Origin of the sequence: Streptomyces sp. NPDC052020, from assembly GCF_040680575.1 — a bacterium.
Classification (GTDB): Bacteria; Actinomycetota; Actinomycetes; order Streptomycetales; family Streptomycetaceae; genus Streptomyces.
Window position 1 is genome coordinate 1 of the sequence record NZ_JBFAWY010000001.1, and the last position, 57,671, is coordinate 57,671.

47 protein-coding genes, 2 tRNA genes and 2 pseudogenes (1 of these 51 running past the window's edge) are annotated in these 57,671 nt (G+C 72.6%); 44 read left to right on the forward strand and 7 right to left on the reverse strand.

All coding sequences use genetic code 11. The features are described 5' to 3' along the window. The 6 genes and pseudogenes from AB0L74_RS00005 to AB0L74_RS00030 form a co-directional block, all read left to right on the forward strand. Nucleotides 1–103 (forward strand): annotated as a pseudogene (locus AB0L74_RS00005) (phosphocholine cytidylyltransferase family protein); the annotation flags it as partial. Then, nucleotides 91–1,152 carry an iron-containing alcohol dehydrogenase family protein gene (locus tag AB0L74_RS00010; protein WP_365643519.1) on the forward strand — a complete coding sequence of 354 codons (1,062 nt, stop codon included), beginning with the start codon at nucleotides 91–93 and terminating at the stop codon, nucleotides 1,150–1,152. The pseudogene AB0L74_RS00005 and the gene AB0L74_RS00010, both read left to right, overlap by 13 nt. 190 nt (nucleotides 1,153–1,342) lie before the next feature. Next, nucleotides 1,343–1,663: a 50S ribosomal protein L21 gene (gene rplU, locus AB0L74_RS00015; protein ID WP_164391257.1), complete on the forward strand. Its 321-nt coding sequence runs from the start codon at nucleotides 1,343–1,345 to the stop codon at nucleotides 1,661–1,663. A 14-nt stretch (nucleotides 1,664–1,677) separates the two neighbouring features. Continuing rightward, a complete protein-coding gene (gene rpmA, locus AB0L74_RS00020) occupies nucleotides 1,678–1,932 on the forward strand; it encodes a 50S ribosomal protein L27 (RefSeq protein WP_029387501.1) in 255 nt (84 codons plus the stop codon). A 213-nt stretch (nucleotides 1,933–2,145) separates the two neighbouring features. After that, a complete protein-coding gene (obgE, locus tag AB0L74_RS00025; protein ID WP_365643523.1) occupies nucleotides 2,146–3,582 on the forward strand; it encodes a GTPase ObgE in 1,437 nt (478 codons plus the stop codon). A gap of 373 nt (nucleotides 3,583–3,955) precedes the next feature. Then, nucleotides 3,956–5,989, forward strand: coding sequence for a glycosyltransferase family 4 protein (locus tag AB0L74_RS00030; RefSeq protein WP_365643526.1), 2,034 nt, complete (start codon nucleotides 3,956–3,958; stop codon nucleotides 5,987–5,989). Between the two features lie 109 nt (nucleotides 5,990–6,098). On the opposite strand, the gene AB0L74_RS00035 is transcribed toward AB0L74_RS00030, so the two are convergent. Both AB0L74_RS00035 and AB0L74_RS00040 read right to left on the reverse strand, forming a co-directional pair. Beyond that, nucleotides 6,099–9,659 carry a CDP-glycerol glycerophosphotransferase family protein gene (locus tag AB0L74_RS00035; RefSeq protein ID WP_365643529.1) on the reverse strand — a complete coding sequence of 1,187 codons (3,561 nt, stop codon included), beginning with the start codon at nucleotides 9,657–9,659 and terminating at the stop codon, nucleotides 6,099–6,101. A 23-nt stretch (nucleotides 9,660–9,682) separates the two neighbouring features. Next, complete coding sequence (locus tag AB0L74_RS00040; protein WP_365643532.1) at nucleotides 9,683–11,914, reverse strand: CDP-glycerol glycerophosphotransferase family protein; 2,232 nt, start codon at nucleotides 11,912–11,914, stop codon at nucleotides 9,683–9,685. A 343-nt stretch (nucleotides 11,915–12,257) separates the two neighbouring features. On the opposite strand from AB0L74_RS00040, the gene galE reads away from it, so the two are divergent. The 6 genes from galE (at nucleotide 12,258) to AB0L74_RS00070 (ending at nucleotide 18,330) form a co-directional block, all read left to right on the forward strand. Further along, complete coding sequence (gene galE / locus AB0L74_RS00045) at nucleotides 12,258–13,229, forward strand: UDP-glucose 4-epimerase GalE (protein ID WP_365643535.1); 972 nt, start codon at nucleotides 12,258–12,260, stop codon at nucleotides 13,227–13,229. 129 nt (nucleotides 13,230–13,358) lie between these two features. After that, on the forward strand, nucleotides 13,359–14,486 hold the full coding sequence (proB, locus tag AB0L74_RS00050) for a glutamate 5-kinase (protein ID WP_365643538.1): 1,128 nt from the start codon (nucleotides 13,359–13,361) through the stop codon (nucleotides 14,484–14,486). A 172-nt stretch (nucleotides 14,487–14,658) separates the two neighbouring features. Continuing rightward, nucleotides 14,659–15,117 carry a hypothetical protein gene (locus AB0L74_RS00055; protein ID WP_365644450.1) on the forward strand — a complete coding sequence of 153 codons (459 nt, stop codon included), beginning with the start codon at nucleotides 14,659–14,661 and terminating at the stop codon, nucleotides 15,115–15,117. Nucleotides 15,118–15,178: 61 nt separating this feature from the next. Next, complete coding sequence (locus AB0L74_RS00060; protein ID WP_365643541.1) at nucleotides 15,179–16,465, forward strand: glutamate-5-semialdehyde dehydrogenase; 1,287 nt, start codon at nucleotides 15,179–15,181, stop codon at nucleotides 16,463–16,465. Nucleotides 16,466–16,545: 80 nt separating this feature from the next. Then, complete coding sequence (locus AB0L74_RS00065) at nucleotides 16,546–17,157, forward strand: hypothetical protein (protein ID WP_365643544.1); 612 nt, start codon at nucleotides 16,546–16,548, stop codon at nucleotides 17,155–17,157. Nucleotides 17,158–17,256: 99 nt separating this feature from the next. Beyond that, the gene (locus AB0L74_RS00070) at nucleotides 17,257–18,330 is read left to right on the forward strand and encodes a hypothetical protein (protein ID WP_365643546.1); all 1,074 of its coding nucleotides are present in this window, start codon (nucleotides 17,257–17,259) and stop codon (nucleotides 18,328–18,330) included. Between the two features lie 61 nt (nucleotides 18,331–18,391). Here AB0L74_RS00070 and AB0L74_RS00075 read toward each other — a convergent pair whose 3' ends face one another. After that, on the reverse strand, nucleotides 18,392–19,540 hold the full coding sequence (locus AB0L74_RS00075; protein WP_365644452.1) for a M48 family metallopeptidase: 1,149 nt from the start codon (nucleotides 19,538–19,540) through the stop codon (nucleotides 18,392–18,394). Between the two features lie 125 nt (nucleotides 19,541–19,665). Here AB0L74_RS00075 and AB0L74_RS00080 point away from each other — a divergent pair, with 125 nt between their 5' ends. From AB0L74_RS00080 to AB0L74_RS00150, 15 genes are all read left to right on the forward strand, one after another. Beyond that, on the forward strand, nucleotides 19,666–19,830 hold the full coding sequence (locus tag AB0L74_RS00080) for a hypothetical protein (protein ID WP_365643549.1): 165 nt from the start codon (nucleotides 19,666–19,668) through the stop codon (nucleotides 19,828–19,830). A 166-nt stretch (nucleotides 19,831–19,996) separates the two neighbouring features. Continuing rightward, nucleotides 19,997–20,161 carry a hypothetical protein gene (locus tag AB0L74_RS00085; protein ID WP_365643552.1) on the forward strand — a complete coding sequence of 55 codons (165 nt, stop codon included), beginning with the start codon at nucleotides 19,997–19,999 and terminating at the stop codon, nucleotides 20,159–20,161. 116 nt (nucleotides 20,162–20,277) lie between these two features. Further along, nucleotides 20,278–20,976 carry a nicotinate-nucleotide adenylyltransferase gene (nadD, locus tag AB0L74_RS00090; protein ID WP_365643555.1) on the forward strand — a complete coding sequence of 233 codons (699 nt, stop codon included), beginning with the start codon at nucleotides 20,278–20,280 and terminating at the stop codon, nucleotides 20,974–20,976. A gap of 16 nt (nucleotides 20,977–20,992) precedes the next feature. After that, a complete protein-coding gene (locus AB0L74_RS00095; RefSeq protein ID WP_365643558.1) occupies nucleotides 20,993–22,750 on the forward strand; it encodes a LytR C-terminal domain-containing protein in 1,758 nt (585 codons plus the stop codon). A gap of 220 nt (nucleotides 22,751–22,970) precedes the next feature. Further along, on the forward strand, nucleotides 22,971–23,420 hold the full coding sequence (gene rsfS, locus AB0L74_RS00100) for a ribosome silencing factor (RefSeq protein WP_365643561.1): 450 nt from the start codon (nucleotides 22,971–22,973) through the stop codon (nucleotides 23,418–23,420). Further along, the gene (locus AB0L74_RS00105) at nucleotides 23,411–24,088 is read left to right on the forward strand and encodes a histidine phosphatase family protein (RefSeq protein WP_365643564.1); all 678 of its coding nucleotides are present in this window, start codon (nucleotides 23,411–23,413) and stop codon (nucleotides 24,086–24,088) included. The genes rsfS and AB0L74_RS00105 overlap by 10 nt, the downstream gene beginning before the upstream one ends. A gap of 96 nt (nucleotides 24,089–24,184) precedes the next feature. Then, nucleotides 24,185–24,257, forward strand: a tRNA-Ala gene (locus tag AB0L74_RS00110). A 251-nt stretch (nucleotides 24,258–24,508) separates the two neighbouring features. Then, nucleotides 24,509–24,682: a hypothetical protein gene (locus tag AB0L74_RS00115; protein ID WP_365643567.1), complete on the forward strand. Its 174-nt coding sequence runs from the start codon at nucleotides 24,509–24,511 to the stop codon at nucleotides 24,680–24,682. A 3-nt stretch (nucleotides 24,683–24,685) separates the two neighbouring features. Continuing rightward, nucleotides 24,686–24,919 (forward strand): hypothetical protein, encoded by a 234-nt coding sequence (locus AB0L74_RS00120; RefSeq protein WP_003976229.1) that lies wholly within the window; start codon nucleotides 24,686–24,688, stop codon nucleotides 24,917–24,919. A 179-nt stretch (nucleotides 24,920–25,098) separates the two neighbouring features. After that, nucleotides 25,099–25,171, forward strand: a tRNA-Ala gene (locus tag AB0L74_RS00125). 381 nt (nucleotides 25,172–25,552) lie between these two features. After that, nucleotides 25,553–28,435: a leucine--tRNA ligase gene (gene leuS, locus AB0L74_RS00130; RefSeq protein ID WP_365643570.1), complete on the forward strand. Its 2,883-nt coding sequence runs from the start codon at nucleotides 25,553–25,555 to the stop codon at nucleotides 28,433–28,435. Nucleotides 28,436–28,736: 301 nt separating this feature from the next. Continuing rightward, nucleotides 28,737–29,504: a hypothetical protein gene (locus AB0L74_RS00135; protein WP_365643573.1), complete on the forward strand. Its 768-nt coding sequence runs from the start codon at nucleotides 28,737–28,739 to the stop codon at nucleotides 29,502–29,504. A gap of 72 nt (nucleotides 29,505–29,576) precedes the next feature. Further along, nucleotides 29,577–30,422 (forward strand): DegV family protein, encoded by an 846-nt coding sequence (locus AB0L74_RS00140; protein ID WP_365643576.1) that lies wholly within the window; start codon nucleotides 29,577–29,579, stop codon nucleotides 30,420–30,422. Nucleotides 30,423–30,563: 141 nt separating this feature from the next. Beyond that, complete coding sequence (locus AB0L74_RS00145) at nucleotides 30,564–31,589, forward strand: ComEA family DNA-binding protein (protein ID WP_365643579.1); 1,026 nt, start codon at nucleotides 30,564–30,566, stop codon at nucleotides 31,587–31,589. A 95-nt stretch (nucleotides 31,590–31,684) separates the two neighbouring features. Then, nucleotides 31,685–34,237, forward strand: coding sequence for a ComEC/Rec2 family competence protein (locus tag AB0L74_RS00150; protein ID WP_365644455.1), 2,553 nt, complete (start codon nucleotides 31,685–31,687; stop codon nucleotides 34,235–34,237). Nucleotides 34,238–34,326: 89 nt separating this feature from the next. Here the strand turns inward: AB0L74_RS00150 and AB0L74_RS00155 are convergent, their stop codons facing one another. After that, nucleotides 34,327–34,812 carry a hypothetical protein gene (locus AB0L74_RS00155; RefSeq protein ID WP_365643582.1) on the reverse strand — a complete coding sequence of 162 codons (486 nt, stop codon included), beginning with the start codon at nucleotides 34,810–34,812 and terminating at the stop codon, nucleotides 34,327–34,329. A 155-nt stretch (nucleotides 34,813–34,967) separates the two neighbouring features. Between AB0L74_RS00155 and AB0L74_RS00160 the strand changes: the two genes are divergently transcribed. From AB0L74_RS00160 to AB0L74_RS00180, 5 genes and pseudogenes are all read left to right on the forward strand, one after another. Further along, nucleotides 34,968–35,213 (forward strand): hypothetical protein, encoded by a 246-nt coding sequence (locus AB0L74_RS00160; protein ID WP_078648479.1) that lies wholly within the window; start codon nucleotides 34,968–34,970, stop codon nucleotides 35,211–35,213. Between the two features lie 103 nt (nucleotides 35,214–35,316). Then, nucleotides 35,317–36,309 (forward strand): DNA polymerase III subunit delta, encoded by a 993-nt coding sequence (gene holA, locus AB0L74_RS00165; RefSeq protein ID WP_365643586.1) that lies wholly within the window; start codon nucleotides 35,317–35,319, stop codon nucleotides 36,307–36,309. Nucleotides 36,310–36,930: 621 nt separating this feature from the next. Further along, nucleotides 36,931–38,406 carry a class I SAM-dependent methyltransferase gene (locus tag AB0L74_RS00170; RefSeq protein ID WP_365643588.1) on the forward strand — a complete coding sequence of 492 codons (1,476 nt, stop codon included), beginning with the start codon at nucleotides 36,931–36,933 and terminating at the stop codon, nucleotides 38,404–38,406. Further along, nucleotides 38,403–39,902, forward strand: coding sequence for a peptide ligase PGM1-related protein (locus tag AB0L74_RS00175; protein WP_365643591.1), 1,500 nt, complete (start codon nucleotides 38,403–38,405; stop codon nucleotides 39,900–39,902). The genes AB0L74_RS00170 and AB0L74_RS00175 overlap by 4 nt, the downstream gene beginning before the upstream one ends. A gap of 7 nt (nucleotides 39,903–39,909) precedes the next feature. Then, nucleotides 39,910–40,259, forward strand: a pseudogene (locus AB0L74_RS00180) (DNA polymerase III subunit delta); the annotation flags it as partial. A 309-nt stretch (nucleotides 40,260–40,568) separates the two neighbouring features. Here AB0L74_RS00180 and rpsT read toward each other — a convergent pair. After that, on the reverse strand, nucleotides 40,569–40,835 hold the full coding sequence (rpsT, locus tag AB0L74_RS00185) for a 30S ribosomal protein S20 (RefSeq protein WP_365643593.1): 267 nt from the start codon (nucleotides 40,833–40,835) through the stop codon (nucleotides 40,569–40,571). Between the two features lie 245 nt (nucleotides 40,836–41,080). On the opposite strand from rpsT, the gene lepA reads away from it, so the two are divergent. The 4 genes from lepA (at nucleotide 41,081) to AB0L74_RS00205 (ending at nucleotide 47,081) form a co-directional block, all read left to right on the forward strand. Beyond that, nucleotides 41,081–42,949, forward strand: a complete 1,869-nt coding sequence (gene lepA / locus AB0L74_RS00190) for a translation elongation factor 4 (protein WP_365643596.1) — start codon at nucleotides 41,081–41,083, stop codon at nucleotides 42,947–42,949. A 260-nt stretch (nucleotides 42,950–43,209) separates the two neighbouring features. Then, nucleotides 43,210–45,084 carry an AMP-dependent synthetase/ligase gene (locus AB0L74_RS00195; RefSeq protein WP_365643599.1) on the forward strand — a complete coding sequence of 625 codons (1,875 nt, stop codon included), beginning with the start codon at nucleotides 43,210–43,212 and terminating at the stop codon, nucleotides 45,082–45,084. An 84-nt stretch (nucleotides 45,085–45,168) separates the two neighbouring features. Beyond that, the gene (gene hemW / locus AB0L74_RS00200) at nucleotides 45,169–46,401 is read left to right on the forward strand and encodes a radical SAM family heme chaperone HemW (RefSeq protein ID WP_365643602.1); all 1,233 of its coding nucleotides are present in this window, start codon (nucleotides 45,169–45,171) and stop codon (nucleotides 46,399–46,401) included. A 101-nt stretch (nucleotides 46,402–46,502) separates the two neighbouring features. Beyond that, nucleotides 46,503–47,081, forward strand: a complete 579-nt coding sequence (locus AB0L74_RS00205) for a Uma2 family endonuclease (RefSeq protein WP_365643605.1) — start codon at nucleotides 46,503–46,505, stop codon at nucleotides 47,079–47,081. Here the strand turns inward: AB0L74_RS00205 and AB0L74_RS00210 are convergent. Then, nucleotides 47,059–47,862, reverse strand: a complete 804-nt coding sequence (locus AB0L74_RS00210; protein ID WP_365644458.1) for a DUF3097 domain-containing protein — start codon at nucleotides 47,860–47,862, stop codon at nucleotides 47,059–47,061. The two genes, AB0L74_RS00205 and AB0L74_RS00210, sit on opposite strands and share 23 nt — an antisense overlap. A 97-nt stretch (nucleotides 47,863–47,959) precedes the next feature. Then, the gene (locus AB0L74_RS00215) at nucleotides 47,960–48,685 is read right to left on the reverse strand and encodes an MBL fold metallo-hydrolase (protein ID WP_365643608.1); all 726 of its coding nucleotides are present in this window, start codon (nucleotides 48,683–48,685) and stop codon (nucleotides 47,960–47,962) included. A 150-nt stretch (nucleotides 48,686–48,835) separates the two neighbouring features. On the opposite strand from AB0L74_RS00215, the gene hrcA reads away from it, so the two are divergent. The 8 genes from hrcA to AB0L74_RS00255 all read left to right on the forward strand — a co-directional run. Further along, nucleotides 48,836–49,852 (forward strand): heat-inducible transcriptional repressor HrcA, encoded by a 1,017-nt coding sequence (gene hrcA / locus AB0L74_RS00220; RefSeq protein ID WP_365643610.1) that lies wholly within the window; start codon nucleotides 48,836–48,838, stop codon nucleotides 49,850–49,852. After that, nucleotides 49,853–50,989 carry a molecular chaperone DnaJ gene (gene dnaJ / locus AB0L74_RS00225; protein ID WP_365643613.1) on the forward strand — a complete coding sequence of 379 codons (1,137 nt, stop codon included), beginning with the start codon at nucleotides 49,853–49,855 and terminating at the stop codon, nucleotides 50,987–50,989. Nucleotides 50,990–51,219: 230 nt separating this feature from the next. Next, on the forward strand, nucleotides 51,220–52,305 hold the full coding sequence (locus AB0L74_RS00230) for a nitronate monooxygenase (protein WP_365643616.1): 1,086 nt from the start codon (nucleotides 51,220–51,222) through the stop codon (nucleotides 52,303–52,305). Then, on the forward strand, nucleotides 52,302–53,051 hold the full coding sequence (locus tag AB0L74_RS00235) for a 16S rRNA (uracil(1498)-N(3))-methyltransferase (protein WP_365643619.1): 750 nt from the start codon (nucleotides 52,302–52,304) through the stop codon (nucleotides 53,049–53,051). Before AB0L74_RS00230 ends, AB0L74_RS00235 begins: the two co-directional genes overlap by 4 nt. A gap of 121 nt (nucleotides 53,052–53,172) precedes the next feature. Further along, entirely contained in the window at nucleotides 53,173–53,712 is a 540-nt protein-coding gene (locus tag AB0L74_RS00240) for a hypothetical protein (RefSeq protein ID WP_365643622.1), read from the forward strand. A 71-nt stretch (nucleotides 53,713–53,783) separates the two neighbouring features. Then, nucleotides 53,784–57,035, forward strand: coding sequence for a S41 family peptidase (locus tag AB0L74_RS00245; RefSeq protein WP_365643625.1), 3,252 nt, complete (start codon nucleotides 53,784–53,786; stop codon nucleotides 57,033–57,035). 49 nt (nucleotides 57,036–57,084) lie between these two features. Then, the gene (locus tag AB0L74_RS00250; RefSeq protein WP_365643628.1) at nucleotides 57,085–57,438 is read left to right on the forward strand and encodes a histidine triad nucleotide-binding protein; all 354 of its coding nucleotides are present in this window, start codon (nucleotides 57,085–57,087) and stop codon (nucleotides 57,436–57,438) included. Nucleotides 57,439–57,444: 6 nt separating this feature from the next. After that, a protein-coding gene (locus tag AB0L74_RS00255; RefSeq protein ID WP_365643631.1) for a ribonuclease Z crosses the window boundary here: on the forward strand, nucleotides 57,445–57,671 show its 5' end (the start). The gene runs 679 nt beyond the window's last position; 227 of the gene's 906 nt are visible here — the first part of the coding sequence; it begins with the start codon at nucleotides 57,445–57,447; the stop codon falls past the right edge of the window.

The window sequence follows — 57,671 nt, forward strand, 5'->3', positions numbered from 1 at the left end:
CGGCTTCACCGTCGACGTGGCGCCGATCGGCGACGTGAAGTGGGTCGAGATCGACAACCACGACGACCTCGCCAAGGGCAGGGAGATCGCGTGCCGCTACTGACGCGGCTCATCCCGTCGCCGGTCGTCGTCGACATCCGCCCGGGCGCCCTCGACGACCTGACGAGCGTCCTCGCCGACCAGCGGATCTCCCAGTCCGGACGGCTCGCCGTCGCGGTCAGCGGGGGGTCCGGGGCGCGGCTGCGCGAGCGGCTGGCGCCGGCCCTGCCGGGGGCCGAGTGGTTCGAGGTCGGCGGCGGGACCATCGACGACGCGGTGCGGCTGGCCGACGCGATGAAGGGCGGCCGGTACGACGCGGTCGTCGGGCTCGGCGGCGGCAAGGTCATCGACTGCGCCAAGTACTCCGCGGCGCGCGTCGGGCTGCCCATGGTCGCCGTGGCCACCAACCTCTCCCACGACGGCATCTGCTCGCCGGTGTCGATCCTGGACAACGACGCCGGCCGCGGCTCGTACGGCGTGCCCACGCCCATCGCGATCCTGGTCGACCTCGCGGTGATCCGCCAGGCACCGATCCGCTTCGTGCGGTCCGGCATCGGCGACGCCGTCTCCAACATCTCCGCCGTCGCCGACTGGGAGCTGGCGCACCGGGTGAGCGGCGAGAAGGTCGACGGCCTGGCCGCCGCCATGGCCCGCCAGGCCGGCGAGGCCGTGCTGCGCCATCCCGGCGGCTGCGGCGACGACGGGTTCCTGACCGTGCTGACCGAGGGGCTGGTGCTGTCGGGCATCGCCATGTCGATCGCGGGGCACACCCGCCCCTCGTCCGGGGCCTGCCACGAGATCAGCCACGCGCTCGATCTGCTGTACCCCAAGCGGGCGGCCAGCCACGGCGAGCAGGTGGGGCTCGGCGCCGCCTTCGCGACGCACCTGTGGGGCGACCACGAGGGCTCCCGGCTGATGGCCCGCGTGCTGCGGCGGCACGGTCTGCCGGTCCTCGCCGAGGAGATCGGGTTCGGCGACGACGAGTTCGTCCGGGCCGTGGAGTTCGCCCCGCGGACCCGCCCGGGCCGCTACACCATCCTGGAGCACCTGGAGCTGTCGCCGGCGCGGATCCGGGAGGCGTACGCCGACTACGCCGCGTCGGTCGCCGACTGAGCCGCGAGAGCCCGGTTTGACCCCCGTGGGGCGGGCCCCGTAACCTTGACCGTCGGCGTGTCCACTGACATGCCACATCCCCGTAAACCTCTTCCTCCCGGACACAGGGCTGGCCGGGAGAGGCCGTCCGTCAATCCGGGCGGCTGGCCTGCGGGGGTGCCGTTTCCCGAGCGTAGAGAGAGAGTTCCGCGTGTACGCGATCGTGCGCAGCGGTGGTCGGCAGCACAAGGTTGCTGTCGGCGACATCGTCGAGGTTGACAAGATTTCCACCGCCAAGGTCGGCGACACGGTCGAGCTCTCGACCCTGCTGCTCGTCGACGGCGACTCCGTGACCAGCGACCCGTGGGTGCTGGCCGGCATCAAGGTCCAGGCCGAGGTCGTGGACCACCACAAGGGCCAGAAGATCGACATTCTGCGCTACAAGAACAAGACCGGCTACCGTCGTCGTCAGGGCCACCGCCAGCAGTACACGGCGATCAAGGTCACTGAGATCCCCACGGCTGCGAAGTAAGGGACTGAGAACAGATGGCACACAAGAAGGGCGCATCGTCCACCCGGAACGGTCGCGACTCCAACGCCCAGCGGCTCGGCGTGAAGCGCTTCGGCGGTCAGGTCGTCAACGCGGGTGAGATCCTGGTCCGCCAGCGCGGCACGCACTTCCACCCGGGCTCCGGCGTCGGCCGTGGCGGCGACGACACGCTGTTCGCCCTCCAGGCCGGTTCGGTGCAGTTCGGCACCCACCGTGGCCGCAAGGTCGTGAACATCGTTCCGGTCGCCTGAATCGCCTGACGGGCGTTTCGACCGAGCGTTTCGAGAGGCGGACCTCACTTCCCGTACGGGAAGCGGGTCCGCCTTTCGCGCGTTTCACCTACGCGCCCGTTTCATCTGCGCACCGCTTTTCACGCGCAGCGCACCGACACGCGCACCACACCGAAGAGACTTTCCCGCACTTCTCCCGGCTCCCGGCCGGGGCACCCCCAGGAGGCACCCACCATGACCACCTTCGTGGACCGCGTCGAACTCCACGTCGCCGCGGGTAACGGAGGCCACGGCTGTGCCTCCGTCCACCGTGAGAAGTTCAAGCCGCTGGGCGGCCCGGACGGCGGCAACGGCGGCCGCGGCGGCGATGTGATCCTCACCGTCGACCAGTCGGTGACCACGCTGCTGGAGTACCACCACTCCCCGCACCGCAAGGCCACCAACGGCAAGCCCGGCGAGGGCGGCAACCGCTCCGGCAAGGACGGCCAGGACCTCGTCCTGGCGGTCCCGGACGGCACCGTGGTCCTCGACAAGGCGGGCAACGTCCTCGCCGACCTGGTCGGGCACGGCACCTCGTACGTCGCCGCGCAGGGCGGCCGGGGCGGCCTGGGCAACGCGGCGCTGGCCTCCGCCCGGCGCAAGGCGCCCGGCTTCGCCCTGCTCGGCGAGCCCGGCGACGTGCGCGAGATCGTGCTGGAACTGAAGACCGTCGCCGACGTGGCGCTGGTGGGCTATCCGAGCGCCGGCAAGTCGTCGCTGATCTCCGTGCTCAGCGCCGCCAAGCCGAAGATCGCCGACTATCCGTTCACGACCCTGGTGCCGAACCTGGGCGTGGTGACGGCCGGCTCGACCGTCTACACGATCGCCGACGTCCCCGGCCTCATCCCCGGCGCCAGCCAGGGCAAGGGCCTGGGCCTGGAGTTCCTGCGGCACGTCGAGCGGTGCAGCGTGCTGGTGCACGTGCTGGACACGGCCACGCTGGAGTCCGACCGGGACCCCGTCTCCGACCTCGACGTGATCGAGGAGGAGCTGCGACAGTACGGCGGCCTCGACAACCGCCCGCGGCTCGTCGTCCTGAACAAGATCGACGTACCGGACGGCCGGGACCTGGCCGAGATGGTGCGCCCGGACCTCCAGGCGCGCGGTTACCGCGTCTTCGAGGTGTCGGCGGTCGCGCACACCGGGCTGAAGGAGCTGTCCTTCGCGCTGGCCGAACTGGTGGCCGCCGCGCGCGCCGCCAAGCCGAAGGAAGAGGCGACCCGGATCGTGATCCGGCCCAAGGCGGTCGACGACGCGGGCTTCACCGTCACGCGCGAGGAGGACGGCCTGTTCCGGGTGCGCGGCGAGAAGCCGGAGCGCTGGGTGCGGCAGACCGACTTCAACAACGACGAGGCCGTGGGGTACCTCGCCGACCGGCTCAACCGCCTCGGTGTCGAGGAGGAGCTGATGAAGGCCGGTGCCCGCAGCGGCGACGGCGTCGCCATCGGCCCCGAGGAGAACGCGGTCGTCTTCGACTGGGAACCGTCGGTGATGGCGGGAGCCGAGATGCTCGGCCGCCGCGGCGAGGACCACCGTCTGGAGGCTCCCCGCCCGGCCGCCCAGCGGCGCCGGGACCGGCAGGCCGAGCGGGACGAGGCGCAGCGGGAGTTCGACGACTTCGAGCCGTTCTAGGACAGACGGCTCTAGGACCGAGCGGGCGGCCGCCGCCCGCTCGCCGTACGTCTGGCCGCTCGCCGTACGTCTGGCCGCTCGCCGCACGTCTGGCGGGCGGCCGAGGCGGCGTCCGGGCCGTGGCCGCGCGGGACGGGCCCGGGCGCCGCGGCCGGTGACCGCCGTGGCTCGCATGTGTCTCAATCGTGACCGCCCGGTGAACAACGTTGTGCGGTCCGTCCACGTCTAATGTGCGGGGCCGCTCCCTGCCCGGCCGTGATTCGTTCCGCCGGCGCGGTGGGGAACCCGGGAGGGACCGGCCGGCACGACGACCGGTTCCCGGATCACGGCCAAGGACGGCGTCCGCACGCGGCGCCCTGGATGGGGATTGACTGTGAAGATTGCATTCCTGGTCCGCGACCTCTGCCACATGGGGGGCGTGGTGAGCGCGACCCAGAATCTCGCCGGCGCGCTCGCCGACCGGCACGACGTGGAGATCGTGGCGTTGCGCAAGGTGCGCGACGAGTCGTACTTCCCCCTCGACCCCAGGGTTTCGGTACGGGTGCTCAGCGATCTGCGCCCGCACTCGCCGGTCTCCGACCTGGACGACCCGCTGGTGGAGAAGTGGCCGCTGATCTACCCGCCCAACACCGGCGCGAAGAAGCCCGTCGTCAGCCGTCTGGCGGAACGGCGGCTGCTGGAGTACCTGGCCACCACGGACGCCGACGTCGTGGTCAGCTCCAGCCCGCGCAACACCATCATGCTGGCGCAGGCCCCGGGCACCTATCTCAAGGTGACCCAGGAGCACTCCATGCCGTCCATCTACGCCAAGGACATCAAGGAGCGGCTGTTCCCGGCCTATCTGTCCCTGGACGCCCTGACGGCGCTCACCCCCGAGGAGGTCGAGAGCATCGGGCGGCAGGTGCCCGCGGTGCGGGACCGGCTGGCGGTCATGCCGAACTGCGTGCCGGCCTCCCCGATCCGCTCCAAGGGCACCAACAAGGTCGTCGTCTGCGCCGGTCACCTCACCGACAACAAGAACCACGCCCTGCTGGTCGAGGCGTTCGCCAAGGTGCACGCCCAGGCGCCCGACTGGACGCTGCGGATCTACGGAAGCGGCGCCGAGAAGAACCGGCTGCGGGCCCGCATCGAGGAACTGGGCCTGTCCAACAGCATCCTGCTGATGGGGCAGACCGCCCCGGTCACGCCCGAGTTCGGCAAGGGGTCGATCTTCGTCCTGCCGTCCAAGCGGGAGGCGTTCGGCAACGTCATCGTCGAGGCCATGGCGGCCGGGCTGCCCGTGGTCAGCACCGACGCCGACCACGGCCCGCGCAACATCCTCACTCACGGCGAGGACGGGCTGCTCGTCCCGCGCGGTGACGTGGAGGAGATGGCCGGGGCGATCCTGCGGCTGGTCCAGGACGACGAACTGCGGCACAAGATGGCCGCCAACGCCGTGCGCGGCGCCGAGCGCTTCCACGAGACCGCCAGCCGGGAGCGCTTCGAGGCCATCCTGGAGCGGGCGTTCGCCCGCAAGGCGCTGCCCCGGCACGCCACCGCCCGGGTCGACGACCGGGGCAGTGTGCACATCGCGGTCGGCCCGCTGCCCGAGCGGGCCCGCGGCGCCGAGCTGGTGCTGCGCCGCGGCGGCAAGAACGCCGAGGAGCGCCGCTTCCCGCTGTCCGACACCGGCGAGGCGCTCGTCGCCTGGGACGCCGGGCTGCCGCACGGCACCTGGGAGGCGGCGCTGGCCTCCCCGACGGGCGCGGAGGTGCCGCTGACCACCGACGGCTACGGCTGCGACACCCGGGACCTGCTCGCCGTGGAGCTGCCCCGGCCGCACGGCCACCCGCTCGCGCTGCTGCTGCCGCACCGGCACGACAACGGCCGGCTGCGGGTGCGCAGCGCCCTGCGCGAGGTGCACGCCGAGGTCGGGCCGGTCCGCGTGGACGACCAGGCGGTCCGGCTGCGGGCGGACCTGTGGGGCGCGGCGCTGGGCCGGGGCGCGGTGGTGGAGGCCGTGCACCGGCGGGACAAGGAGCGGGTGCTCGCCTTCGAGGCGCGCGACGCCGGGGACGGCGCCTTCGAGACGGTCATCGACTGCGCGGTGCTCGCGCGGGAGCACGGCGAGGAGGACGAGAAGGAGGTCATCTGGGACTTCTGGATCCGTCCGGAGGAGGGGGCGCCGCGCGCCGCGCTGGCGAAGCTGGCCACCGACGTGCTCAAGCCGATCGACGTGTTCACCTTCCCCCGCCCGAAGCTCACCACCGGCTCCGTGCCCCGGCCGTCGGTGGTGCGCCGCGCCGCCCGCAAGGCCCGGCGCAGCCTGGGCGCGACGCCGGCCGCGCTGCCGCGGCCGGTCCGGACGGAGCTGCGGCCGTACTACACGGCGCTGAGCCAGTTCGCGGTGAAGACCGTACGGCTGTGACCCACCGCCGCGGCGTCTTCGGCGCCGCGGCACCACCACGACGACGGGCCGGGCCCCGGAGGACGCGTCCTCCGGGGCCCGGCCCGTTCCGGTCAGCGCCGCGGGGCGGTCACAGCTCCCGGCTCTGCTCCAGCATCCGGTCCACGACCCGCTTGGAGGCGTTGCCGTCGTCCAGGTCGCAGAAGAGGTGGTGGAAGCGTTCGAAGCGCTCCTGGTACTCGGCCGACACCTGGTCGATGTCGCGCAGCGCGTCGACCAGTTCCTTGGACGTGGAGATCAGCGGGCCGGGCGAGTCCTGCTCGAAGTCGAAGTAGAACCCGCGCAGGGTGTCCCGGTAGTGCTCCAGGTCGTAGGTGAAGAACAGCATCGGCCGCCGCAGGTGGGCGTAGTCGAACATGACCGACGAGTAGTCCGTGATCATGACGTCGGCGGCCAGGTAGAGGTCCGCGATGTCCGGGTACTCCGACACGTCCCACACGAACCCGTTGCCGGCGCCGGGCACCGCGTCGACGACGTTGGAGTGACGGCGGATGAGCAGCACATGGTCGTCGCCGAGCCGCTTCTGCGCGTCCTCCAGGTCGATCCGCAGGTCGAACAGGTACTGGCCGGCGCTGTGCGACAGGTCGTCCCGCCAGGTCGGCGCGTAGAGGACGACCTTCTTCCCCGCGGGCAGGCCGAGCTGCTTCTTCACGCGCTCGGCGATGCGGTCCTTGTCGGGGGAGTACAGGTAGTCGTTGCGCGGGTAGCCCGCCTCCAGGATCTCGCCGTCGTAGGAGAAGGCGCGCTTGAGGATGGGCGTGCTGAAGCGGTTGGAGGAGACCACCAGGCTCCACTGCTTCGCCTCCAGCGCCAGCTTCTCCTGGTAGCGGCGGTCGAAGTGCAGCGTGTCGATGTCGTGGCCGATCTTCTTCAGCATCGTGCCGTGCCAGGTCTGCACGATGACCTGGCCCGGGCGCCGCTCGATCCAGTCCGGCAGGTGGCCGTTGGTGACGATGTAACGGCTGGTGGCGAGCGCCTCGTACCACTCGGTGCCCCACATCCGCACCCGCTCGACGCCCTCGGGCAGGATGACCTGCCCGTCACGGACCGCCCACAGGTGCTTGAGGTCCGAGCCGCGGCGGACCAGCTCGTGGTACATCGCCTTCGGGCTGTCGGAGAACTGCTTGCCGTTGTAGCTGAGGTAGAAGACCTGGTCGCGCAGGGGCTCGCGGCGCAGGGGCTGGTACAGCTCGCGGCGCAGCTGCTTCTGCCGGAACGGGCCGCGCTCCAGGTCGCTCAGCTCCGAGCGGCAGTTGAGCTGGGGGAAGTCGGCCCAGCGGTTCTCCAGCCAGTAGCGGCGCCCGTTCAGCTCGGCGCGCAGCGGGAACTGCGGCGCCGCCAGCCGGTCGGTGACGAAGGGCACGTCGGGCGCGCCGTCCTCCGGGCGCAGCCACAGGTTCCAGCGGCCCGCGCGCAGCGGCACGTTGCCCTCGCCGCCGAGGGCCGACGGGTCGAAGGCGACCTCGAAGCGGCCGTCCTCGAACCAGCGGGCCTCGACGAAGCGCTCCTCGAAGCGGTTGCGGGGCTTGAGCAGGAACCGGGCGCCGGTGAGCCGGGGGTCGGTGTGCGCGGCGATGGTGATGCGGCCGTCCTCGACGCCGACCCGGTCGATGGTGGCGCGGCGGGTGCGGCCGGCGAACTTCAGGTAGCCGGTGTGGCCCGCGACGATGGCCAGCTCGCCCAGCTCGGCCCGCTCGCCCAGGGAGGCGGGCAGGTTGAAGCGGGCGTCGGGCAGGCCCTCCTGGAGCACGGTGCTGAACTGGCGCTCGGCGCCCTGCGGGTCCCGGGCGATCAGCGCGGTGGACCAGGTGCGGTTCTCCGGCTGCGCCTTGGCGTCGACGCCCTCGTGGAAGACCAGCGCCACGTCGGCCACCGGGACCTCCACCGAGAACCGCCGGGTGCCGCCCTCGTCGGTCACGGTCACCGGGTACTCGTGGACGTCGGCGCCCTTCTGGTTGCGCACCCGCAGCACCACGTCCTCGCCGGCGGCGAGGGGCACCCGGATCTCGCCGGTGACGACGATCCGGTCGCCCTCCACGGTGCGCCCGGTGATCAGCGCCCGGACCCGCTCAATGCGGATCTTGAGCGCGCCGCGCTCGACGGAGGGCAGCAGCCGGAAGTCGGGGCTGAGCCAGGTGTACGGCGGGAAGTTGCAGGCGGCGCCGCCGCTGGACTGCACGGCGGCGCGGCGCATCAGGCCGGAGGCGTACAGGCCGAGGCCCACGTGCCACAGGCCCTCCTGCCACTCGCCGCCCTTGCGCAGCTTCGCCGGGTCGATGGTGACTTCCCAGCCGGCCCAGTCGTAGTTGTAGCGGTCCTGGCCGGAGTTGGTGGTGCACTCGGGGCGGTGGACGTTGCGGGCGGGCAGCAGGATGCGGCGGCGGGACTTGTCCTTGCGCAGCTGGAGCACCTTGACCGAGGAGTGCTTCGACGGCAGGTCGATCTTGTCGATCCAGGCGTTGCCGGACAGCACGAGCTTGCCCTCGGACCAGGTCACGTCCTGGAGCGGGGCGCGCATCCGCAGGTCCTGGTCGATGCGCAGCGCCTTGCGCGGGAAGTCCAGGTCGGAGTCGGCCAGCGAGGGGAAGGAGGCGTACTTGCGGACCAGGCCGCTGACCTCCACGGCCTCCTTGCGCCGCTGGCCGGCGAGGAGGGCGATCAGCTCGTCCAGCTTGTGCTTGCGCACCAGCAGCCACTGCACGCGCAGCTGGGCGGGGAGCGCCATGACGACCTTGGGGTCGATGCGGTCCAGGAAGCGGTTGGCCGAGCGCAGGAACTCGGCGCGGTACTCCTCGTCGCCGTCGGGCACCACGTTGAGGAAGAGCCGCAGGTCGTCCTTGAGGACGCGGGTGTCGTACTCCTCCTTGAGCCGGGCGAACATCTCACCGGGCTGCTCGGCCAGGAAGGCGCTGATCTCCAGCACGGAGGTGACCCGGTCGCGGACACCGGCCGGGTCGGTGCGGCGCTGGGTGATGGAGGGGGCGGACTCGCCCTCGCGCAGCCGCCAGTAGTAGCAGGGCTCGGAGATGACGTCGACGGCGTCGGCGAGGTAGTGGGCCCGCATCGTGACGGGCGTGTCCTCGTACAGTCGGCCCTCGGGGAAGGCGAAGCCGTGCTTCTCCCAGAACGTGCGGCGGAATACCTTGTTGCAGGCGATCCGGTCGGCGACGAGCTTGCCGTACTGGGAGATGTGGGTGGCGCGGCGGGCCTCGCCTGCGAGCATCCTCAGCAGCGGCACCTGCCAGGTCTTCTCGCCCTTGAGGTGGAAGACGTTGCCGGTGGCGAAGTCCGAGCCGGACTCGTCGAGGCTGGTCACCATCAGCCGGTAGGCGTCCGGTGGGATCAGGTCGTCGCTGTCGACGAAGGTGACGTACTCCGCCTGCGGGGACAGGTGTTCCAGGCCCGTGTTGCGGGCGGCGCCCAGGCCGCCGTTCTCCTTGCGTATCAGCTTGAAGCGCGGGTCGCGCTCGGCGTACGCGGCGGCTATGGAGGCGGAGTCGTCGGGTGAACCGTCGTCCACCATCAGGACCTCGAAGTCGCGGAAGGTCTGGGCTGCCAGCGAGTCCAGGCAGGCCGGCAGATAGCGCTCCACGTCGTAGATGGGGACGATGACACTGAGCCGAGGGGCCATGGCTTGGTGGTCTCCTTTCGGGGTCAGGCCCGCTCGACCGGTTCGAGCGCCTGGGCGGGGGTCGGGGCGTGGGGCCGTTCGCCGAACGGGACGAACGGCAGCGGGGTCTGTTCACCGAGGAAGACGCGCCGGACGACGCGTTCGGCTGCGTGCCCGTCGTCGAATTCGCAGAAACGCCTGCGGAAGGCGTCCCGGCGCCCGGCCGCGTCCCGGCTGTCGTAGTCACCCGACCCGAGCAGCCTGATCAGCTCCGCCTGCGAGGTGGCCACCGCGCCGGGCGGCTCCTGGAGGAGATCGAAGTAGGTGCCGCGCACGGCGGAGTAGATGTCCCAGTCGGGCGCGTAGACGATGATCGGGCGGTCCAGGACGGCGTAGTCGAACATCGCCGAGGAGTAGTCGGTGATCAGCGCGTCGGCGGCGAGGTAGAGCTCCTCCACCCGCGGGTGCCCGGAGACGTCGACGATCCGGCCGCTGCGGCGCAGTTCGGCGATGTGCGGGGAGTTGCCGTAGAAGTAGTGGCCGCGCAGCAGCAGGGTGGCGTCGGGCCCGAGTTCCTCCGCCAGCCGGGCCAGGTCCAGGCCGGGGGTGAAGCCGGGCTGGTACTCGCGGTGGGTCGGCATGTAGAGGAACGCCTTGGCGCCGTCGGCGAGGCCGAGGGCCGCACGGGCCCGGCGGACCTCCTCGGCGCCGGCGTTGACCAGGACGTCGTTGCGCGGGTAGCCGGTCTCCAGCGAGACGTAGGAGCAGGGGTAGACCCGCTCCCATATCGCGGTCGAGAAGCGGTTGGAGCTGATGCTGTAGTCCCACCGGTCGCACCGCTCGAGCAGCTTCTCGAAGTCCATGTCGGTGGAGGCCGGGTACTTCCGCTGGTCCAGGCCCATCGTCTTCAGCGGCGTGCCGTGGTGGGTCTGCACGTGGATCTGCCCCTCGCGCTTGACCACGGCGTCGGCGAAGTTGACGTTGTTGACGAGGTACTTGGCGCGGGCCAGGGCCGCCCAGTACGCGCGCGAACCCACGCGGACGTACTCCACGCCCTTGGGCACCCGCTCCACCGCGTCCGGGCGGATGGCCCACACACGGCGCAGGTGCGGGGCGAGACGGGCCACCTCCGCGTCGATGGCCGCGGGGTTGCAGGAGACGCTGCGGCTCCAGTAGGCGGAGAACAGCACGAGGTTCTCGTCCAGCGGCAGCCGCAGCTGCGACTGGTAGTGGACGCCCATCGCGCCGCGCTTGGAGCGGTTGACGGCGTCGCGGGTGCGCTTCCTGACCGACTGGCGGAGCTTCACCGCGGTGGTGGCGCTCATCAGGGCCGCGTACGCGTCGCGCTCCAGCATCGTGTACTTGTGACCGCGCCCGCCGGCGGGCTTGTGGAAGTCCTTCGGCAGCCGGGCCCGGTAGTCGGCGGAGGCGCGGTGGAAGAACTCGGCGCGCGCCTCGCGCGGCAGCCGGCCGGGCCGCTCCAGCACGGTGAGGTAGTGGTCGACCATCTTGCGGAACAACGGGCCGCGCCACCGGTCGAGTTCCTCGTGCGCGTCGAGGAAGTCGAAGACGCGGCGGTACTGGTCGAAGACGTCGAAGTGCTTGCGGCTGACCGTCTTGAGGATGTTGCCGCCCTCGCGGCGCTGCCGGTACAGGACGCAGACGCGGTCCAGTACGGCGATCCGCCCGGCGCTGATCAGCGAGCAGAACGTCCAGGGGGCGTCCTCGTAGTACCCGGGCGGGAAGGTGAGGCCGGTGCGGGTGATGAAGTCGCGGCGGTACGCCTTGTTCCAGACGATCTGGAGCAGGTCGAGCAGTTGCGGGCGCTCGGCGAGGGAGAACACGTCCGGCCCGTCGCTCTTGAGCAGGTCCGCCCGCTGGTTGGGGCGGACCTGGCCGTCCCAGTAGGTGCGGGCGTAGTCGAAGACGAGTATCTCGGGGTCGCCGGTGGCCTCGAGGCGCTCGGATATCGCGGTCAGGGCGCCGTCGGACAGCGTGTCGTCGCTGTCCAGGAACAGCACGTATTCACCCTGGGCCTTTTCCAGTCCCGCGTTTCTCGCCCGCCCCAGCCCGACGTTCTCCGTGAGGTGAATCACATGAATCCGCGCGTCCCGCTGCGCGTACTCGTCGAGAATGGCCCCTGACCCGTCCGGCGAGCAGTCGTCGACGGCGATGATCTCGAAGTCCGTGTAGTCCTGGCCGAGCACGGAGTCAAGGCACTCGGGCAGGTAGCCCTGCACCTTGTACACAGGGACGACGAGAGAGAGTTTGGGCATCCTTACAACCTGTTCCGAGAACTGACCACGGTGCGCGGGCTGGGGTCGGAACGCGCTCCGAGCGCGGTGGACCGGGAGCGCGCCGCCGCATCAGCGTAAAGGATTCACATGAAGTTTCCGTGGGCACGGTAGCGGGTCCGCCAAGGGCCGCGAGTGACCGGAAGACCCGGAAAAAACCCGGAAATACGTGGGTGAATGAGCCGCTCCGCAGGGAGTGGAGAACTTGCTCACGTTGAGTCGACAGTGACCCGCTTTACAGTATTTTGTCCTGTGTGTCCGACTCGATTTTCCGGGGCGCACACACGAGTCTGCACCCAGTGACAACGACCTGGGAGGCATGAGGATGAGCTGGCTGGTCACGGGCGGAGCCGGGTACATCGGCGCACACGTGGTGCGTGCCATGGTGGCGGGCGGTGAACGCGTGGTCGTCTACGACGACCTGTCCACCGGCAGCGCCGACCGGGTGCCCGAGGGCGTGCCGCTGGTCGTCGGCAGCGTGCTGGACGCCTCCCTCCTCGCGCGGGCGTTTCGTGACCATGCTGTGACAGGCGTGGTCCACATCGCCGCCAAGAAGCAGGTGGGGGAGTCCGTGGAGCAGCCGCTCCACTACTACCGGGAGAACGTCACCGGCCTCCAGACCCTGCTGGAGGCCATGACGGAGGCGGGCGTCGGCAAGCTCGTCTTCTCCTCCTCCGCCGCGGTGTACGGCATGCCGGATGTGGAGCTCGTCACGGAGGACACCCCCTGCGCGCCGATGAGCCCCTACGGCGAGACCAAGCTGGTCGGCGAGTGGCTGATCGCCGCCGCCGCCCGCGCCCACGGCATCCGGGCCGCCGCCCTGCGCTACTTCAACGTGGCCGGCGCCGCCGAGCCCGCGCTGGCCGACGCCGGTGTCTTCAACCTCATCCCCATGGTCTTCGAGCGCCTGGAGGCCGGGGAGGCCCCCCGTATCTTCGGCGACGACTACGCCACGCCCGACGGCACCTGCGTACGCGACTACATCCACGTCGAGGACATCGCCTCCGCCCACCTCGCGGCGGCCCGGCGGCTGGGCGAGGCCGCCGACGGCACCTCCCTCGTCCTCAACATCGGGCGCGGCGAGGGCAGTTCCGTCCGCGAGATGGTCGACCGCATCCTCAAGGTGACCGGCCACGAGCACGTCACCCCGGAGGTGGCACCGCGCAGGCCCGGCGACCCGGCGCGCGTGGTCGCCTCCGCCGACCGCATCCGGCGCGAGCTCGACTGGTCGGCGCGCTACGGCCTGGACGACATGATCCAGTCGGCCTGGCGGGGCTGGCGGCACCTGCACGGCTGAGCCGGACCGGCGGCCGCGCCGCCGGCGTCCGGTACCTGAAACGGACGCGCGGCCCGGCGCCCGCCTCGCGTAGATTGCGAGGCGGGCGACAGGAGGCGTCGACGCCGTGATCGAGGGGAAAGAGCACAGGTGGCAGGGGCAAGGCAGGCCGTGAGCGAGGCTCGCAGGATCGTCGTCAAGGTCGGGTCCTCGTCACTGACCACCGCCGAGGGCGGGCTCGACGCCGACCGGGTCGACGCGCTCGTCGACGTCCTGGCGAAGGTCCGCGGCGGGGGAGAGCGGGAGATCGTCCTCGTCTCCTCCGGTGCCATCGCCGCCGGCCTCGCCCCGCTGGGCCTGCGCCGCCGCCCCCGGGACCTGGCCCGCCAGCAGGCCGCCGCCAGCGTCGGCCAGGGCCTGCTCGTGGCCCGCTACACCGCCTCCTTCGCCCGCTACGGCGTCCGGGTCGGCCAGGTGCTGCTCACCAGCGACGACATGAGCCGCCGCGCGCACCACCGCAACGCCTCGCGCACCCTGGACGAACTGCTCGCCATGGGCGCCTTCCCGGTCGTCAACGAGAACGACACCGTCGCCACCGACGAGATCCGCTTCGGCGACAACGACCGCCTCGCCGCCCTCGTCGCCCACCTGGTCCACGCCGACCTGCTGGTGCTGTTGTCGGACGTGGACGGCGTGTACGACGGCGACCCCGGCAAGCCGGGCACCACCCGGATCGCCGAGGTGCGGCGGCCGGAGGACCTCGCGCACGTCGAGATCGGCAGCGCCGGCAAGGCCGGGGTGGGCACCGGCGGCATGGTCACCAAGGTCGAGGCGGCCCGCATCGCCGCCGCCGCCGGCATCCCCGTGGTGCTGACCAGCGCGGTCCACGCGGCCGACGCCCTGACCGGCCAGGACACCGGCACCTACTTCCACCCCACCGGCAAGCGGTCCGCCGACCGGCTGCTGTGGCTCCAGCACGCCTCCACCCCGCAGGGGGCGCTCACCCTCGACGACGGGGCGGTGCGCGCGGTCGTCGAGGGCCGCAAATCGCTGCTGCCGGCGGGGATCGCCACCGTGGAGGGCGAGTTCAGCGCCGGGGACCCCGTCGAACTGCGGGACGGCGAGGGGCGCGCGGTGGCGCGGGGGCTCGTCAGCTTCGACGCCAAGGAGATCCCCCGGCTGATCGGCCGCTCGACGCGGGAGCTGGCCCGGGAGCTCGGACCGGCGTACGAACGAGAGGTCGTACACAGGGACGATTTGGTGATCCTGCACCCGTAAATGGGTCGAAACATCCCCGCACCGGTGGTGGACGTTCCGCAAAACCGCCCCGCGATCCGGCGCCGCCTGCTCAACTTTGTCCGGGGGGCCGAGTCCGCGCGACTTCGTCCCGGGAACCAGCCCGCGCGACCCTCGGGTCGACCTGTGCACGAAGGAGGCCGTCGTGAGACGAGTGCGCCCGGGGACGGCGACGTCCCCCGGTGGTGCCGGCTCCCGCGCGGCCGGGGAGGAGCGCGCCCTGACGAGCGTGGCGGCGGGGGACCGGTTCGAGCGCGAGGGGCCCGCCGAGCCCCCGCGCCTGTGGCACGTCACCCTGAGCGTCTCCGGCGCACGCGCCCCGCTGCCGGAGGTGCGGCGCGCCCTGGAACAGCTCGCGCACGACCATCCCTTCCTGCTGACCAGCAGATACGCCGACGACCACGCCGAGATCCGCTACTGGGAGGAGGCGCGCGACCTGCACGACGCCGCCGCCGTCGCGCTGCGCCTGTGGGGCGAGCACCGCCAGACCGCGGGCCTTCCGCCCTGGGAGATCGTCGGCCTGGAGGTCATCGACCGCGCGACCTACCACCAGCGCATCGCCGCGGGGTACGGGCCGGCCCCGGCGACCCCTGTCGGGGTTCACCCCTTTTGAGGCCGTCTCGCGCTGTGGGACGGCCGCCGGCCGGACCCGGCGCGCGCACTACGCTTCCCTCATGACCACGCTCTCGCCGTACGACTCGATGACCCCGGTCACCCAGGCCGCCTACCGCGCCAAGGCCGCCGCCGCCGACCTCGCGCCGCTGCCCCGGGCCGTGAAGGACGACGCGCTGCTCGCCATCGCGGACGCCCTGGAGGTCCGCACGAGCGAGATCGTCGAGGCCAACGCCCAGGACGTGGCCAGGGCCCGGGAGAACGGCACCAGCGAGGGCATGATCGACCGGCTCACCCTCACCCCGGAGCGGGTCCGCGCCATCGCCTCCGACGTGCGCGACGTGGCCGCGCTGCCCGACCCGGTCGGCGAGGTGGTGCGCGGCTCCACCCTGCCCAACGGCATCGACCTGCGCCAGGTCCGCGTCCCGCTCGGCGTCGTCGGCATCATCTACGAGGGGCGGCCCAACGTCACCGTCGACGCCGCCGCCCTGTGCCTGAAGTCCGGCAACGCCGTTCTGCTGCGCGGCTCCTCCTCGGCGTACCGGTCGAACACCGCGCTGGTGCGGGTCCTGCGGGACGCGGTCGGCGGCGCCGGGCTGCCCGCCGACGCCGTCCAGCTCGTGCCCGGCGAGAGCCGCGAGAGCGTGCGCGAGCTGATGCGCGCCCGCGGCCTGGTCGACGTGCTCATCCCGCGCGGCGGCGCCTCGCTGATCAACACCGTCGTCCAGGAGTCCGTCGTCCCCGTCATCGAGACCGGCACCGGCAACTGCCACGTGTACGTCGACGCGCGGGCCGACCTCGACATGGCCGTCGAGATCCTGATCAACTCCAAGGCCCAGCGGGTCGGCGTCTGCAACGCCGCCGAGACCCTCCTCGTCCACCAGGACATCGCCCCCGAGTTCCTGCCCCGCGCCCTGGACGCCCTGGCCGACGCCGGGGTCACCGTGCACGCCGACGAGCGCGTGATGGCGTACGCGAAGGACTCCCGGGCGACGGTGGTCGAGGCCACCGCGGAGGACTGGGAGACGGAGTACCTGTCGTACGACATCGCCGCCGCGGTCGTCGACTCCCTCGACAAGGCCGTCGAGCACATCCGGCTGTGGACCTCCGGCCACACCGAGGCCATCGTCACCACCTCCCAGCAGGCCGCCCGCCGCTTCACCCAGCTGGTCGACTCCACGACGGTCGCGGTCAACGCCTCCACCCGCTTCACCGACGGCGGCCAGTTCGGCTTCGGCGCCGAGATCGGCATCTCCACGCAGAAGCTGCACGCCCGCGGACCGATGGGGCTGCCGGAGCTCACCAGCACCAAGTACATCGTCACCGGCGACGGGCACACCCGGCGCTGAGCGGCGGACGGCCCGGCGGCGCCCGCCGGACGCGGGTGCCGTCTCGCCCTCCGGACGAATTTCCATACCGTCTGCCCAAATTGACCCCTCCGGTCTACTCTGGATCCGTGCCGGAGGACGTGGGGGGCACGCCGTTCCCTGACGGCTGGGACGGCCGGGAGCCCGACAGCGACCCTGACCGCGGAGCGTGGGACGAAGAGTTCGCCTCCGTGGTCTTCGACGAGGCGTTCGTACGGGCGGCCGCGGTGCACGAGCCGACCGCCGTCGAACGTCTCCTGGCCGCCGCCCAGGCGAGAGCCGAGGCCGCCGAGACGGAGGCCCGCCGCGCTCACCCCGGAGGCGAGCGGTACGACGACGGATCCGACGGGTACGGAGGCTTCGGCCACGCGCCCGGCCTCGGTGCCCCGGACGGCGGCGGCGACGCCCTCGACGGCCCCCGCGGCCCCGCGAGGACGTACGGCAAGCAGCTGCGCTGGCACCGCCCCGTCGCCTGGGTGCTCGCCCTCGTCATGGGCATCGGCATGGTCGCGCTGGCCTTCACGGCGGTTTACCGGGGCGGATCCTCGGGCGGCGACCGCGAGCAGACCCCGCCGCCCGCCTCGACCAGCCCGGAGCAGGGCGACGCGGCGACCCCCCCGGCCTCCGCCGAGCACCCCCCGACGGCCGTCCCGGTGATCCCGCACAGCCCCTGAGGGGCGCCCCGGGGCAGCCGGCGATCCGGCCGCGGGAGTGTCCGAACTTGGCGTACGGCAGCGCGTTTACCGGGGCTCGCGCCGACCTACCCTGAAGGTATGGGAGGGCCTGGAGACCCGCCTGAGGGGACACCCGAGGGCATCCCCGGAGGTGGCGAGGACGAGTACCGGTCCGTCGTCTTCGACGAGTCCTTCGTCCGGGCTGCCCGCCTCCAGGAGTACTCCGCCCAGGAGCGCATGGCCGACCACACGCCCGCCGTGCGCCGCCGCCCGCCGCTGCGCCGGCCCGGGCTGCCCCGGCAGGCCCTCGTCCTCGTCGTGCTGATCGCGATCGCCTTCGGCACCGCCGTCTTCATGGGCCTGCGCCACCCGTACCAGACGCCCGCCGCCCAGGAGCCCGCCGAGCCGCTGCGCATGACCGTCGTCCCGCTCGCCCCGCAGGGCCGGGTGCCCGGCACCGCCGATACCGCCCGCCTGTTCGAGCGGAGTCCCGCCGCGGGATTCCGCGTGGGCGCCGAGGGCGTCCCGCTGCCGGCCGCTCGGCGCACCGCGCACTTCTCCGACGGCCAGGTGCTCAGCGCCCTGACCACCGCGAAGGACTACATCGTGCGCTCCGGGCTCGACCCGGAGGTGCTCGGCGGCGGGCCGGTCCGCTCCGTGCGGGTCCTGCTCGACCCCGACCAGCAGGAACAGTTCGACGCGAGCTTCAAGAGCCCCGCCGCCGACGGCCGGCACGCGCCCACGGGCTGGCTGGTGCGGTTCGACCCCGCCCGCGCCGAGCTCGCCGACCCCGGGATCCGGGCGCACGGCACGCTGCGGGTGGCCGAGACCGACTCCGCCACCCTGGAGGTCACCGCCGACCACACCTTCGTCTACGCGCTGCGGTCCGCCGGGCGGGACGACCGGGCCGAGGTGTCCCTGTTCACCGTCCGGCGCGAGCTGCACTTCCGCTTCGACCGGGACGACCTGCGCCTCCACCAGGCCGAGCTCGTCCTGTCCACCCTCCAGGCCGGGCCGCTGTCGTGCGCCGAGGACTCCGCGAGCCATCTGCGCCCGCTGCTCGCCGGCCAGACCGCCGGGGACGGCGCCCCGGCCGGGACCGACCCCTACGTCACGGGCGGCGCCACGGCCCTGTGCGGAACGCTGGCGGCGGGCGCGCAGCCGAAGGTGTGACCACGAGGGGCGCTGCGGCGGGCGGTGCCGCGCCCCTCGTGGTCACTCCCCGTCGCGGCGGTCAGTCCTCCTCGCGCGGCGGCCGGCCGCCCGGGGTCCCGCCGTCGCCCGGGGCCTTTGGTCCCGCGGCCTCCCCCGGCCCGCCCGGGGACTTCGGCGGGCGCGGCTGGGAGCCGGTGAAGCCGCCGAAGCCGCGCCGCACCCGCTCGCCGAGGTCCCCCGCGCCGCCGGCGAGGTCGTTCACCAGCTTCATCAGCGGGTCCTTCGAGCCGCGCACCTGCGTGGCGTAGCTGGACGCCGACTCCCGGAAGGAGTCCCGGACCGAGGTGTCCCCGTCCTCGCCGCGCCGCGGGTAATGGCCGTCCATGAGCCGCTGGTAGTCGCGGGAGGCGGCCCACTTCTTCAGCTCGGCGGCCCGCACGGTGGTGAACGGGTGGGACCGCGGCAGCACGTTGAGGATCTTCAGCACGGAGTCGCGCAGATCGCCGCCGGCCTCGTACTCGTCGGCCTGCTCCAGGAAGGCGTCGACGTTCATCTCGTGCAGATGGTTCCCGCCCGCGATCTTCATCAGGCCGCGCATGGATGCCTGGAGGTCCTGGCCGGCCAGGAGACCCGCGCGGTCGGCGGACAGCTCCGACTTGCGGAACCACTCCCGCAGCGCGGTCACGATCGCCATGATCGCGACGTTGCCGAGCGGGATCCAGGCGACCCGGACCGCGAGGCTGGTGAGGAAGAGCAGAACGGTCCGGTACACCGCGTGGCCGGACAGCGCGTGCCCGACCTCGTGGCCGACGACGGCCCGCATCTCCTCCTCGTCGAGCAGCTCCACCAGCCCGGTGGTGACGACGATGATCGGCTCGTCCAGGCCGACGCACATCGCGTTCGGGTTCGGGTCCTGGTTGACGTACATCGGCGGGACCTTCTCCAGGTCCAGGATGTAGCAGGCGTCCCGCAGCATGTCGTTCAGATGGGAGAACTGCCGGTCCGAGACCCGCACGGAGTCGGACAGGAACAGCAGCCTCAGGCTCCGCTCCGGCAGCAGGCCGCTGAGCGCCTTGAAGACCGTGTCGAAACCGCTCAGCTTGCGCAGCGCCACCAGGGCACTGCGGTCGGCCGGATGCTCGTACGCACGCGAGGAGATCTCCGGGAAGCGCCTGCGCTGCCGGCCCGGCACCTTCTCCTGCCCGCTGTGCTGGTGGCCGTCGGACATGTCTTCCCCCATGCGTGTGTGTGAGGTCCTTTACGGACCCTTGTGCGGCCCTTTGTACCCCCGCGGCGGAGCCCAGCCTAGGCGGAGATACCGTGGACGGGCAGCACAGCGAAGGAGACCGCGTCATGGAGCACACCCCCCGCACCGCCTGGCTCGCCGAGGCCGCGCGCACGGCCGCCGAGCCGCAGGGAGCGGGAAATCTGCTCCGGGTCATCCTGATCGTGATGGTGGTGGGCTGTGTGCTGACCGCGTGGTTCCTGCTGCGGGGCTACAAGCGCAAGGACGACTGAGGCGTCCGGAAGGTTCCCCGGCCCCCGGGGCGGCCGGGGCGTGCGCGGGCGTCCCGGGGGCGGACGGGCGTCCCCAACGGCGGAGTCGGCGTGATCGCCCGCACGGCTCCCGCATACGATGAGCCGACGTCTTTATCCCGCCCACACCTGATAGGTCCTGCCGAAGATGAGCTTCCACAGCACCGCTGCCCAGCTGGTCACCCTCGCCGCCGAGGGCCAGGAGCACGGCGGCAACCACGAGAGCCTCAGCCCCTACCTCACCGGCGGCGCCGCCTTCGTCATCCTCATGCTCCTGCTGTGGATCACCACGCGCTTCAACCGCGACCGCTAGGGAGACGCCGGAGACACCCCTGAGGGCGGCCCCGGACCACCCGGACCCGGCCCCGGGATGCCGGGGAGCCCGGGGGAGGCCGGAGCCCTCGGACCGGGCCGGTAGGGTCTGCACGCATGGGAGAGCAGGACATGCCTACCGGTCCGGCGCACGACACGGCGAGCGGCGCACAGGAACGCCCGGCGCCCGGCCGCGCCGCCGGCCCCGGCAACGGCCCGTGGCGCACGGGCAAGCGCCGCCTCGGCGTCATGGGCGGCACTTTCGACCCGATCCACCACGGGCACCTGGTGGCGGCCAGCGAGGTCGCCGCGCAGTTCCACCTCGACGAGGTGGTGTTCGTCCCCACCGGCCAGCCGTGGCAGAAGAGCCACCGCAAGGTCTCCGCCGCCGAGGACCGCTACCTGATGACGGTCATCGCGACCGCCGAGAACCCGCAGTTCTCGGTGAGCCGCATCGACATCGACCGCGGCGGCCCCACCTACACCGTGGACACCCTGCGCGACCTGCGCGCCCTCAACCCCGACACGGACCTGTTCTTCATCACCGGCGCCGACGCGCTGGCGCAGATCCTGACCTGGCGCGACAGCGAGGAGCTGTTCTCCCTCGCGCACTTCATCGGCGTCACCCGCCCCGGCCACCATCTGACCGACGCCGGGCTCCCCAAGGGCGGCGTCTCCCTCGTCGAGGTCCCCGCCCTCGCCATCTCCTCCACGGACTGCCGTGCGAGAGTCGCCAAGGGCGACCCGGTCTGGTATCTGGTGCCCGACGGAGTCGTGCGCTACATCGACAAGCGCCAGCTCTACCGCGGCGACTGAGCCGAGAGGGGCACCGGTGAACGACCGATACGACGCGGGACACGGGGCGGACGGGGCCGCCCCGTACGAGTTCGTCGGTTACGACGAGTACGGCCAGCCCGTGTACCGCCAGGCCCCGGTGCGGCAGGACACGCACCAGCAGCCCTACGACCCGTACGACCCGTACAGCGGGTACGGCCAGCAGGGGCAGCAGGGGCAGCAGAGCCACGCCTACGACCCGTACGCCCCGGGCGGCGGGCAGTCCGCCCCGGCGTACGGCGCCCCCGACGCCGCCGGCCAGGACACGGGCCCACAACCGCCCGTGCCCTCGTACGGCTCCTCCTACGACCCGTACGACCCCTACGGCGCCGCCGCCCACCAGGGCGCCGCGGGCGGGCAGCCGTACGACCCCTACGGGCAGCCCGCGGCCGGCGGGACGCAGGCACGCGTCACCGAGCAGAGCGCCTACATCCCGCAGCAGGCCGGCCCGCCCGACGAACCGGAGCCCGCCACCGGGAGCGAAGGGGACTACCGCACCGAGCAGTTCGCCTTCGTCGAGGAGCCGGACGGCGACTCCGAGGACGTCATCGACTGGCTGAAGTTCACCGAGAACCGCACCGAGCGCCGGGAGGAGGCCCGCCGCCGCGCACGCGCGCGCCTGATCGCGCTCGCCGCCGTCCTGGCCCTGCTCGCGGTGGGCGGCGTGGGCTGGCTCTGGTACGCCGGCAAGCTCCCCGGGCTGTCGTCCTCGGACTCCGGGACCGGTACGACCGCGGCGGGCGCCCAGAAACGCGACGTGATCGTCGTCCATCTGCACGACACCAGGCAGGGCGGCACCACCACGGCGCTGCTCGTCGACAACGCCACCACCCGGCAGGGCACCACCGTCCTGCTGCCCAACTCCCTCACGCTGACCGGCGGCGACGGCACCACCACCACGCTCGCCAAGTCCGTCGAGGACGCCGGCGCCGACGGCACCCAGGACGCGCTCGACGCGGTCCTCGGCACCTCCATCCAGGGCACCTGGCGGCTGGACACCCCCTACCTGCAGAACCTCGTCGACCTCGTCGGCAACATCGACATCGACACCGACGCCGACGTGCCCGACCCGGACTCCCGGAAGAAGGACCAGGGGCCGCTGGTCCACAAGGGCCGGAACCAGACCCTCAGCGGGAAGATGGCGGTCGCCTACGCCACCTACCGCGCCCCCGAGGAGTCCCCCAACGCCCAGCTGGAGCGGTTCGGCCAGGTCATGCAGGGCGTGCTGCGCAAGCTGTCCTCCGACCCGCAGGCCGCCACCGTCACCATCCAGACGCTGGCGCAGATCCTGGACCCGCCGCTCACCGACAAGGAGCTCGGCACCTTCCTCGCCGGTCTGGCCGACCTGGCCAAGGGCGGCGACTACAAGACGGCGCTGCTGCCCGTCCAGGACGACGGCACGCTCGGCGCCGAGGCGGGCGACAGCGTCGTCAAGGACATCCTGGGCGGCACCGCCAAGAGCCCCGACCAGGACTCCGCCGTGCGCGTCCTGGTGCAGAACGCGGGCGGCACGCGGGACGACGCCGACAAGGCCCGGATCGCCCTCCTCAACGGCGGCTTCACCTTCCTGGAGGGCGGCACCGCCTCCTCACGGACGGCGTCCCAGGTCCGCTACGCGGACGCCGCGGACAAGGAGAACGCCACCGAGGTCGCCAAGACCCTGGGCCTGCCGGCCGGGGCCGTCACCCAGGGCAAGGTCTCCTCGAACGCGGACGTCGCGGTGGTCCTCGGCGAGGACTACGACCCGTCGTCGTAGCGCCCGCGGGGCCGGGCGCCGCCGAGGTTCCGGAGCACCACCGGTCCCCGTGCGGGGCGCGTCGCACGCTCGCGCGTGACGCGCCCCGCACGGGGGCCGTCCCCTCGCGCCCCGCGCCCGTGACGCGTCCCACGCGGGGGCCGCCCCCTCGCGCCCCGGGCGCCGGCGGCGGTCCGTGAGACCCTGGAAGGCAAACCGACCGCCGACCGAAAGCCGTGCAGTGACCGCAACCGACCGCTCCCTGGAGCTCATCAACACCGCCGCGCAGGCGGCAGCCGACAAGCTCGCCCACGACGTCATCGCCTACGACGTCAGCGACGTGCTGTCGATCACGGACGCCTTCCTCCTCGCCTCGGCGCCCAACGACCGCCAGGTCAAGGCGATCGTCGACGAGATCGAGGAACGGCTCCTCAAGGAGCTCGGCGCCAAGCCCGTGCGCCGCGAGGGCGACCGCGAGGCCCGCTGGGTCCTGCTGGACTACGTCGACATCGTCGTCCACGTCCAGCACAGCGAGGAGCGCGTCTTCTACGCGCTGGAGCGGCTCTGGAAGGACTGCCCCGAGATCGAGCTGCCGGACGACGCCCGGGCCACCCGCGGCAAGGCCGAGGAGCACGCGCGGGCGCAGGCCGCCGCCGAGGAGGCCGCGGAGGCGGGCGGAGAGTGGCGGTGAGCGGCGCCGGCGCCGAGCCCGCCGGGCAGCAGGGCAGGGGCCGCCGCGTCATCCTGTGGCGGCACGGCCAGACCGCCTGGAACGTGGAGCGCCGCTTCCAGGGCACCACGGACATCGAGCTCACCGAGACCGGCGTCGCCCAGGCCCGCCGCGCCGCCCGGCTGCTCGCCGGCCTCAGGCCCGACGCGATCGTCGCCTCGGACCTGCGGCGGGCCGCGGACACCGCCCGCGAGCTGGCCGCCCTCACCGGCCTCGACGTGACCCTCGACGAGGGCCTGCGCGAGACCTACGCGGGCGTCTGGCAGGGCCTGACGCACGAGGAGATCATCGCCCGGCACGGTGAGGAGTACGCCGCGTGGAAGCGCGGCGAGCCGGTGCGCCGCGGCGGCGGCGAGCTGGAGACCGAGGTCGCCGACCGCGCCGCCCCCGTCGTCCTCCGGCACATCGAGAAGCTCCCCGAGGACGGCACGCTCGTCGTGGTCAGCCACGGCGGCACGATCCGCACGACCATCGGCCGCCTCATCGGCCTGGAACCGCGCAACTGGGAGAGCCTCGGCGGCCTGACCAACTGCTGCTGGTCGGTGCTGGGCGAGGGCGCCCGCGGCTGGCGGCTCCTCGAGCACAACGCCGGCACCCTCCCCGAGCCGGTGCTGGGCGACGACGACTGAGCGGCGCGCGACCGCTCCCGGGACCCGGATTTCACTTTCCGGCAGGTCACAGGCTAAAGTTCTTCTTGTTCGCCCCGCCGAGCGGGAAGAACACCAGGGGCTATAGCTCAGTTGGTAGAGCGCCTGCATGGCATGCAGGAGGTCAGGAGTTCAATTCTCCTTAGCTCCACAGCACACGGACGAATCCCGTCCCCTCCGGGGGGCGGGATTCTTCGTTCCCCCGCTTCGAGGCGCCTCTCGGCTCGGGGTGCCGGCCGCGCGGGCGCGCACCGCCACAGCCGCCGCCCCGGACGTCCCGTCCCGACCGCCGCCCGGGATGTCGTGACCGCACTGGTATCCAAGGCGTCGCTGACCGTATTGGCCTGGCCGTGGCAGAATCAAACGGCCGGAAGGGAGCGCGGCCCGACGGGAGGAGTAGCGATGCCTGCGAGCATCCTCGAGGAGGTCGATCACTTCCTCGACACCGCTGTGACGCACAACACGGTCACCCGCCTCAGCTGCCCTTCCTGCGGTTCCGCGCACGTGGCCCAAGTCCTCGGGGACAACGGCGGTATCTCGTACGTGTGCACGGCCTGCGGCCACAGCTGGAGCTGATCGATGGGTGCCCACAGGCGGAAGTGCGACTGGTGCGGCAGTGGTACGCCGATCGTCCGTGACATGGAGCCGGTCAACCCGGACTACCAGTACTGGTGCGAGGAGTGCGCGCGGGCGCTGATCATAAAAGGCGACCCGATCGAGACGTACCGCGAACTGGAGGGTGAGCCGATCTACGGGCGGCTCCTCGAAGAGCACTGCACGCTCAAGCGGTTCTACTCGTTCGTCACGGCCTGACCCTCCGGCTTCACATCGCTGCCGCACCGTTTCGTCCGGAGCGGCACCTGTGCTCCGGCAGAGGCTCATGGACGGACATAAGGTGCGAATCGGTACACGGCGGAGCCGATTTGGTGTTGGGCCGGGGGGACCGTGTAATGTTGGCGTCGCCGCCGGGGAAACCGGAAGAAAAACGGCAAGGGGCTATAGCTCAGTTGGTAGAGCGCCTGCATGGCATGCAGGAGGTCAGGAGTTCAATTCTCCTTAGCTCCACAGAAAGGATCCCGCCGGGTCGGAAGACCCGGCGGGATCCTCCCGTTTCCGGGTCGGCGGCCGAGTGCGCGGCGCCCCCTGGTGACTGTCGCCCTGTCGTAACCCTCCGTGGTGGCGCGCGGGGCGCCCGGTCGGTGTGCGCCTGCGGCGCCTGGCCGACGGCACGGGGGCTGCCGGGAAGGGCGTCGCCGTCCGTGCGGAGGCTGCGGTACCCTGACGCCATGCGTGCCGTACGCCTTCTGCTTAGCGGGCCGCGCTGATCAGCCCCGGCCACCGGACGAGTCGAGTGGCCGGAATCGGCGCGGCGTCCCCTCCTGTGCGAGGGGATTTTTCGTTTCTCGACAGCCGTGGGCAGAGACGATCGATGGAGCTTTGAGGATCATGAGCGAGACGAACCCCGCTGCCACCACTGGCATGACAGCGGAAGCCGCGCCGCACCGCTACACGGCCGCCATGGCCGCGGAGATCGAGGCACGCTGGCAGGACTTCTGGGACGCCGAGGGCACCTACGCGGCGCCCAACCCCAGCGGCGACCTGGCGGGCGACCCGGAGCTGGCCGCCAAGCCCAAGAAATTCATCATGGACATGTTCCCGTACCCCTCCGGTGCGGGCCTGCACGTCGGCCACCCCCTGGGCTACATCGCCACCGACGTCTTCGCGCGCTTCCAGCGCATGACCGGCCACAACGTCCTGCACACCCTGGGCTTCGACGCCTTCGGCCTGCCCGCCGAGCAGTACGCCGTGCAGACGGGCACGCACCCGCGCGTGTCCACCGAGGCCAACATGGAGAACATGAAGTCCCAGCTGCGCCGGCTGGGGCTGGGCCACGACAAGCGCCGGTCGTTCGCCACGATCGACCCGCAGTACTACAAGTGGACCCAGTGGATCTTCCTCCAGATCTTCAACTCCTGGTACGACGAGGAGGCGCGCAAGGCGCGCCCGATCTCCGAGCTGATCGCCCAGTTCGAGTCCGGTGCGCGCGCCGTACCGGGCCACACGCGCGCGTGGAGCGAGCTGAGCGCCGGGGAGCGGGCCGACGTCCTCAGCGGGTTCCGGCTGGCGTACGCCTCCGACGCGCCGGTCAACTGGTGCCCGGGCCTGGGCACCGTGCTGGCCAACGAGGAGGTCACCGCGGAAGGCCGCTCCGAGCGCGGCAACTTCCCGGTCTTCAAGGCCAAGCTGCGCCAGTGGAACATGCGTATCACCGCCTACGCCGACCGGCTGCTGGAGGACCTGGAGGAGCTGGACTGGCCCGAGGCCATCAAGCTCCAGCAGCGCAACTGGATCGGCCGTTCCGAGGGCGCCCGGATCGACTTCCCCATCGACGGGGAGCGCATCACGGTCTTCACCACCCGCCAGGACACCCTGTTCGGCGCGACCTACATGGTGCTGGCGCCCGAGCACCCGCTGGTGGACAAGTTCACCCCGGCCGCCTGGCCGGAGGGCACCCACGAGGTGTGGACCGGCGGGCACGCCACGCCGGCCGAGGCCGTCGCCGCCTACCGCGCGCAGGCCGCCGCCAAGTCCGACGTCGAGCGGCAGGCCGAGGCCAAGGACAAGACCGGTGTCTTCACGGGCGCGTACGCGACCAACCCGGTCAACGGCGAGAAGATCCCGGTCTTCATCGCCGACTACGTCCTGATGGGCTACGGCACCGGCGCGATCATGGCCGTCCCGGCGCACGACGCCCGCGACTTCGCCTTCGCGCGCGCCTTCGAGCTGCCCATCCGCTGCGTGGTGCAGCCGACCGACGGCCGCTCCACCGACACCTCGACGTGGGACGGCGCCTTCTCGGCGCACGACGCGACGATCGTGAACTCCTCGGGCGCGGACGTCTCCCTGGACGGTCTGGGCGTCGCCGAGGCCAAGGCGCGCATCACCGAGTGGCTCCGGGACAAGGGGCTGGGCGAGGGCACCGTCAACTACCGCCTGCGCGACTGGCTGTTCAGCCGCCAGCGCTACTGGGGCGAGCCCTTCCCGATCGTCTACGACGAGGAGGGCATCGCCCACGCGCTGCCGGAGTCGATGCTGCCGCTGGAGCTGCCCGAGGTCGAGGACTACAGCCCGCGCACCTTCGACCCCGACGACGCCGACACCCAGCCCGAGACGCCGCTGTCGCGCAACGAGGACTGGGTCAACGTCACCCTGGACCTGGGCGACGGGCCGAAGAAGTACCGGCGCGAGACCAACACCATGCCCAACTGGGCCGGTTCCTGCTGGTACGAGCTGCGCTACCTGGACCCGCACAACAGCGACAAGCTGGTGGCCCCGGACATCGAGCAGTACTGGATGGGCCCGCGCGAGGGGCAGCCGCACGGCGGCGTCGACCTGTACGTCGGCGGTGCCGAGCACGCCGTGCTGCACCTGCTGTACGCGCGCTTCTGGTCCAAGGTGCTGCACGACCTGGGGCACATCTCCTCGGCCGAGCCGTTCCACAAGCTGTTCAACCAGGGCATGATCCAGGCGTACGTCTACCGTGACGCCCGTGGCATCGCGGTGCCTGCCGCCGAGGTGGAGGAGCGCGACGGCGCCTACTACTACCAGGGCGAGAAGGTCTCCCGGCTGCTGGGCAAGATGGGCAAGTCCCTGCGCAACGCGGTCACGCCCGACGAGATCTGCGCCGAGTACGGGGCCGACACGCTGCGCCTGTACGAGATGGCGATGGGCCCGCTGGACGTCTCCCGGCCGTGGGACACGCGCGCGGTGGTGGGCCAGTTCCGGCTGCTCCAGCGGCTGTGGCGCAACATCGTCGACGAGACCACCGGCGAGGTGACGGTCACCGACGCCGAGCCGGACGAGGAGACGCTGCGCGCCCTGCACAAGGCGATCGACGGCGTGCGCCAGGACCTGGAGGGCCTGCGCTTCAACACCGCCATCGCCAAGATCACCGAGCTGAACAACCACCTGACCAAGGCGGGCGGCCCGGTGCCGCGGCCCGTGGCCGAGGCGCTGGTGCTGATGGTCGCGCCGCTGGCCCCGCACATCGCCGAGGAGCTGTGGCGCAAGCTGGGCCACACCGAGTCGGTGGTCCACCAGGACTTCCCGGTGGCCGACCCGGCGTACGTCGTGGACGAGACCGTGACCTGTGTCGTGCAGGTCAAGGGCAAGGTCAAGGCGCGGCTGGAGGTGCCGCCGTCCATCTCCGAGGAGGAGCTGGAGAAGGTGGCCCTGGCCGACGAGAAGGTCGTGGCCGCGCTGGACGGGGCCGGGATCCGCAAGGTGATCGTGCGGGCGCCGAAGCTGGTGAACATCGTCCCGGCGTAGGCGTACGCCCCCCGGGCGACGTGTGCCGGGATCTCGCCCGGCCGTCGGGGGCGGCCCTTTGCGGGGCTGTCGGGGCGGCCCTTGCGGGCCTGCCGCGCGGACGGGGGCGGTCCCGCGGGTCTGCCGCGCCGGTGGCTCGGGGGCTCGGGGCGGTCCCCTACGGGCAGGTTCGGGGTTCTTCCGGAACTCCGGGCCTGCCCGTTGCGTTTACCGTTGAAGAGCGGCGCGGCGGCCGCCGTGGCGGGCCGGACCGCCGTATGCCGCAGGGACAGTGGGGCCGCCCGGCAGGAGGAGGAGCACCGTGGAAGCAGTGATCGCAGTAGTCGCCCTGCTCTTCGTGCTCTTCGTCGCCCTCGGCGTCTACGCCACGGTGAAGGCGGTCGGTGCCGCCAAGCGAGGCGTGGACCGCACCCTCGCCCAGGCCCGCCGCACGGTCGAGGACCACACGCTGCGCGCCAAGTCCTTCGCCCAGCCCGGCCCGGCCGGGGAGCTCGCCCAGCTGCGGCTGGCCCTGCGCACCTCGATGCGGGCCACTCAGGACGCCCTGCACGCGGGCGTGGCCGAGGACGAGTCCCTCAAGGAGTCCCTGGCCCTGTTCGAGCGGCTCAGCGCGCACGGGCACGAACTCGACGCCGAACTCAGGCGCCTGGAGTCCGAACCGGACCGTGCCGCGCTCGCCGCGCGGCTGCCGGATGTGCGGGAGCGCACCGAGCGCGTCACCCGCTCCGCGGACTCGCTGCGCTGGGCGGCCCGCGACCGGGCCCGCCGGTTCGCCGACGACGACCTCGACATGCTGAGCGCGCAGATCGACGTCGAGGCCGGTGCCCTGCGGCACTGGACGGGCACGGACGCGGACGGGTCGCAGACGCCGCCGCCTCCGTGGCCCGAGGCCCCGGCCGCCGACGCCACGGCGGCGCGGCAGGACCGGCCCCAGGACCCGCGGCCACACGCCGGGGGACAAGCGCACCCGCGCGCGGCGGAGGAACCGGAACGGCCCGCCATCACCCCGCCCGGCCCGCGTCCCGCCCACCCCTGGCAGCGGAAGACCCGCCCGGAGAGCACCACTTGATCCGGTCGCGTCCGCCCCGGCCGGCCGGGGCCGGGCTGCCGCGCGGGCACCACGCCAGGTAACCTCCAGCACATGTCCCGCCATGTCGCGATCGTCACCGATTCAACGGCCTACCTGCCGGCCCGGACGGTGGAGCGCCACGGCATCACCACGGTCCCGCTGACCGTGGTCCTCGGCGACCGGGCCCTGGAGGAAGGCACCGAGATCTCCACCCGCTCCCTGGCCCAGGCCTTGCAGAGGCGACGCCCGGTCACCACCTCCCGGCCGAGCCCCGAACTCTTCGCCGAGACCTACCGCAAGGTCGCCGCCTCCGGCGCCGACGGCATCGTCTCCCTCCATCTGTCCGCCGAACTGTCGGGGACGTACGACGCGGCGGTGGCCGCGGCCCGGGAGGCGCCGGTGCCCGTGCGGGTCGTGGACACCGGGATGGTCGCGATGGCGCTCGGGTTCTGCGCGCTCACCGCGGCCGAGGCGGCGGAGGCGGGCGCCACGGCGGACGAAGCGGTCACGGCCGCGGAGAAGCGCGCCGCGGGCACATCCGCCTACTTCTACGTCGACACCCTCGACTACCTGCGGCGCGGCGGCCGGATCGGGGCCGCGCAGGCGCTGCTCGGCTCGGCGCTCGCGGTCAAGCCGCTGCTGCGGCTGGGCGAGGGGCGGATCGAGCCCCTGGAGAAGGTGCGGACGGCGTCCCGGGCGATCGCCCGCCTGGAGGAGATCGTCGCCGACCGCGCCGGCGCGGCCGAGGTCGACATCGCCGTCCACCACCTCGCCGCACCCGACCGGGCGTCGGCCCTCGCCGACCGGCTGCGGGCACGGGTGCCCGGGCTGGCCGACCTGCATGTGAGCGAGGTCGGCGCGGTGATCGGGGCGCACACCGGGCCGGGGCTGCTGGGAGTCGTGGTCTCGCCCCGCTGAGGCGATGAGCCACCGGGGGCCTGTGCCCCCCTCACCCGCCCTTCACTCGTGTGAGTGGCCGGGATATCCACAACCGGGCCGTTGTCCCCGGAAACCCACCAAGATCATCGCGGGTGCGGCGGGGTGCCCGATCCTCGTCGCATGGCTCTTCGATCACGTTCACGCACGGCGGCGGTGACCAGCGGGCCGGGCCGCGGTCCGATGTCCGACGGCCGCACCCGCCACCGCCGCCGGCTCCACGCCCACGGCCGCGGCGGGCACCGCCACACCCCGGCCGAGGAGCTCCGCCGGCGCGCGGAGATGCTCTTCGCCGGACCCGCCGGTGAGGCACCGGAGCCGGTGAGGGGACTGCCGCCCGGCGGGCCCGCCGCGGCGGACCCTGCCGGGGACGGCCGCCAGGCGCCGAGCGCGCGCGATCCCGGGGAACCTCCGGACCGAGCGGGGGCGGACGCCGCGACGGCCGGGGGCGGCTGGCGGGAGCGGGCCGGGCCGGCACTGCGGGAACGCCTGCCGGTGTGGCTCCAGGTCAGGTGCGGACTGGAACGGCGGAGCGTGATCGCGCTCACGGTGGTGCTCGTCGTCGCCCTGGCCTTCGCCGTGCAGCACTTCTGGAGCGGCCGTACCCAGCCCGTGCGGGCCCCCGAGGCGGTGCGGGCGGCGCCGCACGGCGAGCAGGGACGGCGGACCGCGTCGCACCCGGCGGCACCGGGGAGCGGGGCGCCGGGGAGCACGGCCGGCGCCGAGATCGTCGTGGACGTCACCGGCAAGGTCCGCGAGCCCGGGATCCACCGTCTGCCGGCCGGGTCGAGGGTGGCGGACGCCCTGCGCGCGGCCGGCGGTGTGCGGCCCGGTACCGACACCGGCGGGCTGAACCGGGCCCGCTTCCTGGTGGACGGCGAACAGGTCGTCGTCGGCGCGCCCGCCCCCGCCCCGGTGCCGGGCGCGGCCGCGGGGGCCGCCACCGGGGCCCCCGCGGCACCCCTGTCCCTCAACACGGCGACCGCCGAACAGCTCGAGACACTGCCGGGCGTCGGGCCCGTACTGGCCCGGCACATCGTCGACCACCGCACACGAATCGGCGGATTCCGCTCGGTGGAGGAACTGCGCGACGTGAACGGCATCGGCGAGCGGCGCTTCGCCGACCTGCGGAATCTGGTCCGGCCATGAGGCCCCGCCCCGCACCGCCGCAGCACCCGGCCGCTCCGGACCCCGCCGATCCGCCCACGGCGCACACCGCTCGGACACCGCCCGCCCGAGCGGCCGTGCACGCGGCCTCCGGGAAGCGGCTGGGAGCGGCCCGCCCGCGGGAGGAAGGACCGGTGGACCTGCGGCTGGTGCCGCCCGCGCTCGCGGCCTGGGCGACGGCGGCGCTGACGGTGGACGCCTCGCCGGGGTGGGCGGCCGGTGCCGCGATCGGCTGCCTGGCCGTGGCCGGCGTCCTGCTGACGGCCCCGGCCGGCGTCCTACTGACGGCCCCGGCCGGGGTACTGTCGCGGGGCCGCCGGTTGGGGGCCTGGTCACGGATGCCGGCCGCCGCCGTACTGCTGTGTGCCGCCGCGGCCGCGGCCTCGGCCGGGTTCCACGGGACGGACCTGCGCCGGGGGCCCGTACCGGCCCTCGCACGGCAGTACGCGACCGTGACCGCCGAGGTGGAGACCACCTCGGACCCGCGCCTCGCCCGGCCCCGGGTCAGGGGCGACCGCCTGGCCCCGGACGCGGTGCTGGTCGACGCCGACGTACGGCGGGTGGGCGCCGGCGCGTCGGCGGTCGCGACACGGACGCCGGTGCTGCTGATCGTCCGCGCCGGTTCGGGGACGACCGACCCGGAGGCCGCGCGGGGCGCCGGCCGTTCGCCGTGGCTCGGGCTGCTCCCCTCCACCCGGCTTCGGGTCACCGGGCGGCTGGCGCCCGCGACGGCGGACGGGGACCGGGTGGCGGCCGTGCTGCGGGTACGAAACCGGGCGGCCCCGGCCGTGGTGGGGGAGCCGTCGGGACCGCAGCGCCTGGCGGGACGGCTGCGCGCCGGACTGCGCGAGGCGACCGACGGCCTGCCGGCGGACGCGCGGGCGCTGCTGCCGGGCCTGGTCGTCGGGGACACCTCACGGATCACCCCCGAGCTGGACCAGGCGTTCAAGGAGACCGACCTCGCCCACGTTCTTGCCGTTTCCGGTTCCAACTTCACCATCCTGCTCGCCCTGCTGCTCGGACCGCCCGCCCTGGCCCAGCGCAGTGAGCGCCGGGGACTGGCGCCCCGCCTCGGCATCTCCCTGCGGGCCACGGCCGTGCTGGGCGGCGCCCTCGCCCTCGGCTTCGTGGTCGTGTGCAGACCCGATCCGAGTGTGCTGCGGGCCGCGGCCTGCGGCTCCGTCGCGCTGCTCGCCCTGGCCACCGGACGCCGCCGGTCGCTGATCCCGGCGCTGGCGGCGGCGGTGCTGCTGCTGGTGCTGTACGACCCGTGGCTGTCGCGCAGTTACGGCTTCCTGCTCTCGGTGCTGGCCACCGGGGCCCTGCTCACGATCGCGCCGCGGTGGAGCGTGGCGCTGCGGCGGCGCCGGGTTCCGCCGCGGGCGGCGGAGGCGCTGGCCGCCGCCGCGGCCGCCCAGGCGGTGTGCGCGCCGGTCGTCGCCGTGCTCTCGGCGCGGGTGAGCCTGGTGGCGGTGCCGTGCAACCTGCTCGCCGAGTTCGCCCTCGCCCCGGCCACGGTGCTGGGCTTCGCGGCGCTGGGGACGGCACCGCTGACCATGCCCGTGGCCAAGGCGCTGGCCTGGTGGGCGAGTTGGCCCGCGGAGTGGATCGCGGAGGTGGCCCGCACCGGGGCGGCGCTGCCGGGAGCGGGGATCGACTGGCCGGGCAGCTGGACCGGGGCGGCGCTGCTCGCGCTGGTCACGGCGGCCGTGCTGCTCGCCGGACGGCACCTGTCGCGGCACCCCTGGTGGTGCGCGGTCTGCGGCGTACTGCTCCTGCTCGTGGTGGTGCAGCCGCCGCCGCTCACCCGCGTGATCACCGGCTGGCCGCCGCCGGGCTGGCGGATGGTCATGTGCGACGTGGGGCAAGGGGACGCGCTGGTGCTCGCGGCGGGCGAGGGCACGGGTGTCGTCGTCGACGCCGGACCCGATCCCACGCTCGTCGACCGCTGCCTGCGCGCGCTCGGCATCACCCGGATCCCGCTGGTGGTGCTGACCCACTTCCACGCCGACCACGTGGCGGGCCTGCCCGGCGTGCTGCGGGGACGGGCGGTCGGCGCCATCGAGACGACCGGTTTCGAAGAGCCCCCGGGCCAGGCGGAGTTCGTCCGGCGCCAGGCCGCGGCACGGCGGATCCCCGTGCGGCACGCCGTCGCCGGGGAACGGCGGTGGGCCGGTGCGCTGTCCTGGGAGGTGGTGTGGCCTCGCGCGCCCGCCCGGCCCGGCGCGGGCACCCACGCGGGTCCCGCGGGCCCGGAACCGGAGGGGCCGAACGACGCCAGCGTGACCCTGCTGGTCCGGACGGCCGGTCTGCGGCTGCTGCTGCTCGGCGACCTGGAGCCCCCGTCCCAGCGGGCGCTGGCCGGATCACCGGCGGCAGCGGCACTGGAGGACGTGGACGTGCTCAAGGTGGCCCACCACGGCTCGGCGTACCAGGACCCGGACCTCTTGCACCGGCTCTCTCCGCGGCTGGCGCTGATCTCCTGCGGCGAGGGCAACCCGTACGGGCACCCCGCGCCCGGCACGGTCGCCGCCCTGCGGGCCGGGGGCGCGATGGTGCTGCGCACGGACCGGGACGGCGCCTTGGCGGTCACGGGCTCGGAGGGGAGGCTACGGGTGGCGCACGACTGAGGCCGGGCGCCCCTGGCCGGGGCGGGCCCGTGCCGCCCGCCCCGGCAGCGGCGTACGCGTCCACCGCACCCGCCCCGGACCGGCCCGCGTCAGCCGCGCCGCGCCGCGCCCTCGGGCCAGACGACGTCCACGGGCAGGCCCGTCTCCCGTGCCGCGAGCACGGTGTCGGCCGTGCCGCCGCCCTTGCCGCTCGGCGGCGCTCCGTCCCACACGGCGACGAGCCGATCGGCCCGGCTCACAAGGGCGCGGTTGGCGTCCTCGTACGCGGCGCGGCCCGCCGTCTCGTGGTCCATCACGATCACTTCGGCGGCGGCCGCGACGAGCTGGTCGAAGGTCCCGGCGTGGCCCGGCTTCACCTTGGCCTGCCGGTAGTCCCGGGAAGGGAGGACGACGACCAGGCGGCCTCCGAGCTCCAGGACCACCTCGGCGAAGAGCGCGTCGGCGCCCTCGGCGACGCAGGAGACGCCGGTGAGACCGGCGGCGTAGGGCTTCAGCGTCTCGCGCAGTGCTTCCCTCACCAGCGGGACACTGCTGTCAACCAGGTCCATGTGTCCGGTCACGGCGATCGTGGTCACGGCGCTCCTCACCTCGACAGGGCGGCGGACCCGCGCCCGCGCTTGGCCGACGGTACGCGACGCCGCGACTCGGCCGTCCTGCCTGGGGCTGACCCGCGGTCCGCCGTCGCCGGGGGCCCCGCTCGCCGTCGGGGCCGTGCCGGACAATGGCGTGCGTGAGTGATGTGAGACATGTGCTGGTGCTGCCCGATCGCGATGCCGCGGAGGAGGTGGCTCAGGCGCTGGGGGAGCGGTTCGGGGTCGAGGAGGAGCCCCGGCTGGTCCGGGACGCGCTGGCGGGTGAGGACGATGCCGAGGACGCCCAGTGGCTCGTCCTCCTGCGGGACGAGGACGAGCGGCTGGACGCGGCCGAGCTGGACGCGTTCGCGGAGGAGTGGGACGGCTGGCGGGAGGAACCGTAGCCTGGCCAATCGGCCGGCGGTCCCGGTTCCGGTGAGCCGGGTGTCCCCCGCCGGGGCCCGTGCTCGGACCGGGTTGTCAGTGGCGCGTGGGATGCTGGACGCGATGGCCAGGAAGACTGCTGACGACAACCCTCTCGCCCCGGTGACCCTCGCCGTGGGCCAGGAGGACCTCCTGCTCGACCGTGCCGTGCAGGAGGTGGTGGCCGCCGCCAAGGCCGCCGACGCCGACACGGACGTACGAGACCTGACCCCGGAGCAGGTGCAGCCCGGCACGCTCGCCGAGCTGACCAGCCCGTCGCTCTTCGCCGAGCGCAAGGTCGTCGTCGTACGCAACGCGCAGGACCTGTCGGCCGACACGGTCAAGGACGTGAAGGCGTACCTCGCCTCGCCCGCCGAGGAGATCACCCTCGTGCTGCTGCACGCGGGCGGCGCCAAGGGCAAGGGGCTGCTGGACGCCGCGCGCAAGGCGGGGGCGCGGGAGGTGGCGTGCCCGAAGATGACCAAGCCGGCGGACCGGCTGGCGTTCGTACGGGGGGAGTTCCGCGCCGCCGGGCGGTCGGCCACACCGGAGGCGTGCCAGGCGCTCGTCGACGCGATCGGCAGCGATCTGCGGGAGCTGGCCTCGGCGGTCGCGCAGCTCGCCGCGGACGTGGAGGGCACGATCGACGAGGCGGTCGTCGGGCGGTACTACACCGGGCGGGCCGAGGCGTCCAGCTTCACCGTCGCCGACCGGGCGGTCGAGGGGCGGGCGGCGGAGGCGCTGGAGGCGTTGCGCTGGTCGCTGGCGACCGGGGTGGCGCCGGTGATGATCACCAGCGCGCTGGCCCAGGGGGTGCGGGCGATCGGCAAGCTGTCGTCGGCGCGCGGCGGGCGGCCGGCCGATCTGGCCCGTGAGCTCGGGATGCCCCCGTGGAAGATCGACCGGGTGCGGCAGCAGATGCGCGGCTGGACGCCGGACGGGGTGGCCGTGGCGCTGCGGGCGGTGGCCGAGGCCGACGCCGGGGTGAAGGGCGGCGGGGACGACCCCGAGTACGCCCTGGAGAAGGCGGTCGTGACCATCGCGCGGGCCGCGCGGTCCCGGGGCAGGGGGCAGTGATCCGCTCCGCCCCGGCTGTCGGGCGGAGGAGACTGGTGGCGTCAACGCGGAGCTTGGCCAGGTCAGCACCGGTGCGTGGCGTCCGCTCCGGCAGGACACCAGCGTGCCCTTGGCGAAGGAGATCGACGAACCGCGCAGTGAGGTGAACGAACTGATTCCACGCCACCGGGGCGCGGATGGGCGTCGACGTCGCGCTGGCACGGAGCGGAAAGGCCCTCACGATGATCGGGGGCCCGGACCATGACGACCTACAGTCCTTGTCCGGGGCGGCACGGAACCCGTACGCCATGGACAAGGCCATGGCGCCGGTCGTGATGGTGTCGTGGTAGCCGAAAAGCCGCCCACTGGACTGGATCCCCTGAGAGCTCAGGGGATCACCGCTGCGCCCCGGAGGCGCATCCGTGGTGATTGGTCGATCCGCCACCCGATCGGTGTAATCCGCGAAGGCGGCGAAATCCTGGGCCGACGAAGGGTGGGTTTCCCGTGTGGCCGCCCCTGGCGAGAGCGGCTACCGTCGATAGGCAGGTGAATCGGAATGCGCATCAGGCTTCGGGGCGGTGCTCGTGAGGCGCGCGGTGCTGCCACCTCGCGCGCTGGGGTTCCACCTTGAAGGAGGTAACGATGGCCACCTTGCATCCCGTGCCGGTGATCGATTCGGTCGAATGCATCGAAGATGTCGTCGCCAAGGTGGTCCAGGAGTGCCAGAACGGCTTGCCCAGCCGAGTCCTTTACCTGGCGACCGAGGCGTCCTGGTGCGAATTGAGCGAGCGCATCACGCACTACGCGGACTGCGTTGAGGCGCCGTACTCCTGCCGGGAGACCGGCATCGATGTATGGGTGGCGCGAGCGATCGTGACTGTGGAGTGGCTGGCGGGCTCCGTCCTCGTATGCGGTCACCGTATAGGCCCGGCGACCCCCGCGGACCACGATCACATGGTGCCTCCTCCCGAAGGTGCGGCCGAAGTCTGGAAGCAAGCCGAGCGGTTGATGGAGCTTGTGTCGACCGGGGGGCCGACCGAGGAGCCTGGCCGTATCGCGGGGTTGTTGAAGCACGACAGCTGGCTGGTTGCCACCTTGGCTTCCGACGTGCTGAACCGCATGGGAATACCAGCGGTTCCGCAGTTCGTATGCGACTACGAGCCGGATCTGGAACTCAACGACCCTGCGGCCACCAGCAAGCGGCCTGTGGACGGTAGATTCACGGAGACCTGGGAATCACGGATCAGCGTTGACGAGTATGCGCTCTTCGAGGCCACTCACCCCGCGTATGCGGTGCAGATGGTGGAACTCGGCCGCATGGTGCGCACGTATTCCCGGCAACTGGCCGACTCCATCCTTGATGTCGGCAGCGGGCCCGGTCTATCGACGGTCATGCTCGCCGAGATGTTCCCGGATGCCGAGATCGACGCGGTGGAACCCAGCAAGGCGGCATTCCCGCACTTGCTACGGAACACCTCGCGACACCACATCACTGCGCACAACACCGGCATCACTGAATTCTCCGGGCGTAACGACTACCCTCTCACCGTCTCCGTGGGAGCCTCGCACCATCTGGATACCCGCATGTTTCTGCGAGGTATGAAGCGGCACACCGCGCAGGGCGGACTGATCATCGTCGCCGATGAGATGATCGCGAAGTTCAGGTCCGCCGCCGAGCGATCGAGAATTATCACAGACCATCACTTTGCTTATATCGAACAGGCCCTCGCCCACATCCGTGAAGAGGACCTTCCGCTGGCGGAGCAACGCAGGCTGCGGGCCATACGCGACGTCGATCGAAGAGCGCCGGGAGCGCTGCACAAGCTCCTCGACGAAGTGCGCCTTGAGCGGTTCTTCTACCGCGGCAACGACAGTCCATGGCATCGCGTACGGTTCACGGTGCTGGAACTCGAAGCTCTGGTGGCCGGCATCGATTACGACGTCGAGCGCAAGACGTATCCGGAGAACTTCATGACCCTCGCCGAGGATGAGGGACTGGAGGTCATCGGGCACAAGCGAGTGCACGCCACCTTGGGGACCAGCGATCTCGACGCGGGCACGCACGTCTTCGCGCTGCGCAACGGGCGCCCCTCGGACGTCACCATCGGGCCGTCATGACGAGAGAGCCAAGCTGCTATCCGGCTCAAGTCTCCATCGAGAGCCGAGAATGCAGCCCGCAGCTCCTGGAGCGACTGACCGGCGCGACGTTCTTTCCGGAGCGTCTGGTGGGATCAGCGATCATCAACACGGTGTGCCGAGCCGGCGGCCACCTCCTTTACGTGACGGCGCCGCCGATGATCGAAGCCCATCAGCAGGTGGACTACTACCTCGGACTGCTGGGCGGTGGCCGCGACAGCGGCAGGGCTCGGATCCACATCGTGGGTCTGAACGATGTCACCTCCCGCTGGCTGAGTGAGAAGGTTCTCGACCCCGAAAACCCACAGGCCGCACGGGTCCGTGCGGTGATCCGCGAGTTCGTGGACAGGGAACGGCGCAATGGCGCCGATGTCCAGCTGAGTTATTTCGAACCGTCCGAGCCGCTTGAGCGCTTCGCCCGTACCCTGGGAGTGCCCGGTAACCAGTCGCACTCATCCCACATCCCCCTGGGGACCAAGCACGCCGGCCGCCAACTCTTCACTAGCGTCGGCATCGACGTTCCCGCGGGCACCGGGCTGTGCCGCAACGCTACCGAACTCGCCGAGGAGGTGGCCCGAATGGCGCGATCGGGGCATCGCGCAGTGGTCATCAAGCTCAACAGCACCGCCTACGGGGGCGGTCTCGGTAATGCGTTGCTGGATCTCGGCGGTCTCATGTCACCCGGGGCGAGCGACGATGCCGCTCTGACCGAGCAGGTCCTCGCCGCACTACCTCATGCCACCTTGGTGGACACCAAAATCACATGGAACGACTTCGCCGGGATGATCGAAGAATCCGGTGCCATCGCGGAAGAATGGATCGAGGGCGGTGCGGTCCGCAGCCCCAGCTTCCAGGGCAGGCTCACCGCCGAGGGCGGGATAGAGGCGGTCTCGACCCATGACCAAGTGCTCAGCGCCCACGGCCAGACCTACACAGGGTGCTTCTTCCCGGCGAGCGCCGAATACCGGCGGACGCTCATCGACTACGGGGTACGGATCGGCCGGGCCCTCCTAGAACACGGGGTCGACAGCGGTGACTACGGAGTCGACTTTCTGGCACTGCGCACCTCTGCCGGATGGCGGCTCCTAGGATGCGAACTCAATCTGCGTGCCACAGGTACGAAGCACGCCTTCACCACGGTCAAGGGGCTGCTCGGGGTTTCCGTCACGGAAGACGGGCGGTTGCTCGTCGATGGTTCGGAGCGTGTCTACGAGGCGTCGGACAGCATCATGGACCCTCGCTATGTGGGACTACGCCCGACCCAATTGATCCGGGCGGTCACCGGATCGCGTCTCGGTTACGATCCCACGCGTAAAACGGGAGTCGTGCTGCACATGATGAGCGCCGCCGTCAGTTACGGGAAATTCGGCGCGGTATGCATCGGCGCAAACCAGGCCGAGGCGAGAACCTTGATGCGGGGCCTTCGGGAACTCATCAACGACCTTGTGGAGCCGAGTAGGCATCAAGTACTCCAGTGAGATTTCGCGGGCGGCGGAGGCGCTGGAGGCGGTGCGCTGGTCGCTGGCGACCGGGGTGGCGCCGGTGATGATCACCAGCGCGCTGGCCCAGGGGGTGCGGGCGATCGGCAAGCTGTCGTCGGCGCGCGGCGGGCGGCCGGCCGATCTGGCCCGTGAGCTCGGGATGCCCCCGTGGAAGATCGACCGGGTGCGGCAGCAGATGCGCGGCTGGACGCCGGACGGGGTGGCCGTGGCGCTGCGGGCGGTGGCCGAGGCCGACGCCGGGGTGAAGGGCGGCGGGGACGACCCCGAGTACGCCCTGGGAGGGCGGTCGTGACCATCGCGCGGGCCGCGCGGTCCCGGGGCAGGGGGCAGTGATCCGGTCGCCCCGGCCCCCGGCCGGAGGGGACTGGTAGGTACGTACGGCCGACGTATCGCCCGGGACGGGGAGGCGGCGACCGGACACGGACCCCGCCGGCAGGCCGAAGGCCCCGTCGCCCGCCCTGGGGAAGGGCGGGGCGGCGGGGCCTTCGGGTGAAGCTGCTGGATCCGCGCCCGCGTGGCGAACGCAGGCCGCGCGCGGATCCGGGGTGCCGGTCGGGAGCGGATGAGAGAGGGCCCGCTCGGGGTCCTTCCGGCGGCTGGATCCACAGAGGATCCGGTCAGATCCGGTCAGATCAAAAAGGTTCAGCCCTTGAGGGACGCGACCTTCTGCGCCAGCGCCGACTTCTTGTTGGCGGCCTGGTTCTTGTGGATGACGCCCTTGGAGACAGCCTTGTCCAGCTGACGCGCGGCGGCGCGCTGGTACTCGACGGCCTTCTCGGCGTCACCCGCGGCAGCGGCCTCGCGGGCCTTGCGGATCGCGGTCTTCAGGGAGGACTTGACGGCCTTGTTGCGCAGCCGGGCCTTCTCGTTGGTCTTGATCCGCTTGATCTGGGACTTGATGTTCGCCACGAATGAGCCTCTACAGGTTCAGGCACGCGAGAACGGGGCCGCGGGCGGTCCGTCTCACGCGCCGGTGATTTCTTGAAGGCGTGCCTCCTGCGGAGAGGGCACGAGACACAGCCACTCAGACTACCAGCGGACGATTGTGCGGCCCAAACCAGTCACCGGTCCGCGCCCGTGGGACCATGGAAGCTACGTATCGATCCGACCCGAGACCGCAGACACTGCGGACGCCTCAAGAATCAGGACCCTGCGTGCCCGCGATCCCTAGCCATGTGCCCGAGCCGAGCCGTACCGACCCGGCTCTGATCCGCAATTTCTGCATCATCGCGCACATCGACCACGGCAAGTCCACGCTCGCCGACCGGATGCTCCAGCTGACCGGTGTGGTCGAGCAGCGGCAGATGCGCGCCCAATACCTCGACCGCATGGACATCGAGCGCGAGCGCGGCATCACGATCAAGTCCCAGGCGGTGCGCCTTCCGTGGGCCCCCACCCACGACAAGAGCAACACGCACATCCTCAACATGATCGACACCCCGGGGCACGTCGACTTCACCTACGAGGTGTCGCGGTCGCTGGCCGCCTGTGAGGGGACCATCCTCCTCGTCGACGCCGCCCAGGGCATCGAGGCCCAGACCCTCGCCAACCTCTACCTGGCGATGGAGAACGACCTCACGATCATCCCCGTGCTGAACAAGATCGACCTGCCGGCCGCGCAGCCCGAGAAGTTCGCCGAGGAACTCGCCAACCTGGTCGGATGCGAGCCCGGCGACGTGCTCAAGGTCTCCGCGAAGACCGGGCTCGGCGTCGAGGCGCTGCTGGACAAGGTCGTCGCCGAGGTCCCCGCCCCGGTCGGCGTCGCCGACGCCCCCGCCCGCGCGATGATCTTCGACTCCGTCTACGACTCCTACCGGGGCGTCGTGACGTACGTCCGTGTCATCGACGGCCAGCTCAACAAGCGCGAGCGGATCCGGATGATGTCCACCGGCGCCACGCACGAGCTCCTGGAGATCGGTGTCAACTCGCCGGAGATGCTGCCGGCCGACGGTCTCGGCGTCGGCGAGGTGGGCTACCTCATCACCGGTGTGAAGGACGTCCGCCAGTCCAAGGTCGGCGACACCGTCACCAGCCAGCACAAGGGAGCCACGGAGGCGCTCGGGGGGTACAAGGACCCCAAGCCCATGGTCTTCTCCGGGCTCTACCCGCTGGACGGCTCCGACTACCCCGAGCTGCGCGAGGCCCTGGACAAGCTCCAGCTGAACGATGCCGCGCTGGTCTACGAGCCGGAGACCTCCGCCGCTCTCGGCTTCGGCTTCCGCGTCGGCTTCCTGGGCCTGCTCCACCTGGACGTGATCCGGGAGCGCCTGGAGCGCGAGTTCGGCCTCGACCTGATCGCCACCGCGCCGAACGTGGTCTACCGCGTGATCATGGAGGACGGCACCGAGCACACGGTGACCAACCCCAGCGAGTTCCCCGAGGGCAAGATCCAGGAGGTCTTCGAGCCGGTCGTGCGGGCCACCATCCTCGCGCCGACCGAGTTCATCGGCGCGATCATGGAGCTGTGCCAGACCCGGCGCGGCACCCTGCTCGGCATGGACTACCTGTCCGAGGACCGCGTCGAGATCCGCTACACCCTGCCGCTGGCCGAGATCGTCTTCGACTTCTTCGACCAGCTGAAGTCCAAGACCCGCGGATACGCGTCGCTGGACTACGAGCCCACCGGCGAGCAGAGCAGCACGCTCGTCAAGGTCGACATCCTGCTGCACGGCGACAAGGTGGACGCCTTCTCGGCGATCACCCACAAGGACCAGGCGTACGCCTACGGCGTCCGGCTCGTCGCCAAGCTGAAGGAGCTCATCCCGCGGCAGAACTTCGAGGTGCCGGTGCAGGCCGCCATCGGTTCCCGGGTGATCGCCCGCGAGACCATCCGCGCCATCCGCAAGGACGTCCTCGCCAAGTGCTACGGCGGTGACATCTCCCGTAAGCGGAAGCTGCTGGAGAAGCAGAAGGAAGGCAAGAAGCGGATGAAGATGGTGGGTTCCGTGGAGGTCCCCCAGGAGGCCTTCATCGCCGTTCTCTCCAGCGATGACAGCGCGGGATCGGCCAAGGGCAAGAAGTAACCGGACGCCGACCGGACGAAACGGACGCCGTGGGGCCCGTCGTACGAAAGTGCGGCGGGCCCCCGCGCGTACTCTCGGGCATCCTCCAGGGAACGGTGAGGAAGGAGAGGAGGAAGTGGCAGGGCGCGGAGTCTTACGCACCGGCCGGGCGGCCTTTACTCTGATCCCTGCTCGATAGTTACTCGTGAGTTAAACAACGGCTCGCGAGGGAGACCAGCCGCACCTGAGCCAGCCGCACTGTCGCGGGCCCGGAGGATGTCGTGAGCGACGCACAGACACTGATCGAGAAACGTCCGCCGTCCGTGGCGGGCCTCTTCCTGGAGCGCGTGGCGGCCACGCCGGACGCCGAGGCGTACCGTTACCCGGTTCCCCCCGCCTCCGGACAGGGCCCGGACGACTGGAAGTCGCTGAGCTGGGCGCGGGCCGCCGAGCGGGTCACCGCCATCGCGGCCGGGCTGATCGAGCTCGGGGTGCGGCCGGAGCAGCGGGTGGCGCTGGCCTCGTCCACGCGGATCGAGTGGATCCTGGCCGACCTCGGGATCATGTGCGCGGGCGCCGCCACGACCACCGTCTACCCGCAGACCAACGCCGAGGAGTCGGCGTACATCCTGTCGGACTCCGGGAGCCGGGTGCTCATCGCGGAGAACGCCGAGCAGCTGGCCAAGGCCCGCGCCAAGCGCGACGAGCTGCCCGAGCTGACGCACATCGTCGTCATCGACGGCGAGGGCGCCGAGACCGGCGAGGGGGTGCTCACGCTCGCCGAGCTGGAGAGCCGCGGCGCGGCCCGCCTGGAGAAGGAGCCCGAGCTGGTCCAGGAGCGGGTCGGCGCGATCACTAAGGACCAGCTCGCCACCCTCATCTACACCTCCGGCACCACCGGCCGGCCCAAGGGCGTCCGCCTCCCGCACGACAGCTGGTCCTACATGGCGAAGGCGATCGCCGCGACCGGACTGATCACCGGCGACGACGTGCAGTACCTGTGGCTGCCGCTCGCGCACGTCTTCGGCAAGGTGCTGACCTCCGGCCAGATCGAGGTCGGCCACGTCACCGCCGTCGACGGCCGCGTCGACAAGATCATCGAGAACCTTCCGGTGGTCCAGCCGACGTACATGGCGGCCGTGCCCCGCATCTTCGAGAAGGTCTACAACGGCGTCGCGGCCAAGGCGAAGGCGGGCGGTGCCGCCAAGTACAAGATCTTCCAGTGGGCCGCCGAGGTCGCCCGGGAGTACGCCAAGGTCACCCAGGACAACTTCCGCCGCACCGGCACCGCGAGCGCCCCCTTCGGCCTGTCGGCGAAGCACAAGGTCGCCGACACCCTCGTCTACGCCAAGATCCGCGAGGCGTTCGGCGGCAACCTGCGCGCCTGCGTGTCGGGCAGCGCCGCCCTCGCGCCCGACATCGGCTACTTCTTCTCCGGCGCCGGCATCCACATCCTGGAGGGCTACGGCCTCACCGAGTCCTCCGCCGCCTCCTTCGTCAACCCCGGCGAGGCGTACCGCATCGGCACGGTCGGCAAGCCGCTGCCCGGCACCGAGGTGCGCGTCGCCGACGACGGCGAGATCCTGCTGCGCGGCCCCGGCATCATGCAGGGCTACCACAAGCTGCCCGAGAAGACCGCCGAGGCGCTGGAGCCGGACGGCTGGTTCCACACCGGCGACATCGGCGAGCTGTCCCCCGACGGCTACCTGCGCATCACCGACCGGAAGAAGGACCTCATCAAGACCTCCGGCGGCAAGTACGTCGCGCCCGCCGAGGTCGAGGGCCGGTTCAAGGCGCTGTGCCCCTACGTCTCCAACATCCTCGTGCACGGCGCCGACCGGAACTTCTGCACCGCGCTGATCGCCCTGGACGCGGACGCGATCACCGAGTGGGCCGCGGAGAACGGCCTGGAGGGCAAGCCGTACGCGGAGATCGTCGCCGCGCCCGCCACCGTGGAGATGGTCGACGGTTACGTCCGGCAGCTCAACGAGGGCCTCCAGCGCTGGCAGACGATCAAGAAGTTCCGGCTGCTGCCGCGCGACCTCGACGTCGAGCACGGCGAGATCACCCCGAGCCTGAAGCTGAAGCGGCCGGTCGTCGAGCGGGAGTACCGGCACCTGATCGACGAGATGTACGAGGGGACGCGCGAGGCGTAGCGGCCCCGGGAGGGGAGCCGGGGGCGGACCGGAGGCGGGGTTCCCGGCGCGGGGAACGCCGCCCGGTGCTGGACAATGGAACCCATGCCCTCCGCACTCCCCGACGGCGAACCCGTCCCCGCCGACGGCGCCCTGCCCGCGTCCGCGCTGGCCGGGGCCGCCGACCGGCCCCTCGGCTTCTACCTGCACGTCCCGTACTGCGCCACCCGCTGCGGCTACTGCGACTTCAACACCTACACCGCCACCGAGCTGCGCGGCACCGGCGGCGTCCTCGCCTCCCGCGACAACTACGCCCAGACGCTGACCGACGAGATCCGCCTCGCCCGCAAGGTGCTCGGCGACGACCCCCGCGAGGTCCGCACGGTGTTCGTCGGGGGCGGCACGCCGACGCTGCTGGCCGCCGGCGACCTCGTACGGATGCTGCGCGCGATCCGCGACGAGTTCGGGCTGGCGGCGGACGCCGAGATCACCACGGAGGCCAACCCGGAGTCGGTCGGCCCGGCCTACCTCGCCGAACTCCGCGAGGGCGGCTTCAACCGGATCTCCTTCGGCATGCAGAGCGCCCGGCGGCATGTGCTGAGGGTGCTCGACCGCACCCACACCCCCGGACGGCCGGAGGCGTGCGTGGCCGAGGCCCGCGCGGCCGGCTTCGACCACGTCAACCTGGACCTGATCTACGGCACCCCCGGCGAGTCCGACGACGACTGGCGGGCCTCCCTGGACGCGGCCCTCGGCGCCGGACCGGATCACGTCTCCGCCTACGCGCTGATCGTCGAGGAGGGCACGCAGCTCGCCCGCCGCATCCGCCGCGGCGAGGTCCCGATGACCGACGACGACGTCCACGCCGACCGCTACCTGATCGCCGAGGAGACCCTGTCCGCGGCCGGTTTCGCGTGGTACGAGGTGTCGAACTGGGCGACCTCGGAAGCGGCCCGCTGCCTGCACAACGAGCTGTACTGGCGGGGCGCCGACTGGTGGGGCGCGGGACCCGGCGCGCACAGCCACGTCGGCGGTGTGCGGTGGTGGAATGTGAAGCACCCCGGCGCCTACGCGGCGGCCCTGGCGGCCGGGCGGTCGCCCGGCGCCGGGCGCGAGCTGCTGAGCGAGGAGGACCGCCGGGTGGAGCGGATCCTGCTGGAGCTGCGGCTGCGGGAGGGGGTGCCCCTGTCGCTGCTGCGGCGGGAGGGCCTGGCGGCCGCCCGCCGCGCGCTGTCGGACGGGCTGCTCCAGGAGGAGCCCTACGAGCGGGGACGGGCCGTGCTCACCCTGCGGGGGCGGCTGCTGGCGGACGCGGTGGTCCGGGATCTGGTGGACTGATTCATCTGGCGGAGTGAATCACCACGGAATGCGAGTTCGACCCCTAGCCTGGTTCGTAGGCTGCCGCCGACAGGACGCGGCGGATGTGGAGGGCCACGGAGATGACCGCTGTGGACGAGCGCGGGATGACGAAGTTCTTCGAGGAGTTCGAGCCTCCCGAGGGCGTCAAAGCCGAGCTTTTCCGGGGGGTAGTCGTGCTGATGGCCGGCCGTGATCTGGTGCACAACATGATCGTGGAAGACGTGTTGGACCAGATTCCGCGCAAGAGGTGGTCTCGTCTCCAGACGCAGGACGTCGACATCCCCGGCGAGGCCAGTGAGCCCGTGCCGGACTTGGTGGTCCTGCGGCGTGATCTCAGGCCCGATTCCGGGCGCCTGCTGCCGTCTCCCCTGGTCACGATGGTCGTGGAGGTCGTCTCCAAGTCCAGCGTCCACCAGGACTACGCGGTCAAGCGGTCGATTTACGCGGCGGGGAAGGTGCCCGCCTACCTCATCCTCGATCCGGTCATGGCGCAGTGCGTGCTGCTGACGGAGCCCGCGGGCGAGGGTGAGGGCGCCGACTACCGGGCGCAGCGGATCGCCAAGTTCGGTGACCCGCTGCCGCTGGAGGTTCTGGGGATCGAACTGGACACGAGCGAGTTCGGGACGCTCCCCGGTGTCAGGCCCCACCGCTATCCGTGACGAAGTCGATCAGTTCCTCCACCCTGCCCAGCAGCTCCGGCTCCAGGTCCTTGTAGGACCGCACCCGCCCCAGGATGTGCTGCCAGGCCGCCCCCGTGTTCTGCGGCCAGCCCAGTGCCCGGCACACCCCCGTCTTCCAGTCCTGCCCGCGCGGCACCCGCGGCCATGCCTCGATACCGAGGGAGGACGGCTTGACCGCCTCCCAGACGTCGATGAAGGGGTGGCCCACCACCAGGGCGTGCTCGCTGGTCACCGACCGCGCGATGCGCCACTCCTTCGAGCCCGGCACCAGATGGTCCACCAGGACGCCGAGGCGGGCGTCCGGGCCGGGGGCGAAGGAGGCCACGATCGACGGCAGGTCGTCGACGCCCTCCAGGTACTCCACGACCACGCCCTCGACGCGCAGGTCGTCGCCCCACACCTTCTCGACCAGCTCGGCGTCGTGCCGCCCCTCGACGTAGATGCGGCCGGCGCGGGCCACGCGCGCGCGGGCGCCGGGCACCGCCACCGAGCCGGACGCCGTGCGGGTGGGCCGCGCCGGTCCCGACGGCGGCCGTACCAGCGTGACCACCTTGCCCTCCAGCAGGAAGCCCCGCGGCTCCATCGGGAACACCCGGTGCTTGCCGAAGCGGTCCTCCAGGGTGACCGTGCCCGCCTCGCAGCGGATCACCGCCCCGCAGAAGCCGGTAGCGGGCTCCTCGACCACCAGGCCCGGTTCGGCCGGTACCTCCGGGACCGGCCGGGGCTTCTTCCAGGGTGGGGTCAGGTCGGCGGAGTACACACGGGGGCGCGGGCCCGAAGGGCCCTCGCTGGAAGGGCGGTGGCGGGAGACGGGTGGGCGCATTCTTCCGACGATAGGAGGGGTCCGCGGGACCCGTTCAACGCGACACGCCGAAGCGCCCCGCCAGCGCGTCCCGCTGCCGCCGCACGAACGCCGCGTCCACCACCGCCCCGTGGCCGGGTACGTACAGCGCGTCCTCGCCGCCCAGGTCCAGCAGCCGGTCCAGGGCGGCCGGCCAGCGGGACGGCACGGCGTCGGGGCCGGCCTGCGGCTCGCCGGACTCCTCGACGAGGTCGCCGCAGAAGACCACCGCCGGGTCGCCCGGCACCACCACCGCCAGGTCGTGGGCGGTGTGCCCGGGGCCCACGTCGGCCAGCAGCACCCGCCGGCCGCCGCCCAGGTCGAGGGTGTGCTCGCCGCGCACCTCGTGGCCCACGGGGACCAGCGCCCGCGCCGCCTTCCGCGCCCGCCGCGCGTCCAGCCCGTTGGCCACCGCGTCCGCGCGCAGCTCCTCCCGGCCGCGGGCGAGCGCCGCGCCGATCCCCGCCGCGCCGAACACCTCCGCGCCCGGGAACGCCGCCGCGCCGAGGACGTGGTCGAAGTGCGGGTGGGTCAGCGCGAGATGCGTCACACGGCGCCCGGCCAGCCGCCGCGCCCGCGCGCGCAGCCGCGCGCCCTCCCCGAGGCTCGAACCGGCGTCGATCAGCAACGCCGCGTCCCGGCCGGTCACGAGCCCCACCGTGCAGTCCCACACCGGCAGCCGGCACCGCCCGGTCCCGGGCGCCACCCTCTCCCACCCCTGCTCTTCCCAAGTCACCCTCATACCGGCGACGCTAGCGGGCACGGGACCAGCCTTGCCGGGGACGTACCTCACCGCCGTACACTGGGCCGGGGAAGGTTGGCACTCGCACGCGCCGAGTGCCAGGCGAAAACAGGGAAGAGACCCGGCGGACGACTTCTGGAGGTGTGCGCGATGCTCAGTGAACGCAGGCTTCAGGTGCTGCGCGCCATCGTCCAGGACTATGTCGGCACCGAGGAGCCCGTCGGCTCCAAGGCGCTCACCGAGCGGCACAACCTCGGCGTCTCCCCGGCCACGGTGCGCAATGACATGGCGGCCCTGGAGGACGAGGGGTACATCGCCCAGCCGCACACCAGTGCGGGGCGAATCCCCACCGACAAGGGCTACCGGCTGTTCGTGGACAAGCTGGCCGGGGTCAAGCCGATGACCGCGCCCGAGCGGCGCGCGATCCAGAACTTCCTCGAGGGCGCCGTCGATCTCGACGACGTGGTGGCGCGCACGGTGCGGCTGCTCGCGCAGCTGACCCGGCAGGTCGCCGTCGTCCAGTACCCGTCGCTGACCCGTTCGACCGTGCGGCACGTGGAGCTGCTCTCCCTCGCGCCGGCCCGTGTGATGCTCGTGCTGATCACGGACACCGGGCGGGTCGAGCAGCGGGTGGTCGACTGCCCGGCGCCCTTCGGCGAGACGTCCCTGGCGGATCTGCGCGCGCGGCTGAACAGCCGGGTCGCGGGCCGCCGGTTCACGGATGTGCCGGGCCTGGTGGAGGACCTCCCCGACGCCTTCGAGGTCGAGGACCGCGGTACGGTCTCCACGGTGCTCTCCACTCTGCTGGAGACCCTCGTCGAGGAGAACGAGGAGCGGCTCATGATCGGCGGTACCGCCAATCTCACCCGCTTCTCGCACGACTTCCCCCTCACGATCCGGCCGGTGCTGGAGGCGCTGGAGGAGCAGGTCGTCCTCCTGAAGCTGCTCGGCGAGGCGCAGGATCCGGGCGTGACCGTCCGTATCGGTCACGAGAACGCCCACGAAGGACTCAACTCCACGTCCGTCGTGTCGGTCGGCTACGGTTCGGGCGGCGAGGCTGTCGCCAAGCTCGGCGTGGTCGGACCGACCCGCATGGACTACCCGGGAACGATGGGAGCGGTACGCGCAGTGGCACGGTACGTCGGACAGATCCTGGCGGAGTCGTAGGTGGCCACGGACTACTACGCCGTACTCGGCGTGCGCCGCGACGCGTCGCAGGAAGAGATCAAGAAGGCGTTCCGGCGGCTCGCTCGCGAGCTGCACCCGGACGTCAACCCCGATCCGAAGACGCAGGAGCGGTTCAAGGAGATCAACGCCGCTTACGAGGTGTTGTCGGACCCGCAGAAGAAGCAGGTCTACGACCTCGGCGGCGACCCGCTCTCGCAGTCCGGCGGGGCCGGCGCGGGGGGCTTCGGGGCCGGCGGCTTCGGGAACTTCTCGGACATCATGGACGCGTTCTTCGGCACGGCGTCGCAGCGCGGGCCGCGCTCGCGCACCCGCCGCGGCCAGGACGCGATGATCCGCATCGAGGTCGAGCTGGACGAGGCGGCCTTCGGCACGACCAAGGACATCCAGGTCGACACCGCGGTGGTGTGCGCCACCTGTAGCGGTGAGGGCGCCGCGCCGGGCACGTCCGCCCAGACCTGTGACATGTGCCGCGGCCGCGGTGAGGTCTCCCAGGTCACCCGGTCCTTCCTGGGCCAGGTCATGACGTCGCGTCCCTGCCCCCAGTGCCAGGGCTTCGGCACGGTCGTCCCGACGCCGTGCCCGGAGTGCGCCGGTGACGGCCGGATCCGCTCCCGCCGGACCCTCACCGTCAAGATCCCCGCCGGTGTCGACAACGGCACCCGCATCCAGCTCGCCGGGGAGGGCGAGGTCGGCCCCGGCGGCGGTCCCGCCGGCGACCTGTACGTGGAGATCCACGAGCTCCCCCACCCGGCGTTCCAGCGCCGCGGTGACGACCTGCACTGCACGGTCACCCTCCCGATGACGGCGGCGGCCCTCGGCACCAAGGTGCCGCTGGAGACGCTCGACGGCCGGGAGGAGGTCGACATCCGCCCGGGCACCCAGTCCGGCCAGTCGATCCCGCTGCACGGCCGGGGCGTCACGCATCTGCGCGGCGGCGGGCGCGGCGACCTCATCGTCCACGTCGAGGTGCAGACCCCGACCAAGCTGGACCCCGAGCAGGAGCGCCTGCTGCGCGAGCTGGCCAAGCTGCGCGGCGAGGAGCGGCCGCAGGGCCAGTTCCAGCCCGGCCAGCAGGGGCTGTTCTCGCGGCTGAAGGACGCGTTCAACGGACGCTGAGGCGTAGGCGTAGGCGTAGGCGCAGGCGCGAGGGGCGGCCCCGGACCCCGGAGACCGCCCCTCGCGCCTGCGCGGCCGGAACCGGCCGGCGGACGGCGGTCGGCGTCCGCGCGGCCGGAAGGGCGCGTTCCGGAGGCGCCGCCGGGTGCCCCGCGAGAGCCCGTGCCGTCGGCTTATGCCGGTGGGCGGGCGGATTCGGACGGGTGCCCGGGACGTGACACCATGCGGTCATGTCCTCCGCGCTGACCGATCTGTTCCCCCTGCCGATCGTGCAGGCCCCCATGGCGGGCGGTGTCTCCGTGCCGCGGCTCGCCGCCGCCGTGAGCGAGGCGGGCGGGCTCGGGTTCCTGGCCGCCGGGTACAAGACGGCCGACGGGATGTACCAGGAGATCAAGCAGCTCCGCGGGCTGACGGACCGGCCCTTCGGCGTCAACGTGTTCGTGCCGCAGCCGGAGACGGCCGACCCCGCCGCCGTCGGCGTCTACGCCCACCAGCTCGCGGGCGAGGCCGCCTGGTACGAGACCGAGCTCGGCGACCCCGACAGCGGCCGGGACGACGGCTACGACGCCAAGCTGGCGGTGCTGCTGGACAACCCGGTGCCGGTGGTCTCCTTCCACTTCGGCTGCCCGGGCCGCGAGGTCCTCGACGCCCTGCGCCGCGCCGGCACCCTCACCCTGGTCACCGCGACCACCGCGGACGAGGCCCGGGCCGTGGAACGGGCCGGGGCGGACGCGGTGATCGCGCAGGGCGTGGAGGCCGGCGGCCACCAGGGCACCCACCGGGACGTGCCGGAGGCGGACGGCTCCGGCACCGGGCTGCTGACGCTGGTCGCCCAGGTGCGCGAGGCGGTGAGCCTGCCGGTCGTCGCCGCCGGCGGCCTCATGCGCGGCGGGCAGATCGCCGCGGTGCTCGCCGCGGGCGCGAGCGCCGCCCAGCTGGGCACCGCCTTCCTCGCCACCGACGAGTCCGGCGCGCACGACCTGCACAAGCGGGCCCTGACCGACCCGCTGTTCGTCCGTACGGAGCTGACCCGCGCGTTCTCCGGGCGCCCGGCGCGCGGCCTGGTCAACCGCTTCCTGCGCGAGCACGGCCGGTACGCCCCCGCCGCCTACCCGGACGTCCACCACCTCACCGCGCCGCTGCGGGCGGCGGCGGCCGGGGCGGGCGACGCGCAGGGCATGGCGCTGTGGGCGGGGCAGGGCCACCGGATGGCCCGGGAGCTGCCCGCGGGGCGGCTGGTGGAGGTACTGGCGGCCGAACTCGCGACCGCCGTCACGACGTTGCCGGGTCGCCCGGCGGGAGGTGCGGGCCGATGACGGCGCCGGTGTTCGTGGTGGACTCCCTCGGGCCGGCGGACCTGCCGGGCGGGGAGTACGTGCTGGACGGCCCCGAGGGCCGGCACGCCGTCTCCGTCAAGCGGCTGCGGCCCGGTGAGGACGTCGTCCTCACCGACGGGCGGGGACGCTGGGCGGAGGGCGTGGTGAAGGCCGCCGAGGGCAAGGACCGGCTCGTCGTGGCGGGGCTGGCGAGCGTGCGCGAGGAACCTCCCGGGCGGCCCCGCGTCACCGTCGTCCAGGCGCTGCCCAAGGGCGACCGCGGCGAACTCGCCGTGGAGACGATGACCGAGGTCGGCGTGGACGCGATCGTGCCCTGGGCGGCGGCCCGCTGCGTCACCCAGTGGAAGGGCGAGCGCGGGCTGAAGGCGCTGGCCAAGTGGCGGGCGACGGCCCGGGAGGCGGGCAAGCAGTCCCGCCGGGTCCGCTTCCCCGAGGTCGCGGACGCGGCCACGACCAAGCAGGTCGCCGCGCTGCTGGCCGGGGCCGACTTCGCCGCCGTCCTCCACGAGTCCGGCGAGCTCCCCCTGGCCACCGCCGACCTCCCCGCCTCCGGCGAGATCGTGCTGGTCGTCGGCCCCGAGGGCGGCGTCTCCCCCGAGGAGCTGGAGGCGTTCGCGCGGGCGGGCGCGCGGCCCTACCGGCTCGGCCCCAGCGTGCTGCGCACCTCGACCGCAGGTACGGCCGCCACGGCGGTGCTGCTGGCCCGCACCGGCCGCTGGAGCTGACGGACCGTCCGGCCGACCTCCGGCGGACCTCCGGCCGGGCGGCCCGGCGGGCGGCCGCACCGGCGCGCGCGTGGCCGTATGCGCTCTACCGTCCGGGCGGGGCGGTGGCAGTCTGCCCTTCATGGGGGCGTCGAGGCCGGTCCGGCGGGGACCGCGCGGACGGCGGACGGCGATCGCGGGCGTGTTCGCGGCCGTCGCCGTGGCCGGGGCCGTCGCCTGCGATCCGGGCGGGCTGAGCTCCGTGTCGGTGGCGTACACGACCGACGAGTCGGTGACGCGGGAACTGGACCGGCGCGAGGCGAATGTGCGCTGGCTGACCTGCGACGCCTCCTACGGCGACGACGGTACGGCGTCGGCGCGTTCGGCCCCGGGGAGGACCGTCGCCTCCGTCGCCTGCGAGGGCGAGACGAGCGACGGCGGGGACATCACCGTCGACGGCGAGGTGACCCGCGTGGTCGACGGGGCCTGCGTCCGCGGTGACCTCACCGCCGAGGTGGGCGGCGAGCGGTGGCTGCGCGTCGACGGGCTGGGCGACTGCGACGCGACGCCCGCGCCGCCCGCGCCCGACTCCGCCCCGGGGCGGCCGGGGCCCACCGTCACGGTCACCAGGACCCTGTGGTGCCAGGGCGACCCCAAGTGCCTGCCGGTGGAGGGGAAGTGACGCCGGTGAGGGCGGGTGGCGGGCGAACCCGCCCTCTGTCCAGCGGGGCCCGTGCTGCATAGGGTGATCGGGTGACCCAGTCCGCATCGTCTGCCTACCTCCGTTACCCGCACCCGCACGGCGACCTGGTGGCCTTCACCGCCGAGGACGACGTATGGCTGGCCCCGCTCGACGGCGGCCGGGCCTGGCGGGTGAGCGCCGACAACGTGCCCGTGTCCCACCCGCGCGTCGCCCCCGACGGCACCACCGTCGCCTGGACCTCCACCCGCGACGGCGCCCCCGAGGTGCATGTCGCCCCGGTCGACGGCGGACCCGCCAGGCGCCTGACGTACTGGGGGAACTGGCGCACCCAGGTGCGGGGCTGGACGCCGGACGGCCGGGTGCTCGCCATCAGCGCCCATGGACAGGCCGGCGCGCGCCGCACCTGGGCCCGTGCCGTCCCCCTCGACGGAGGCCCCGCGCGGACCCTGCCCTACGGGCCCGTCGGCGACGTCGCCCACGGCCCGGACGGCACGGTGCTGCTGTCGTCGGTGATGACCCGCGAGGCGGCCTGGTGGAAGCGGTACCGGGGCGGCACGGCGGGCAAGCTGTGGATCGACCGGTCCTCCCCGGGAGAGGAAGGCCCGGGAGCGGAAGGCGCCGGGGAGTTCGTCCGGCTGCACGAGGAGCTGGACGGGAACATCGAGTACCCGCTGTGGGTGGGGGAGAGGGTGGCGTTCCTCTCCGACCACGAGGGCACCGGCGCGCTGTACTCCTCCCTGCCCGACGGCTCCGGTCTGCGGCGGCACACCCCCCTCGGCGGCTTCTACGCCCGGCACGCCGCCACCGACGGCACCCGGGTCGTGTACTCCAGCGCCGGGGAACTGTGGGTGCTGGACGACCTGGACGGCGCCGAGCCGCGCCGGCTCGCCGTCCGGCTCGGCGGCCCGCGCGTCGACCTCCAGCCGTTCCAGCTCAACGCCGCCCGCTGGTTCGGGTCCGCCTTCCCGGACCACACCGCGCGGGGCAGCGCCGTCGCCGTACGCGGCGGCGTGCACTGGGTCACCCACCGCTCGGGCCCGGCCCGCGCGCTGTCGGTGCGGCCCGGCGTCCGGGCCCGGCTGCCGCGCGTCTTCCGCGCCGACGGCGAGGAGTGGGTGGTGTGGGTGACGGACGCCGAGGGCGACGACGCCCTGGAGTTCGCGCCCGCCACCGGGCTCGCGCCCGGCGCCACCCCGCGCCGGATCGCCGCCGGGCGGCTCGGCCGGGTCCTGGGGCTGGCGATGGCCCCGGACGGCAGCCGCGCCGCCGTCGCCTCCCACGACGGTCGGGTCCTGCTCGTCGAACGCGCGACGGGCGAGGTCCGCGAGGTCGACCGCAGCGAGCACGGCGACGCCTCCGGGCTCACCTTCTCGCCCGACTCGGCCTGGCTCGCCTGGTCGCACCCCGGGCCGGACCCCCTGCGCCAGCTGAAACTGGCCCACACCACCGACCTGTCGGTCACCGAGGCGACCCCGCTGCGGTTCCGCGACTACGCCCCGGCGTTCACCCTGGACGGCAAGCACCTCGCCTTCCTGTCCACCCGCTCCTTCGACCCGGTCTACGACGAGCACGTCTTCGACCTGGCCTTCGTGGAGGGCGCCCGCCCGTACCTGATCACGCTGGCCGCGACCACGCCCTCGCCGTTCGGGCCGCAGCGGCACGGCCGCCCCTTCGACACCTCCGACCACCGGGAGGAGACCCCCGACAGCGAGGGCACCCCCGCCACCCGCGTCGACCTGGAGGGCCTGGCCGACCGGATCGTGCCCTTCCCCGTCGAGGCCGCCCGCTACTCCAACCTGCGCGCCGCCAAGGACGGCGTGCTGTGGCTGCGCCACCCGGTGACCGGTGTGCTCGGCGCCTCCCGCGCCACCCCGGACGACCCGGACCCGCACACCGAGCTGGAGCGCTACGACCTCGCCCAGCAGCGCCTGGAGCACCTGGCCGGCGACGTCGACCGCTTCGAGGTCAGCGGCGACGGCAAGCGGGTGCTGATGCGGACCGACGGCCGGCTGAAGGTCGTCCCCAGCGACCGGCGGGCCTCCGGCGACGACGACAGCGACACCAACATCACCGTCGACCTGACCCGCGTCCGGCAGACGGTGGACCCGGCGGCCGAGTGGCGGCAGATGTACGAGGAGACCGGCCGCGTCATGCGGGACCAGTTCTGGCGGCCGGACATGAACGGCGTCGACTGGGACGCCGTCCTGGACCGCTACCGGCCGGTCCTTGACCGCGTCGCCACCCACGACGACCTGGTGGACCTGCTGTGGGAGGTGCACGGCGAGCTGGGCACCTCGCACGCCTACGTCATCCCCGGCGGCGGCTTCGGCGGCGGCGCCCCGCAGGGCCTGCTCGGCGCCGACCTGTCCCGGCACGAGGACGGCACCTGGCGCGTCGACCGCGTCCTGCCCTCGGAGACCTCCGACCCCGAGGCCCGCTCCCCGCTCGCCGCGCCCGGTGTCGCGGTCCGCCCGGGGGACGCGATCCTCGCCGTCGCCGGGCAGGGCGTCGACCCGGTCACCGGGCCCGGCCCGCTGCTGGCCGGCACGGCGGGCAAGCCGGTGGAGCTGACGGTCTCGCCGTCCGGCGGCGGCGAGCCGCGGCACGCGGTGGTCGTGCCCGTCGCCGACGAGGAACCCCTGCGCTACCACGCCTGGGTCGCCGACCGGCGGGCCTACGTCCACGAGCGGTCCGGCGGCCGGCTCGGCTATCTGCACGTCCCCGACATGGTCGGTTCCGGCTGGGCGCAGCTCCACCGCGATCTGCGGGTGGAGGTCGCCCGCGAGGGGCTCGTCGTCGACGTGCGCGAGAACCGCGGCGGGCACACCTCCCAGCTGGTCGTGGAGAAGCTCGCCCGCCGGGTCGTCGGCTGGTCGGTGCCGCGCGGCATGCGGCCGCAGAGCTATCCGCAGGACGCGCCCCGCGGCCCGGTCGTCGCCGTCGCCAACGAGTTCTCCGGCTCCGACGGCGACATCGTCAACGCCGCGATCAAGGCCCTCGGGCTCGGCCCGGTGGTGGGCACCCGGACCTGGGGCGGGGTCATCGGCATCGACAGCCGCTACCGCCTCGTCGACGGCACGCTGATCACCCAGCCCAAGTACGCCTTCTGGATGGAGGGCTGCGAGTGGGGCGTGGAGAACCACGGCGTGGACCCGGACGTGGAGGTGGTGCAGCGCCCGCAGGACCACGCGGCGGGCCGCGACGCGCAGCTCGACGAGGCGATCCGGCTCGCGCTGGCGGCGCTGGAGGAGACCCCGGCCAGGACGCCGCCCACCCTGCCCGCCCTTGACGACAGGCCATAGTCGCTACGATGCACCGGTACATGATCACCGGGCGTGAGGAGGCACACGCATGGCAGGGGAGCCACAGGACGACTGCCTGTTCTGCAAGATCGTCGCAGGGCACATCCCGGCGACGGTCGTCCGCGAGACGGAGACGACGCTCGCGTTCCGCGACATAAACCCCCAGGCGCCCACGCACGTCCTGGTGATCCCCAAGGCACACCACGCGGACGCCGCCGCGCTCGCCGCCGCGGACCCGGCGCTCGCCGCCGACGTGCTGCGCGAGACGCGGGCGGTCGCCGAGGAGGAGAAGCTGGACAGCTACCGCATCGTGTTCAACACGGGCAGCGGCGCCGGGCAGACCGTCTTCCACACCCACGCCCACGTCCTCGGCGGGCGCGGGCTCCAGTGGCCTCCGGGGTAAGGCGCCTTGTCCGTACGCGAACTGGTCGTCCTCGGCACGGCCAGCCAGGTCCCGACCCGGCACCGCAACCACAACGGCTACCTGCTGCGCTGGGACGGCGAGGGCATCCTGTTCGACCCCGGCGAGGGCACACAGCGCCAGATGCTGCGCGCCGGGGTCGCCGCCCACGACCTGAACCGGATCTGCGTCACCCACTTCCACGGTGACCACAGCCTCGGCCTGGCCGGGGTGAT

Coding starts and splice junctions, on each gene's coding strand:
- galE (WP_365643535.1), top strand. CDS start 12,258: ATGAGCTGGCTGGTCACGGGCGGAGCCGGGTACATCGGCGCACACGTG.
- AB0L74_RS00250 (WP_365643628.1), top strand. CDS start 57,085: ATGGCAGGGGAGCCACAGGACGACTGCCTGTTCTGCAAGATCGTCGCA.
- AB0L74_RS00035 (WP_365643529.1), bottom strand. CDS start 9,659: ATGGCCCCTCGGCTCAGTGTCATCGTCCCCATCTACGACGTGGAGCGC.
- AB0L74_RS00175 (WP_365643591.1), top strand. CDS start 38,403: ATGACGAGAGAGCCAAGCTGCTATCCGGCTCAAGTCTCCATCGAGAGC.
- AB0L74_RS00140 (WP_365643576.1), top strand. CDS start 29,577: ATGTCCCGCCATGTCGCGATCGTCACCGATTCAACGGCCTACCTGCCG.
- AB0L74_RS00060 (WP_365643541.1), top strand. CDS start 15,179: ATGACCACGCTCTCGCCGTACGACTCGATGACCCCGGTCACCCAGGCC.
- AB0L74_RS00115 (WP_365643567.1), top strand. CDS start 24,509: ATGCCTGCGAGCATCCTCGAGGAGGTCGATCACTTCCTCGACACCGCT.
- nadD (WP_365643555.1), top strand. CDS start 20,278: ATGGGAGAGCAGGACATGCCTACCGGTCCGGCGCACGACACGGCGAGC.
- AB0L74_RS00085 (WP_365643552.1), top strand. CDS start 19,997: ATGAGCTTCCACAGCACCGCTGCCCAGCTGGTCACCCTCGCCGCCGAG.
- hemW (WP_365643602.1), top strand. CDS start 45,169: ATGCCCTCCGCACTCCCCGACGGCGAACCCGTCCCCGCCGACGGCGCC.
- rpmA (WP_029387501.1), top strand. CDS start 1,678: ATGGCACACAAGAAGGGCGCATCGTCCACCCGGAACGGTCGCGACTCC.
- AB0L74_RS00230 (WP_365643616.1), top strand. CDS start 51,220: ATGTCCTCCGCGCTGACCGATCTGTTCCCCCTGCCGATCGTGCAGGCC.
- AB0L74_RS00120 (WP_003976229.1), top strand. CDS start 24,686: ATGGGTGCCCACAGGCGGAAGTGCGACTGGTGCGGCAGTGGTACGCCG.
- AB0L74_RS00080 (WP_365643549.1), top strand. CDS start 19,666: ATGGAGCACACCCCCCGCACCGCCTGGCTCGCCGAGGCCGCGCGCACG.
- leuS (WP_365643570.1), top strand. CDS start 25,553: ATGAGCGAGACGAACCCCGCTGCCACCACTGGCATGACAGCGGAAGCC.
- holA (WP_365643586.1), top strand. CDS start 35,317: ATGGCCAGGAAGACTGCTGACGACAACCCTCTCGCCCCGGTGACCCTC.
- hrcA (WP_365643610.1), top strand. CDS start 48,836: ATGCTCAGTGAACGCAGGCTTCAGGTGCTGCGCGCCATCGTCCAGGAC.
- AB0L74_RS00215 (WP_365643608.1), bottom strand. CDS start 48,685: ATGAGGGTGACTTGGGAAGAGCAGGGGTGGGAGAGGGTGGCGCCCGGG.
- AB0L74_RS00170 (WP_365643588.1), top strand. CDS start 36,931: ATGGCCACCTTGCATCCCGTGCCGGTGATCGATTCGGTCGAATGCATC.
- AB0L74_RS00145 (WP_365643579.1), top strand. CDS start 30,564: ATGGCTCTTCGATCACGTTCACGCACGGCGGCGGTGACCAGCGGGCCG.
- AB0L74_RS00205 (WP_365643605.1), top strand. CDS start 46,503: ATGACCGCTGTGGACGAGCGCGGGATGACGAAGTTCTTCGAGGAGTTC.
- AB0L74_RS00240 (WP_365643622.1), top strand. CDS start 53,173: ATGGGGGCGTCGAGGCCGGTCCGGCGGGGACCGCGCGGACGGCGGACG.
- AB0L74_RS00040 (WP_365643532.1), bottom strand. CDS start 11,914: ATGCCCAAACTCTCTCTCGTCGTCCCTGTGTACAAGGTGCAGGGCTAC.
- obgE (WP_365643523.1), top strand. CDS start 2,146: ATGACCACCTTCGTGGACCGCGTCGAACTCCACGTCGCCGCGGGTAAC.
- AB0L74_RS00070 (WP_365643546.1), top strand. CDS start 17,257: ATGGGAGGGCCTGGAGACCCGCCTGAGGGGACACCCGAGGGCATCCCC.
- AB0L74_RS00235 (WP_365643619.1), top strand. CDS start 52,302: ATGACGGCGCCGGTGTTCGTGGTGGACTCCCTCGGGCCGGCGGACCTG.
- AB0L74_RS00075 (WP_365644452.1), bottom strand. CDS start 19,540: ATGTCCGACGGCCACCAGCACAGCGGGCAGGAGAAGGTGCCGGGCCGG.